Origin of the sequence: Knoellia terrae (assembly GCF_048606435.1) — a bacterium.
Classification (GTDB): Bacteria; Actinomycetota; Actinomycetes; order Actinomycetales; family Dermatophilaceae; genus Knoellia; species Knoellia terrae.
Genome location: NZ_JBMBWH010000001.1, coordinates 56314 through 111778 on the forward strand (window position 1 = coordinate 56314; position 55465 = coordinate 111778).

General features: G+C 72.2%; 59 protein-coding genes (2 of these 59 running past the window's edge). 51 read left to right on the forward strand and 8 right to left on the reverse strand.

The genetic code is table 11. From position 1 onward, the window contains the following. The 7 genes from ACOJV9_RS00275 to ACOJV9_RS00305 all read left to right on the forward strand — a co-directional run. On the forward strand, positions 1-374 hold the 3' portion of the coding sequence (locus ACOJV9_RS00275; RefSeq protein ID WP_420183180.1) for a TetR/AcrR family transcriptional regulator. It extends 235 nt beyond the left edge of the window; the window shows 374 of its 609 coding nt (coding positions 236-609); its start codon lies beyond the left edge, outside the window; its stop codon occupies positions 372-374. A 72-nt stretch (positions 375-446) separates the two neighbouring features. Further along, complete coding sequence (locus ACOJV9_RS00280) at positions 447-1187, forward strand: ABC transporter ATP-binding protein (RefSeq protein ID WP_420183181.1); 741 nt, start codon at positions 447-449, stop codon at positions 1185-1187. After that, positions 1184-1918 carry an ABC transporter permease gene (locus ACOJV9_RS00285; RefSeq protein WP_420183182.1) on the forward strand — a complete coding sequence of 245 codons (735 nt, stop codon included), beginning with the start codon at positions 1184-1186 and terminating at the stop codon, positions 1916-1918. Before ACOJV9_RS00280 ends, ACOJV9_RS00285 begins: the two co-directional genes overlap by 4 nt. A gap of 72 nt (positions 1919-1990) precedes the next feature. Next, a complete protein-coding gene (locus ACOJV9_RS00290; protein ID WP_420183183.1) occupies positions 1991-2941 on the forward strand; it encodes a proline dehydrogenase family protein in 951 nt (316 codons plus the stop codon). A 41-nt stretch (positions 2942-2982) separates the two neighbouring features. Further along, positions 2983-3783, forward strand: coding sequence for a pyrroline-5-carboxylate reductase (proC, locus tag ACOJV9_RS00295; RefSeq protein WP_420183184.1), 801 nt, complete (start codon positions 2983-2985; stop codon positions 3781-3783). Further along, a complete protein-coding gene (locus ACOJV9_RS00300; RefSeq protein WP_420183185.1) occupies positions 3776-4321 on the forward strand; it encodes a GNAT family N-acetyltransferase in 546 nt (181 codons plus the stop codon). Before proC ends, ACOJV9_RS00300 begins: the two co-directional genes overlap by 8 nt. Further along, positions 4318-4845, forward strand: a complete 528-nt coding sequence (locus ACOJV9_RS00305) for a GNAT family N-acetyltransferase (RefSeq protein ID WP_420183186.1) — start codon at positions 4318-4320, stop codon at positions 4843-4845. The genes ACOJV9_RS00300 and ACOJV9_RS00305 overlap by 4 nt, the downstream gene beginning before the upstream one ends. 201 nt (positions 4846-5046) lie before the next feature. Here ACOJV9_RS00305 and ACOJV9_RS00310 read toward each other — a convergent pair whose 3' ends face one another. Next, a complete protein-coding gene (locus ACOJV9_RS00310; RefSeq protein WP_420183187.1) occupies positions 5047-5712 on the reverse strand; it encodes a potassium channel family protein in 666 nt (221 codons plus the stop codon). A gap of 74 nt (positions 5713-5786) precedes the next feature. On the opposite strand from ACOJV9_RS00310, the gene ACOJV9_RS00315 reads away from it, so the two are divergent. The 11 genes from ACOJV9_RS00315 (at position 5787) to hemB (ending at position 16350) form a co-directional block, all read left to right on the forward strand. Continuing rightward, positions 5787-6977, forward strand: a complete 1191-nt coding sequence (locus ACOJV9_RS00315) for an acetoin utilization protein AcuC (protein ID WP_420183188.1) — start codon at positions 5787-5789, stop codon at positions 6975-6977. Between the two features lie 167 nt (positions 6978-7144). Beyond that, complete coding sequence (locus tag ACOJV9_RS00320; RefSeq protein WP_420183753.1) at positions 7145-7342, forward strand: helix-turn-helix domain-containing protein; 198 nt, start codon at positions 7145-7147, stop codon at positions 7340-7342. 193 nt (positions 7343-7535) lie between these two features. Then, the gene (locus ACOJV9_RS00325) at positions 7536-7634 is read left to right on the forward strand and encodes a 30S ribosomal protein bS22 (RefSeq protein ID WP_003792170.1); all 99 of its coding nucleotides are present in this window, start codon (positions 7536-7538) and stop codon (positions 7632-7634) included. 150 nt (positions 7635-7784) lie between these two features. Continuing rightward, positions 7785-8831, forward strand: coding sequence for an NAD-dependent epimerase/dehydratase family protein (locus ACOJV9_RS00330; protein ID WP_420183189.1), 1047 nt, complete (start codon positions 7785-7787; stop codon positions 8829-8831). Continuing rightward, positions 8831-10339, forward strand: a complete 1509-nt coding sequence (locus ACOJV9_RS00335) for a lysophospholipid acyltransferase family protein (RefSeq protein WP_420183190.1) — start codon at positions 8831-8833, stop codon at positions 10337-10339. Before ACOJV9_RS00330 ends, ACOJV9_RS00335 begins: the two co-directional genes overlap by 1 nt. A 13-nt stretch (positions 10340-10352) precedes the next feature. Then, entirely contained in the window at positions 10353-10613 is a 261-nt protein-coding gene (locus tag ACOJV9_RS00340; protein WP_420183191.1) for a glutaredoxin family protein, read from the forward strand. A gap of 166 nt (positions 10614-10779) precedes the next feature. Beyond that, positions 10780-11472 (forward strand): redox-sensing transcriptional repressor Rex, encoded by a 693-nt coding sequence (locus tag ACOJV9_RS00345; protein ID WP_420183192.1) that lies wholly within the window; start codon positions 10780-10782, stop codon positions 11470-11472. Then, positions 11469-12794 (forward strand): glutamyl-tRNA reductase, encoded by a 1326-nt coding sequence (locus tag ACOJV9_RS00350; RefSeq protein ID WP_420183193.1) that lies wholly within the window; start codon positions 11469-11471, stop codon positions 12792-12794. Before ACOJV9_RS00345 ends, ACOJV9_RS00350 begins: the two co-directional genes overlap by 4 nt. Next, complete coding sequence (gene hemC / locus ACOJV9_RS00355; RefSeq protein WP_420183194.1) at positions 12791-13735, forward strand: hydroxymethylbilane synthase; 945 nt, start codon at positions 12791-12793, stop codon at positions 13733-13735. The genes ACOJV9_RS00350 and hemC overlap by 4 nt, the downstream gene beginning before the upstream one ends. Before the next feature lie 3 nt (positions 13736-13738). Further along, positions 13739-15361, forward strand: coding sequence for a bifunctional uroporphyrinogen-III C-methyltransferase/uroporphyrinogen-III synthase (locus ACOJV9_RS00360; protein ID WP_420183195.1), 1623 nt, complete (start codon positions 13739-13741; stop codon positions 15359-15361). Between the two features lie 11 nt (positions 15362-15372). Then, positions 15373-16350 carry a porphobilinogen synthase gene (hemB, locus tag ACOJV9_RS00365; RefSeq protein WP_420183196.1) on the forward strand — a complete coding sequence of 326 codons (978 nt, stop codon included), beginning with the start codon at positions 15373-15375 and terminating at the stop codon, positions 16348-16350. A gap of 80 nt (positions 16351-16430) precedes the next feature. Here the strand turns inward: hemB and ACOJV9_RS00370 are convergent, their stop codons facing one another. Next, a complete protein-coding gene (locus ACOJV9_RS00370) occupies positions 16431-16973 on the reverse strand; it encodes a YceI family protein (protein WP_420183197.1) in 543 nt (180 codons plus the stop codon). A 147-nt stretch (positions 16974-17120) separates the two neighbouring features. Here ACOJV9_RS00370 and ACOJV9_RS00375 point away from each other — a divergent pair, with 147 nt between their 5' ends. From ACOJV9_RS00375 to ACOJV9_RS00410, 8 genes are read left to right on the forward strand one after another with little or no spacing between them, the layout of a single operon-like run. After that, on the forward strand, positions 17121-17615 hold the full coding sequence (locus ACOJV9_RS00375) for a MarR family winged helix-turn-helix transcriptional regulator (protein WP_420183198.1): 495 nt from the start codon (positions 17121-17123) through the stop codon (positions 17613-17615). Positions 17616-17631: 16 nt separating this feature from the next. Beyond that, positions 17632-18969: a glutamate-1-semialdehyde 2,1-aminomutase gene (gene hemL / locus ACOJV9_RS00380; protein WP_420183199.1), complete on the forward strand. Its 1338-nt coding sequence runs from the start codon at positions 17632-17634 to the stop codon at positions 18967-18969. Between the two features lie 35 nt (positions 18970-19004). Continuing rightward, positions 19005-19661: a histidine phosphatase family protein gene (locus tag ACOJV9_RS00385; protein ID WP_420183200.1), complete on the forward strand. Its 657-nt coding sequence runs from the start codon at positions 19005-19007 to the stop codon at positions 19659-19661. Continuing rightward, positions 19658-20275 carry a TlpA family protein disulfide reductase gene (locus ACOJV9_RS00390; protein WP_420183201.1) on the forward strand — a complete coding sequence of 206 codons (618 nt, stop codon included), beginning with the start codon at positions 19658-19660 and terminating at the stop codon, positions 20273-20275. The genes ACOJV9_RS00385 and ACOJV9_RS00390 overlap by 4 nt, the downstream gene beginning before the upstream one ends. 11 nt (positions 20276-20286) lie before the next feature. Beyond that, a complete protein-coding gene (locus ACOJV9_RS00395; RefSeq protein WP_420183202.1) occupies positions 20287-21036 on the forward strand; it encodes a cytochrome c biogenesis CcdA family protein in 750 nt (249 codons plus the stop codon). Further along, positions 21036-22628 (forward strand): cytochrome c biogenesis protein ResB, encoded by a 1593-nt coding sequence (gene resB / locus ACOJV9_RS00400; RefSeq protein ID WP_420183203.1) that lies wholly within the window; start codon positions 21036-21038, stop codon positions 22626-22628. The genes ACOJV9_RS00395 and resB overlap by 1 nt, the downstream gene beginning before the upstream one ends. Continuing rightward, complete coding sequence (gene ccsB / locus ACOJV9_RS00405) at positions 22625-23611, forward strand: c-type cytochrome biogenesis protein CcsB (protein WP_420183204.1); 987 nt, start codon at positions 22625-22627, stop codon at positions 23609-23611. The genes resB and ccsB overlap by 4 nt, the downstream gene beginning before the upstream one ends. A gap of 7 nt (positions 23612-23618) precedes the next feature. After that, a complete protein-coding gene (locus ACOJV9_RS00410; RefSeq protein ID WP_420183754.1) occupies positions 23619-23930 on the forward strand; it encodes a DUF4229 domain-containing protein in 312 nt (103 codons plus the stop codon). A 96-nt stretch (positions 23931-24026) separates the two neighbouring features. Here the strand turns inward: ACOJV9_RS00410 and ACOJV9_RS00415 are convergent, their stop codons facing one another. The 3 genes from ACOJV9_RS00415 to menE are packed head-to-tail and all read right to left on the reverse strand — an operon-like array spanning position 24027 to position 26343. Next, a complete protein-coding gene (locus tag ACOJV9_RS00415; protein ID WP_420183205.1) occupies positions 24027-24911 on the reverse strand; it encodes a 1,4-dihydroxy-2-naphthoate polyprenyltransferase in 885 nt (294 codons plus the stop codon). A gap of 12 nt (positions 24912-24923) precedes the next feature. After that, positions 24924-25172: a PLDc N-terminal domain-containing protein gene (locus ACOJV9_RS00420; protein ID WP_420183206.1), complete on the reverse strand. Its 249-nt coding sequence runs from the start codon at positions 25170-25172 to the stop codon at positions 24924-24926. Between the two features lie 4 nt (positions 25173-25176). Further along, the gene (gene menE / locus ACOJV9_RS00425; RefSeq protein WP_420183207.1) at positions 25177-26343 is read right to left on the reverse strand and encodes an o-succinylbenzoate--CoA ligase; all 1167 of its coding nucleotides are present in this window, start codon (positions 26341-26343) and stop codon (positions 25177-25179) included. Positions 26344-26389: 46 nt separating this feature from the next. Here menE and ACOJV9_RS00430 point away from each other — a divergent pair, with 46 nt between their 5' ends. After that, positions 26390-26845, forward strand: a complete 456-nt coding sequence (locus ACOJV9_RS00430; RefSeq protein WP_420183208.1) for a hypothetical protein — start codon at positions 26390-26392, stop codon at positions 26843-26845. Positions 26846-26946: 101 nt separating this feature from the next. After that, positions 26947-28464, forward strand: coding sequence for a glycerol kinase GlpK (glpK, locus tag ACOJV9_RS00435; protein WP_420183209.1), 1518 nt, complete (start codon positions 26947-26949; stop codon positions 28462-28464). A 37-nt stretch (positions 28465-28501) separates the two neighbouring features. Here the strand turns inward: glpK and ACOJV9_RS00440 are convergent, their stop codons facing one another. Further along, positions 28502-29452 carry a 1,4-dihydroxy-2-naphthoyl-CoA synthase gene (locus tag ACOJV9_RS00440; protein WP_420183210.1) on the reverse strand — a complete coding sequence of 317 codons (951 nt, stop codon included), beginning with the start codon at positions 29450-29452 and terminating at the stop codon, positions 28502-28504. A gap of 31 nt (positions 29453-29483) precedes the next feature. Between ACOJV9_RS00440 and ACOJV9_RS00445 the strand changes: the two genes are divergently transcribed. The 4 genes from ACOJV9_RS00445 to ACOJV9_RS00460 are packed head-to-tail and all read left to right on the forward strand — an operon-like array spanning position 29484 to position 32911. After that, complete coding sequence (locus ACOJV9_RS00445) at positions 29484-29888, forward strand: VOC family protein (RefSeq protein ID WP_420183211.1); 405 nt, start codon at positions 29484-29486, stop codon at positions 29886-29888. Continuing rightward, positions 29885-30868, forward strand: coding sequence for an o-succinylbenzoate synthase (locus ACOJV9_RS00450; RefSeq protein WP_420183212.1), 984 nt, complete (start codon positions 29885-29887; stop codon positions 30866-30868). Before ACOJV9_RS00445 ends, ACOJV9_RS00450 begins: the two co-directional genes overlap by 4 nt. Beyond that, positions 30865-31593 carry a VOC family protein gene (locus tag ACOJV9_RS00455; protein ID WP_420183213.1) on the forward strand — a complete coding sequence of 243 codons (729 nt, stop codon included), beginning with the start codon at positions 30865-30867 and terminating at the stop codon, positions 31591-31593. The genes ACOJV9_RS00450 and ACOJV9_RS00455 overlap by 4 nt, the downstream gene beginning before the upstream one ends. Before the next feature lie 28 nt (positions 31594-31621). Beyond that, a complete protein-coding gene (locus ACOJV9_RS00460) occupies positions 31622-32911 on the forward strand; it encodes an MFS transporter (protein WP_420183214.1) in 1290 nt (429 codons plus the stop codon). A gap of 25 nt (positions 32912-32936) precedes the next feature. On the opposite strand, the gene ACOJV9_RS00465 is transcribed toward ACOJV9_RS00460, so the two are convergent. Beyond that, positions 32937-34343, reverse strand: a complete 1407-nt coding sequence (locus ACOJV9_RS00465; protein ID WP_420183215.1) for a mycothione reductase — start codon at positions 34341-34343, stop codon at positions 32937-32939. Between the two features lie 147 nt (positions 34344-34490). Between ACOJV9_RS00465 and ACOJV9_RS00470 the strand changes: the two genes are divergently transcribed. Genes ACOJV9_RS00470 through ACOJV9_RS00490 form a run of 5 tightly spaced genes read left to right on the forward strand, consistent with a single transcriptional unit; the run spans position 34491 to position 39390 of the window. Then, the gene (locus tag ACOJV9_RS00470) at positions 34491-34733 is read left to right on the forward strand and encodes a hypothetical protein (protein WP_420183216.1); all 243 of its coding nucleotides are present in this window, start codon (positions 34491-34493) and stop codon (positions 34731-34733) included. Continuing rightward, the gene (locus ACOJV9_RS00475; RefSeq protein ID WP_420183217.1) at positions 34730-35908 is read left to right on the forward strand and encodes a PGAP1-like alpha/beta domain-containing protein; all 1179 of its coding nucleotides are present in this window, start codon (positions 34730-34732) and stop codon (positions 35906-35908) included. The genes ACOJV9_RS00470 and ACOJV9_RS00475 overlap by 4 nt, the downstream gene beginning before the upstream one ends. Further along, entirely contained in the window at positions 35905-36363 is a 459-nt protein-coding gene (locus ACOJV9_RS00480) for a DUF3817 domain-containing protein (protein ID WP_420183218.1), read from the forward strand. Before ACOJV9_RS00475 ends, ACOJV9_RS00480 begins: the two co-directional genes overlap by 4 nt. Then, a complete protein-coding gene (gene menD / locus ACOJV9_RS00485) occupies positions 36363-38132 on the forward strand; it encodes a 2-succinyl-5-enolpyruvyl-6-hydroxy-3-cyclohexene-1-carboxylic-acid synthase (RefSeq protein WP_420183219.1) in 1770 nt (589 codons plus the stop codon). Before ACOJV9_RS00480 ends, menD begins: the two co-directional genes overlap by 1 nt. Before the next feature lie 25 nt (positions 38133-38157). After that, positions 38158-39390, forward strand: coding sequence for a geranylgeranyl reductase family protein (locus ACOJV9_RS00490; protein WP_420183220.1), 1233 nt, complete (start codon positions 38158-38160; stop codon positions 39388-39390). Positions 39391-39641: 251 nt separating this feature from the next. Here the strand turns inward: ACOJV9_RS00490 and ACOJV9_RS00495 are convergent, their stop codons facing one another. Further along, entirely contained in the window at positions 39642-40937 is a 1296-nt protein-coding gene (locus ACOJV9_RS00495) for an isochorismate synthase (protein WP_420183221.1), read from the reverse strand. 63 nt (positions 40938-41000) lie between these two features. Here ACOJV9_RS00495 and ACOJV9_RS00500 point away from each other — a divergent pair, with 63 nt between their 5' ends. The 14 genes from ACOJV9_RS00500 to nuoL form a co-directional block, all read left to right on the forward strand. Next, complete coding sequence (locus tag ACOJV9_RS00500; protein ID WP_420183222.1) at positions 41001-41696, forward strand: demethylmenaquinone methyltransferase; 696 nt, start codon at positions 41001-41003, stop codon at positions 41694-41696. Between the two features lie 106 nt (positions 41697-41802). After that, a complete protein-coding gene (locus ACOJV9_RS00505) occupies positions 41803-43113 on the forward strand; it encodes an NAD(P)/FAD-dependent oxidoreductase (RefSeq protein ID WP_420183223.1) in 1311 nt (436 codons plus the stop codon). Next, positions 43110-43472 carry an NADH-quinone oxidoreductase subunit A gene (locus ACOJV9_RS00510; RefSeq protein ID WP_420183224.1) on the forward strand — a complete coding sequence of 121 codons (363 nt, stop codon included), beginning with the start codon at positions 43110-43112 and terminating at the stop codon, positions 43470-43472. Before ACOJV9_RS00505 ends, ACOJV9_RS00510 begins: the two co-directional genes overlap by 4 nt. A 74-nt stretch (positions 43473-43546) precedes the next feature. Then, complete coding sequence (locus ACOJV9_RS00515; RefSeq protein WP_420183225.1) at positions 43547-44143, forward strand: NuoB/complex I 20 kDa subunit family protein; 597 nt, start codon at positions 43547-43549, stop codon at positions 44141-44143. After that, positions 44140-44976, forward strand: a complete 837-nt coding sequence (locus ACOJV9_RS00520) for an NADH-quinone oxidoreductase subunit C (protein ID WP_420183226.1) — start codon at positions 44140-44142, stop codon at positions 44974-44976. The genes ACOJV9_RS00515 and ACOJV9_RS00520 overlap by 4 nt, the downstream gene beginning before the upstream one ends. Continuing rightward, on the forward strand, positions 44976-46388 hold the full coding sequence (locus ACOJV9_RS00525; protein WP_420183227.1) for an NADH-quinone oxidoreductase subunit D: 1413 nt from the start codon (positions 44976-44978) through the stop codon (positions 46386-46388). The genes ACOJV9_RS00520 and ACOJV9_RS00525 overlap by 1 nt, the downstream gene beginning before the upstream one ends. Beyond that, positions 46388-47302, forward strand: a complete 915-nt coding sequence (nuoE, locus tag ACOJV9_RS00530) for an NADH-quinone oxidoreductase subunit NuoE (protein WP_420183228.1) — start codon at positions 46388-46390, stop codon at positions 47300-47302. The genes ACOJV9_RS00525 and nuoE overlap by 1 nt, the downstream gene beginning before the upstream one ends. Positions 47303-47307: 5 nt before the next feature. Next, the gene (gene nuoF / locus ACOJV9_RS00535) at positions 47308-48621 is read left to right on the forward strand and encodes an NADH-quinone oxidoreductase subunit NuoF (protein ID WP_420183229.1); all 1314 of its coding nucleotides are present in this window, start codon (positions 47308-47310) and stop codon (positions 48619-48621) included. Continuing rightward, on the forward strand, positions 48618-51143 hold the full coding sequence (locus ACOJV9_RS00540; protein ID WP_420183230.1) for an NADH-quinone oxidoreductase subunit G: 2526 nt from the start codon (positions 48618-48620) through the stop codon (positions 51141-51143). Before nuoF ends, ACOJV9_RS00540 begins: the two co-directional genes overlap by 4 nt. After that, positions 51140-52612 (forward strand): NADH-quinone oxidoreductase subunit NuoH, encoded by a 1473-nt coding sequence (gene nuoH, locus ACOJV9_RS00545; RefSeq protein WP_420183231.1) that lies wholly within the window; start codon positions 51140-51142, stop codon positions 52610-52612. The genes ACOJV9_RS00540 and nuoH overlap by 4 nt, the downstream gene beginning before the upstream one ends. Further along, on the forward strand, positions 52569-53222 hold the full coding sequence (nuoI, locus tag ACOJV9_RS00550; protein WP_420183232.1) for an NADH-quinone oxidoreductase subunit NuoI: 654 nt from the start codon (positions 52569-52571) through the stop codon (positions 53220-53222). Before nuoH ends, nuoI begins: the two co-directional genes overlap by 44 nt. Positions 53223-53298: 76 nt before the next feature. Then, complete coding sequence (locus ACOJV9_RS00555) at positions 53299-54123, forward strand: NADH-quinone oxidoreductase subunit J (RefSeq protein WP_420183233.1); 825 nt, start codon at positions 53299-53301, stop codon at positions 54121-54123. Further along, positions 54120-54419, forward strand: coding sequence for an NADH-quinone oxidoreductase subunit NuoK (gene nuoK, locus ACOJV9_RS00560; protein WP_420183234.1), 300 nt, complete (start codon positions 54120-54122; stop codon positions 54417-54419). Before ACOJV9_RS00555 ends, nuoK begins: the two co-directional genes overlap by 4 nt. Positions 54420-54433: 14 nt before the next feature. Then, positions 54434-55465: the 5' portion of an NADH-quinone oxidoreductase subunit L gene (gene nuoL / locus ACOJV9_RS00565; RefSeq protein ID WP_420183235.1), read on the forward strand. 921 nt of this gene lie beyond the right edge of the window; only the first 1032 of its 1953 coding nucleotides appear in the window; the start codon lies at positions 54434-54436; its stop codon lies beyond the right edge, outside the window.

Genomic DNA, 55465 nt, shown 5'->3' on the forward strand with positions numbered 1-55465 from the left:
CGGCCCCGCGGGCCCAGCTGGGTGAGACCCTCGCCCGGGTCTTCCTGTCGGTCTGGGACACCCCCGAGGGGCGCCAGCGCTTCGCCGCGATGTTCGCCGCCGCGGCGGCCCAGGAGGAGCATGCCCGGATGGTGCGGGAGTTCGTCGGGCACGAGATCCTGCGCCGCGTCGTCGAGACGCTGCAGGTGGACGACGAGCGCCCGGCCGGCGCCGGGTCCCTCGAGGTGCGGGTGGCCCTCGGCGCGGCCCAGCTCATCGGGATGGGAGTGCTCCGCTACGTCGTGCGTGTGCCGGCGCTCGCGGACGCGTCCGTGGACGAGATCGTCGCCGTTCTCGGCCCCACGCTCCAGGCGCACCTGCTCCCCGAAGGCTGACGCCTCGGGCGCAGCCGAGGCCCGCGAGAAAAGGGGGTTGTGCCATCCCGTCAGCGGGTCTAAATTCATCACATGATGAAAACCAGCGACGCCATCGTCGTGGAGCACCTGCGGGTGGTCCGCGGCGAGCGGGTGGTCCTCCCCGACCTCAGCGTCCGCGTGCCCGCCGGGGAGGTCGTGGGCCTGCTCGGCCCGAGCGGCGGGGGCAAGTCGACCCTGATGCGCGCCATCGTCGGCGTGCAGCAGGTCGAGTCGGGGAAGGTGACCGTCCTCGGGAAGCCCGCCGGCTCGGCCGGCCTCCGGCGCCGCGTCGGCTACGTCACCCAAGCGCCCAGCGTCTACGCCGACCTCACCGTGCGCCACAACCTGCGCTACTTCGCCACCGTCCTCGGAGCGAGCGGCGACGCGGTCGACCGCGCCGTCGACGCGGTCGACCTCACCAGCCACGCCGACACCCCGGTCGGGCGCCTCTCCGGCGGCCAGAAGTCACGGGTCTCACTCGCCGCGGCCCTCGTCGGCGACCCCGAGGTGCTCGTCCTCGACGAGCCGACCGTGGGGCTCGACCCGGTCCTGCGCCGCGACCTCTGGGACCTCTTCCGGCGCCTGGCCCACGAGCAGGGACGCACCCTCCTCGTGTCGAGCCACGTCATGGACGAGGCGACCCGCTGCGACCGCCTCCTCCTGCTCCGCGAGGGGACGATCCTCAGTGACTCGACGCTCCCCGAGCTGCTCGCACGCACCGGGGCGGTCGACGCGGAGCACGCCTTCCTCGGCCTCGTGGACGACGCCGCGCGGACGGGGGAGCGGTCGTGAACGCCCGGCTCACCCTCGCCACCGCGGTGCGCATCCTGCGCCAGCTCCGCTCCGACCACCGCACCATCGCGATGATGCTCGTCGTGCCGTGCGTGCTCGTCGGGCTGCTCGCCTGGATCTTCGACGGGACACCGGTCTTCGACCGGACCGGCGCGGCGCTCCTCGGGGTCTTCCCGTTCGTCGTCATGTTCATCGTCACGAGCGTGGCGACCCTGCGCGAACGCACCTCCGGCACGCTCGAGCGGCTGCTCACGACCCCGCTGGGCAAGGGCGACTTCATGCTCGGCTACGCCATCGCGTTCGGCACGATGGCCGTCATGCAGGCGCTGGTGGCCACGGCCTTCGCCGTCTGGGTGTGCGACCTCGACGTCGCCGGCCCCGTGTGGCTGCTCGTCGTCGTGGCCGTCTGCGACGCCCTGCTCGGCACCGCGCTGGGTCTGCTCGTGAGCGGGTTCGCGTCGACCGAGTTCCAGGCGGTGCAGTTCATGCCGGCGCTTGTCCTGCCGCAGTTCCTGCTGTGCGGGCTGCTCGTGCCCCGCGAGTCCCTGCCCAGCGTCCTCGCGGCCGTCTCCGACTGGCTCCCCCTCTCGTATGCCGTTGACGCGATGCGCACGATCGCCTCGGTCCCGGAGCCGCTCGGGGAGGTCTCGGGCGACCTCTCGGTCATCGTCGCCGCCATCGTGCTCGCCCTCGCGCTCGGCAGCCTCACCCTGCGACGGCGCACCCCCTGACGCGACGGGGCGCCCGCAGCGCGAGGTGCGTCGCCGGCATACGTCCTGAGTGGAGCGGTTAGCCTGACCTGCGTGGACGCCTCAGACCTCCTTCGCGGAACCCTCCTGCACCTGTCCGACTCGTCGATGGTCCGCACGACCATCGAGAAGGCGCCGGTGAGCCGGCACGTCGTCCAGCGCTATGTGCCGGGCACGGCGATCGCCGACGCGGTCGAGGCGTCCGCCCGGCTGCGTGCCACGAACCGCATGGCGACGATCGACTACCTCGGCGAGGACACGCTCGACGCAGGGCAGGCCGCTCACACCGTCGACACCTACGTCGGGCTGCTCCGGGCGCTCAAGGCACGCGACCTGTCCCAGTTCGGCGCCGCCGAGGTCAGCGTCAAGCTCAGCGCCGTCGGCCAGTCGCTGCCGCAGGACGGCGAGCGGATCGCCCTCGACAACGCACGCACCATCTGTGAGGCGGCCGCCGACGCGGGCACGACCGTGACGCTCGACATGGAGGACCACACGACGACGGACTCGACGCTGTCGATCCTCGCCGAGCTCCGCAAGGACTTCCCGGAGACCGGGGCCGTCCTCCAGTCCTACCTCCACCGCACCGAGTCCGACTGCCGCGACCTCGCCACGGCAGGCAGTCGCGTCCGCCTGTGCAAGGGCGCCTACAAGGAGCCGGCCTCCGTCGCCTACCAGGACGCCGAGGACGTCGACCTGTCCTACGTGCGGTGCCTCAAGGTGCTGATGGCCGGCGAGGGCTACCCGATGGTCGCGAGCCACGACCCGCGCCTCATCGACATCGCGCGTGCGCTGGCCAGCCGGCAGGGCCGTGAGCCCGACTCGTACGAGTTCCAGATGCTCTACGGCATCCGCCCCGACGAGCAGACCCGTATCGCCGACCGTGGTCACCAGATGCGCGTCTACGTGCCCTTCGGCGAGGAGTGGTACGGCTACCTCATGCGCCGGATGGCCGAGCGCCCCGCCAACCTCACGTTCTTCCTGCGCAGCCTCGTCTCCAAGGGCTGACCAGCCCGACGCGTCCGACCGGCGGGCACTACTCTCGCGCCATGGGAACGGTGGCGATCTTCGGTGCGGGTGTCATGGGCGAGACGTTGCTCTCGGGGCTGCTGCGAGCCGGCCGGCCCGCGGACGACCTCCTCATCACCGAGCGCCGCGCCGACCGCGCCGCCGAGCTGACCGACAAGTACGGCGTTCGGGCCCTCAGCAACGTCGAGGCGGCCCGGAAGGCCGACACCCTCGTCCTCGTCGTCAAGCCCCAGGACATGGCCGCGCTGCTCGACGAGATCAGCCCGCACGTCGCCGAGGGCAACCTCGTCGTCAGCCTCGCTGCCGGCATCACCACCGAGTTCCTCGAGAGCCGCCTGGCAGAAGGGCGCTCGGTCGTCCGGGTCATGCCCAACACCCCGGCCCTCGTCGACCAGGGGATGGCGGCGGTCAGCGCCGGGAAGCACTGCGTGCCCGAGCAGCTCCAGCACGCCATCGAGCTGCTCGCCGCCACCGGCAAGGTGACCGAGGTGCCGGAGAAGCAGCTGGACGCGGTGACCGCGATCTCCGGCAGCGGGCCGGCCTACATCTTCTACGTCGTCGAGGCGATGATCGAGGCCGGCGTCGTCCTCGGGATGCCGCGCTCCACGGCCACCGAGCTCGTGACCCAGACCCTCTACGGCGCTGCGACGATGCTGCGCGAGACCGGGCAGCACCCGACCGTCCTGCGTGAGCAGGTCACCTCCCCGGGCGGGACGACCGCGGCCGCCCTGCGCGAGCTCGACGACCACAAGGTGCGAGCGGCGTTCATCAGTGCGATGGAGGCTGCCGCGATCCGCTCGCGGGAGCTCTCCGGTGGCTGAGCGCGGCCACTCCGTCAGCATCGTCCCGGTCACCGAGGACAACTGGCGCACCTACCGCGACGTCCGCCTCGCCGCGCTGCTCGACACGCCACGCGCCTTCGCCAACACGTATGCCGTGAGCGCGGCCTATCCCGACGAGTCCTGGCTCGCCCGGCTCACCTCGATGACGGTGTGGCTGGCGCTCGACGCCGACCGGCCCGTCGGGACGGTTTCGCTCTGGCACGACGCCCGGCAGTCCGCCGACGAGGTGTACCTCATCGGCATGTGGGTCTCGGCGTCGGTGCGCGGCAGGGGCGTCGGTGACCTCCTCGTCGCGACCGCCCTCGGCGCGGCCGGTGAGGCCGGGTACGCCCAGGTGCGCCTCGAGGTCGCCGAGGAGAACCTGCCCGCCATGCGGCTCTACGAGCGCCATGGCTTCGTCCGTGACGGCAGCACGTGGGACAACCCGCTCTACGGCGGGATCCGGGAGATCGGGTACTCCGTCAGGGTGGACCCGGGTTGCTCCCGCTCCGAGGGGTCGGGGACAGTGGTCCCATGAGCGAGATCACCGTGCGCCCGCTGGGCGAAGAGGACTGGAAGCAGTACCGCGAGATTCGGCTGACCGCTCTGCGCGAGTCGCCGGAGGCCTTTGCGGCCACGCTCGAGGAGGAAGAAGCCTTCGACGAGGACTTCTGGCGCCTGCGGATGACGCGCTCCGACCGTCTCGTCGCCGAGCGCGACTCCGCGGCCCTCGGCATCGTCAGCGTGGGTGCCTCGTCCGACGAGAACCCGCACACCTCGGAGCTGTTTGGCCTTTGGGTCTCGCCCGAGGCGCGCGGCAGCGGTGTGGCCACCGCGCTCGTTCGCGCCGGCGCCGTGCTCGCTCGTGACAAGGGCCAGCGTCAGCTCGCCTACTGGGTGGGCAGCGACAACGGCCGGGCCGTGGCGTTCGCCAGCGGCTTCGGCTTCCGTCCCACGGCCGAGCGCCGGCCCATGCGGGTCAAGAGCGAGGACGACGAGGACGAGGTAGCCATGGTGCTGGCGCTCGGCGGCGACCGCGGGTCCGTTCCTACCGACTTCTAGGCTCTTCCGCCCGTCGCTGGGCTGTCGCGCAGGCGTATGCCGTTCGCCGCAGTCCCATCCGCGGCTCGCGCGCTGAGCGCGCTTCCCGCTCCCGCCAGGCCCAGCCAGCGGCGAACGGCATACGCCTTCGCTCCGCTCGGCATGCGCGGCTCCTTGCCCGCTTGTCCCGGGCCCGCGTCTCTGCCTCGCGGCTTGTTGGTCCTAGGGGCGGGAGGCGAGGCGTTCGAGGAGCTCGGTGGGGCCGCTGACGATGAGGGTGTCGTGGGCGGAGACCTTGGTGGAGGGGACGGCATACGTGAAGTCCTCGCCGGGGGCCTTCACGCCGACGATCGTCACGCCGTACTTCGAGCGCAGCGCGCTCTGCGCCAGGGTGAAGCCGATGGCCTCGGTGGGCGGGCGCATCTTGACGATGGCGAACCCGTCGTCGAACTCGATGTAGTCCTGGAGCTTGCCGCCGACGAGGTGGGCGACGCGCCGGCCCGTGTCGGCCTCGGGCCGGACGATGTGCTGCACACCGATCCGGTCGAGGATGCGCGCGTGCTCGGGTGACATCGCCTTGGCCCAGATGTCGGGGACGCCGGCGTCCACGAGGTTCGCCGAGGCGAGGACCGACGCCTCGATCGAGGAGCCGACGCCGACCACGGCGATCTTGTAGCGCTGCGCCTTGGCATCCCTGACCACCTCGGCCTCGGTGGCATCGGCATGGATGACCGAGCTGAGCCGTCCGAGGAACTTCTCGGCGAGGAACCCGTCCTTCTCGATGGCGACGACCCGGTGGCCCAGACGGCGCAGCTCGAGGGCCGCAGCCCCACCGAACCGACCCAGGCCCACGACGAGGACGTCGAGATCGCTGTTCTTGCCTCCCACGCATTCCTCCTGACGACGGACACAACGGGTCGAGGCTAGCCCTCCCACGGCCCCTGCCGGGTAGCGTGCCCGACATGGCTCATCGCACGCGCCTCGTCTGGGACGACGGCTTCACGGCCTACGACTTCGGGCCGACCCACCCGATGGGTCCCGTGCGACTGGCCCTGACGACCCGGCTCGCCGAGGCGCTGGGGGTCCTGGACGGCATCGAGGTGGTCAGTCCGGGTGTCGCGAGCGACGAGCTGCTCGAGACGGTTCACGACGCGGGCTACGTCGCGGCGGTGCGCGCGGCCTCGGCCGACCCCGCCCGCGCCGACGAGCGCCGAGGCCTCGGCACCGAGGACGACCCGGCCTTCGCGGGGATGCACGAGGCGAGCGCCCGGATCGTGCAGGGGACGGTCGACCTCTGCGACGCCGTGTGGAGCGGGGAGATCGACCACGGGGTGAACTACTGCGGCGGGCTGCACCACGCCATGGCCACCCATGCCGCAGGGTTCTGCATCTACAACGACATCGCCGTCGGCATCCAGCGACTCCTCGACAACGGCGCGGAGCGGGTCGCCTACGTCGACATCGACGTCCACCACGGCGACGGGGTGGAGCGGATCTTCTGGAACGACCCGCGGGTCCTCACGGTCTCGGTGCACGAGTCCGGACGGGCGCTCTTCCCCGGGACCGGCTGGCCGGCCGACGTCGGCGGACCGGACGCACGGGGGACGGCGGTCAACGTCGCCGTGCCCCCGGGCACCGGTGACTCCGAGTGGCTGCGGGCGATCGAGGCCGTCGTCCCCCAGGTGGTCGCGGCGTTCGACCCCCAGGTCCTCGTCTCGCAGCACGGCTGCGACAGCCACCGGCAGGACCCGCTCGCCCACCTGTCGGTCTCCATCGACGCCCAGCGCCGGGCACACGAGTGCCTCCACCGGCTGGCCCACGACCACGCGGACGGCAAGTGGGTCGCCCTCGGCGGTGGGGGCTACGAGCTCGTCGACGTCGTGCCCCGGTCGTGGACGCACCTCGCCGCCATCGCGGCCCACACCCCCGTCCCGGTGAGCACCGCCGTGCCTCAGTCCTGGCGCGACCACGCCCTCGAGGTCACCGGTCGCGACGGGCCCGCGACGATGGGTGACCTCGACCCCGCCGAGCTCCCCATCTGGGTGCAGCCGTGGGAGATGGGGCACAACCCCGACCGGCCCCTCGACGCGGCCATCCTCGCCACGCGCCAAGCGGTGTTCCCCCTCCACGGGCTCGACCCGTGGTTCGACTAGTGGGGGAATTTCCCCCACTGACCCGCGTGTCGACTGGACGCGGCAAACATTCCGCTCCAGCGACTTCCCCAATGGTCACACCAGCCCCTATGGTTGCTTCTTGCAGCCCGTAGATGACCGCCGACGGGGAAGTCGGCGATGCGAGCATGCAGAAGATCGAGGTGGAGATGTCCCACGAACGTCTTGCCGAGGCGCGGTTCCTGACCGTCGCCGAGGTGGCCTCGATCATGCGCGTGTCGAAGATGACCGTCTATCGCATGGTCCACGCGGGCGAGCTCCCCGCAGTGCGTGTCGGTCGGTCCTTCCGGGTTCCCGAGGACGAGGTGCAGAAGTATCTCCGGGACTCCTACATGGGCACCGCGTGAACGAGTAGGGATCTGCGACGAGGGCCGGGCCGGCATGGCCCGGCCTTCGTCGTGTGCGGACCCGTTTGGGCGCGCGGGCCCGGCGCCGGTAGGGTTGGCCCCTGACACACGCGCGCCGGTCGGCCGCGCCGGCCGACCAGCAGCTGCTGGTCCACGTCGTTCGTAAGCATTTTCTCCACAGCAAGGACTGCTCATGGGTTCAGTGATCAAGAAGCGCCGCAAGCGCATGGCGAAGAAGAAGCACCGCAAGCTGCTTCGCAAGACGCGCCACCAGCGCCGCAACAAGAAGTGACGCGTCCCTGACGCGACCGACGGCCCCTGCCACTCGTGGCGGGGGCCGTCGGTCGCTCCGGGGTGACCGCCCTCTCCATGCGTTTCCGCGACCCGTCGGCGGCAAGTAGGGTCGGGCTCGACACAACCGACGTGAAGAGAGGCAGTGTCCGTGGGCCAGGTGGTGCTCGTGACGGGGGTCTCCCGCTACATCGGGGGCGTGCTCGCCCGGAGGCTCGCGGCCGACCCCTCCGTCGACAGGGTCATCGGCGTCGACGTCATCCCTCCGCCCCGTGATCTCGGCCGCGCCGAGTTCGTGCGCGCCGACATCCGCAACCCGATGATCGGCAAGGTCATCGCCCAGGGCGACGTCGACACGGTGGTGCACGCCAACGTCATCGCGACGCCGACCTTCGCCGGGGGACGCACCCCGCAGAAGGAGATCAACGTCATCGGCACGATGCAGCTGCTCGCTGCGTGCCAGAAGGCCTCGACGGTCAAGCGGCTCGTCGTGAAGTCCACCGCCGCCGTCTACGGCTCGACCCCGCGCGACCCGGCGATGTTCACCGAGGAGATGTCGGCCAAGCGGCTGCCCTCGTCGGGCTTCGGCAAGGACTCGATCGAGGTCGAGGGCTACGTGCGCGGCTTCGCCCGACGCCGGCCGGACGCCGAGATCCTCACGCTGCGCTTCGCCAACATCATCGGTCCGCGGATCCGCACCTCGATCACCGACTACTTCAACCTGCCGGTCATCCCGATCCCGCTCGGCTACGACGCCCGCCTCCAGTTCTTCCACGAGGACGACGCGATCGCTGCCCTGGTGCGTGGGGTCACGGGGTTGACGACCGGAGTGGTCAACCTCGCCGGCGACGGCGTGCTCACCGTGACGCAGGCCGCGGGGCTGGTGCGACGGCCCTACGTCATGGTGCCCATGGCCGCGGCCGGACCGCTCGGCGGACTCGGCAAGCGCTTCGGTCTCGTCGACTTCAGCCCCGACCAGATGTCGTTCCTCGCGTTCGGCCGGGGCATGGACACGACCGTGATGCGCGAGAGCTTCGGCTTCATGCCCACGTTCACCACCCGCGCGGCCTTCGAGGACTTCGCCCGCACCGTGACCCCGGTGCTGCCGTCGCTCGACGCGGCGTCCGCTGCGGTCGGCGGGCTCGTCGGTGCCGCCCAGCAGGTCCTGGGTGTCTCGACCCGGGGGAGGAGGCACTGATGGCGACGAAGAAGACCGCGGCGAAGACGTCAGCCCCGACCAAGCCCGCGAAGGGAACAGCCACCGAGGCGGCAGCCACCAAGGCGACCCCCGCCGAGACGGCGGCCACCAAGGCGACCCCCGCCGAGACGGCGACCGCCAAGACGGCGAAGACGGCGAAGACGGCGAAGACGGCGAAGACGGTGGAGGCCAAGCGGGCCAGTGCCCCCCGCAGGACGTCGTCCGTGGCCGCCGGCGCCGCCCGGGCCTCCGGTGAGCGCGCCCGCCGCCGCTCCACCCCGCTGCTGTCCACGGCACCCGTCGAGGCGACCCCGGGGACGGCTGCCACCCCGGCACCCGCCGCTGCCGAGAGCCCTGCGTCGGCGCCGCGCACCGCGCACCGCCCCAGCCCGACCGCCCGAGGCACGGCCTCGACCAAGGCGACCCGGCAGGCCGGCATACGACCGCAGAGCCCGCGCGCCAGGCGAGCGGCGGACGAGGCCGCCCGGCGCCACCTGCGCGTGGCTGCCGTGCCCGACCCCGTGCCCGCCCCGGCAAAGCGAACCCCCTCCCCGGACCCGACGGCCACGCAGACCGACATGGCCCTGCCGGTGCCCGGCATCGAGGAGCTGCTGAGCGCGTCGATCGCCGCCATGCGCATCGCCGCGCAGGGCGCCGGGGTCTCGCCGGAGGAGATCGAGCGCCGCATCGCGTCGGCGCTCGCGTTCCTGCGCCGCCGGATCGAGGGCGACTACTCGGTCGACGAGTTCGGCTACGACGAGCACTTCGCCGAGAACGTCATCTTCCCGCTGCTGCGACCGATCTACCGCAGCTGGTTCCGGGTGGAGGTGCGTGGCCTCGAGAACATCCCCGCCGAGGGTGGTGCGCTCATCGTCAGCAACCACTCCGGCACGGTCGCGCTCGACTCGCTCATGGTCGCCCAGGCCCTGCACGACGAGCACCCGCAGCACCGGATCATGCGGGCGCTCGGCGCGGACCTCGTCTTCCAGACGCCGTTCATCGGCACCATGGCCCGTCGCGGAGGCTCGACCCTCGCGGCGCAGTCGGACGTCGAGCGGCTGTTCGCCAAGGGCGAGCTCGTCGGGGTCTTCCCCGAGGGCTTCAAGGGCGTCGGCAAGCCGTTCAAGGAGCGCTACAAGCTGCAGCGCTTCGGCCGGGGCGGCTTCGTGTCGGCCGCTCTCAAGGCCGGCGTGCCGATCATCCCCACGTCCGTCATCGGCGCCGAGGAGACCTATCCGATCCTCGGCAACATGAAGACGGTGGCGCGCCTGCTCGGCATGCCCTACGCGCCGATCACGCCGACGTTCCCGCTGCTCGGACCGCTCGGGCTGATCCCGCTCCCTAGCAAGTGGATCATCGAGTTCGGCGCACCGATCGACACCTCGAGCCACGGCGAGTCGGCCGCGGACGACCCGATGCTCGTCTTCGACCTCACCGACCAGGTGCGCGAGACGATCCAGCAGACCCTCTACTCGCTGCTCATGCAGCGCCGCTCCGTCTTCTTCTGACAGGCGATCCCGTATGCCGTCCGCTCCCGACCCGCGCGTCACCCTCATCGGCAAGCCCGGCTGCCACCTCTGCGAGGCCGCCCGGGCCGTCGTCGCCGAGGTGACCGCCGAGCTGGGGGAGTCGTTCACCGAGGTCTCGATCCTCGACAGCCCGGACCTCATGGCGCGCTACGCCGAGGAGATCCCGGTGACGCTGGTCGACGGGCGCCAGCACGACTACTGGCGGGTCGACCCCGCCCGGCTCCGCGCCGCGCTGGCCCGACCGCCCGCCTGACAGCCGTCGCGACGGGTCGCAGCCGGGAGTAAACGGTTGCACAGCGCGCTTGTACCAGAACCGTGCCACCACCCGGTGCGGGGGTCGGCTTGTGACTTTGTGCATGGCTTCACAAGTGCGTACGCTGGCCGGGTACCACCACTTCCAGACAGGAGCCGAAGGCCACGTGTCCGCCGACGTCGCAGCCCGCCGGGGCATCCCGGACGCGTCCGTGGCACGACTTCCCGGCTACCTGCAGGCCCTGACCAACCTCGCCGAGCGCGGCATCAGCTCGGTCAGCTCCGAGGAGCTCGCGGCGGCCGCCGGCGTCAGCTCGGCCAAGCTCCGCAAGGACCTCTCCCACCTCGGCTCGTACGGCGTGCGCGGTGTCGGCTACGAGGTGGACCGCCTGGCCTACGAGATCTCCACGGCCCTGGGCCTCACCCAGGACTGGCCTGTCGCGATCGTCGGCATGGGCAACCTCGGACGGGCGCTCGCGGCATACAGCGGTTTCGCGACGCGCGGCTTCAACGTCATCGCGCTCCTCGACCGTGACGACGCCCTCGTCGGCACGTCGGTCGGCGAGCGCGACGTGCGGCCGATGAGCGACCTCGACGACCTCGTGCGCGAGGACCGGCTCGCGATCGGCGTCATCGCCACGCCGGCCGACTCCGCCCAGGACGTCGCGGACCGCCTCGTGGGTGTCGGCGTCCGCTCCATCCTCAACTTCGCCCCCTGCGTGCTCGACGTGCCGAGCGACGTCATGGTCCGCAAGGTCGACCTGTCGACCGAGCTGCAGATCCTCGCCTTCCACGAGCAGCGCCGCACCGGTGAGCTCGACCTGGCGGCGCGCACCGATGTCGACGGAGTGGCGCTGTGAGCCTCCTCGTCCTCGGGCTGTCGCACCACGGCGCCCCCATCGAGCTCCTCGAGGCGGCGGCTCTCGACCCGCAGTCGCGCGGCCGGCTCGAGAGTGCCATCGTCGGCTCGGAGCACGTCGTCGAGGCGGTCGTCCTCTCGACGTGCAACCGCACCGAGGTCTACGCCGAGGGCGTGACCTTCCACGGGTCGCTGACGGCGGTGTCCGAGGCGCTCGCCGCGTCCACCGGTGTCCCGTTGGGCGAGCTCCAGCCGCACCTCTACGTGCACTACGAGGACCGTGGCATCGCCCACGCGTTCTCCGTCGCCGCAGGCCTGGACTCGATGGCCGTCGGTGAGGCCCAGATCCTCGGGCAGCTCCGCGCCGAGCTGAGCCGGGCGCAGCGCCGCGGCCACGTGGGCCCGGCGCTGAACACCCTTCTGCAGCAGGCCCTCCGGGTCGGCAAGCGGGTCCACAGCGAGACCGAGATCGACGAGGTGAGCCGTTCCCTCGTCAGTGCCGGGCTGGCCCTCGCCGACGACGTCGTGGGGCCGGTCGCCGGCGCCCGCGTGCTCGTCGTCGGTGCGGGTGGAATGGGGGCCCTCGCCGCCACGACGGTGACCCAGGCGGGCGCCGCGTCCGTGACCGTGGTCAACCGTGGGTTCGCCAGGGCCGAGCGGCTCGCCGAGCGCGTCGGCGGCACCGCCATCGGGTGGGAGAACCGCGCCGAGGCCCTGAGCGACGCCGACATCGTCATCTCGAGCACCGGTGCGACCGGTGTCGTCATCACCGCCCCCGACGTCGAGGCTGCCCGCCTCGAGCGTGACGGTCGCCCCCAGCTGTTCGTCGACCTCGCCCTCCCGCACGACGTCGACATCGCCGTGGCGGACCTCGACGGGGTCACCCGCATCGGGCTCGCCGAGCTGGGCGACCTGCTCAGCCGTGCCGGCGACGTCCCCCACGTCCGCGCGGCCCGCGACATCGTCACCGCTGAGGTCGCTGCCTACCTCACCGAGCGCTCGGCCGAGGCCGTGACCCCGACCGTCGCCGCCCTGCGCAGCCGCGCCAAGGAGGTCGTCGACGAGGAGATGGCCAGGCTCGAGCGCCGCACCCCCGAGCTCGCCGAGGGCGACCGCGCCGAGGTCCAGCGCGCCGTGCACCGCATCGTCGAGAAGCTCCTCCACGCTCCCACCGTGCGGGTCAAGGAGATGGCCCAGAGCGGCCAGGGCGGCAGCTACGCCAGGGCGCTGAGCGAGCTCTTCGACCTGCACCCGCACGACGTGTCCGTGGTCTCCACCCCTCCGCTGCGCGGTCCGGCCGACGACGAGGAGCAGACGCGATGACCCTGCGCCTCGGCACCCGTCGCTCCGCCCTCGCCACGACCCAGTCCACCTGGGTCGCCGACCGGCTGCGCGAGCTCGGTCACGACGTCGAGCTCGTCGAGATCACGACGGCCGGCGACCGCGACCGCACCACGCCGCTCGCGACCCTCGGCGGCACGGGCGTCTTCGTGTCGGCGCTGCGCGACGCCCTCCGCGACGGCACCGTCGACCTCGCCGTCCACTCGCTCAAGGACCTGCCGACCACGCCCGAGGACGACCTCGTGGTCGCCGGCATCCCGGTGCGCGAGGACCCGCGGGACGCGCTCGTCGCCCGCGACGGGCTCACGCTCGGTGAGCTGCCCGCCGGCGCCACCGTCGGGACCGGCTCGCCGCGCCGCCGGGCCCAGCTCGAGGCGCTCGGCCTCGGCCTCGAGCTGCGCGAGCTGCGCGGCAACGTCGACACCCGGCTCGCCAAGGTCACCGACGGCGAGCTCGACGCTGTCGTGCTCGCCCAGGCCGGTCTCTCGCGGCTGTCTCGCACGTCGGTCGTCACCGAGGTGCTCGACCCCATCCAGATGCTTCCGGCCCCCGGCCAGGGCGCCCTCGCCGTCGAGGTCCGCGCCGCCGACACCGCCACCCGCGACGCCGTCGCCGCCCTCGACGACGCGGACACCCGCGCCTGCGTGGTCGCCGAGCGCGCGGTCCTCGCCGAGCTCGAGGCCGGCTGCTCCGCACCGATCGGCGCGCTCGCCGAGATCGTCCTCGGCGACGACGGGGACGAGCTGTCCCTGCGTGCCGTCGTCGCGAGCACCGACGGCACCGGCGAGCTCCGACGCTCCGCCACCGGGCTGCCCGCCGACGCCGAGCGCGTCGGTCGCGCGCTCGCCCGACTCCTCATCGAGGACGGCGCTGCCGACCTCGCGCCCCTGAACACCGTCCACACCGAACGCCACGGAGCGTGACCAGTGAGCACCACCCGTTCGATCCGACCCACCACCGCCCGCACTCCCGCCCGCGTCGCCTTCGTCGGCGCCGGACCGGGTGACGCCGGGCTGATGACGGTGCGCGCCCTCGAGTACCTCGGTGAGGCCGATGCCGTCGTCATCGACCAGATCGCCCGCGAGGAGGTCGTCGAGCGGCACGCCCGCGCCGACGTCGAGGTCGTCGACGCCGGTCACGGTGAGCACGGGCAGCCGCTGACCCACGCCTCCCGCGCCAAGCTCGTCGTGCGCGCCGCCAAGGCCCACCCGGGTGGGCTCGTCGTGCGCCTCATGGACGGTGACCCGGCCACGTTCAACGGCCTCGCCGAGGAGGCCGCCGCCTGCGTCAAGGCCGGAGTTCCCTTCGAGGTCGTCCCCGGCGTCAGCTCGGTCAGCGCGGTCCCGACGTATGCCGGTGTCCCGCTCACGACGAGCGGCTCCCGCGGCATCCACGTCATCACCGCCGGGCAGAAGCTCAAGGACCTCGCGGTCGCCACCGACCCGTCCGTCACCGTCGTCGTCCTCGGCCAGCCCGACACCCTCGTCGGCACCCTCGAGGCGCTGCGCGAGGCCGGCCGGGCGGGCGAGACCCCCGTGGCGATCACCGAGCGCGGCACGACCGTCGAGCAGGTCACCGTCACGACGACGCTCGCCGAGGTCGCCACCGCCGCCACGTCGATCCAGTTCCCCGCCCTGGCCGTCGTCGGCGACACCGTCGCCCTGCGCGACCACCTGTCCTGGTTCGAGACCAAGCCGCTCTTCGGGTGGAACGTCCTCGTCCCGCGCACCAAGGACCAGTCCGGCCCGATGGTGCGTCGCCTCGAGCGCTACGGCGCCCGGGCCACGACGGTGCCGACCATCTCGGTCGAGCCGCCGCGCACCCCGCAGCAGATCGAGCGCGCGGTCAAGGGCCTCGTCACGGGTCGCTACGAGTGGGTCGGCTTCACCTCGGTCAACGCCGTCAAGGCGATCCGCGAGAAGTTCGAGGAGTTCGGCCTCGACGCCCGCTCCTTCGCCGGGCTCAAGGTCGCCGCCGTCGGTGGGGTCACCGCCGAGGCGCTGCGCGCGTGGGGCATCAACCCCGACCTCGTCCCCAGTGGCGAGCAGTCGGCACAGGGCCTGCTCGACGAGTGGCCGCCCTTCGACGAGCTGCTCGACCCGATCAACCGGGTCTTCCTGCCCCGCGCGGACATCGCCACCGAGACGCTCGTCGCCGGGCTCCACGAGATGGGCTGGGAGGTGGACGACGTCACGGCATACCGCACCGTCCGGGCCGCGCCGCCGGCCGCGCCGATCCGCGACGCCATCAAGAGCGGCAGCTACGACGCGGTGGTCTTCACGTCGAGCTCGACGGTGCGCAACCTCGTCGGCATCGCCGGCAAGCCGCACCCCTCGACGGTCATCGCCTGCATCGGCCCGGCCACGGCCAAGACGGCGGAGGAGTGCGGCCTGCGGGTCGACGTCCTCGCACCGGAGCCGTCCGCCGACCAGCTCGTCGACGCCCTCGCCGACCACGGTCGCTCGCTCGCGCTGACGGCCGAGGAGTCCGGTGGCGCCGCGGTGCGTCCCAGCCAGAAGCGGCCGACCGCCCGGCGTCGCGCGAAGTGACCGGAGGCCAGGTGCCCGTCAGCTCCCAGCGTCCGCGCCGCCTGCGGCAGTCGCCGGCGGTGCGGCGCCTCGTCGCGGAGACCCGGCTGCACCCGGCCGAGCTCGTCCTGCCCGTCTTCGTCCGGGAGGGCATCGACGAGCCCAAGCCCATCGCGGCCATGCCCGGCGTCGTGCAGCACACGCTCGACTCGCTCGTCGCCGAGGCGCACCGGTGCGTCGAGGCCGGCCTCGGGGGGATCATGGTCTTCGGGGTGCCCGAGGACGCGGCCAAGGACGCCGTGGGCTCCGGCGCGGACGCCGACGACGGCATCCTCAACGTCGCCCTGCGCCGCCTGGCCGACGCCGTCGGTGACGACCTCGTCGTCATGGCCGACCTGTGCCTCGACGAGTTCACCGACCACGGCCACTGCGGCGTGCTCGACGCCCACGGGCGCGTGGACAACGACGCGACGCTCTTCCGGTATGCCGCGATGGCGCTCGCGCAGGCCCGCGCCGGAGCGCACGTGCTCGGGCTCAGCGGGATGATGGACGGCCAGGTGGCCTTCGTGCGCGAGGCGCTCGACGAGGCCGGCTTCCCCGACACGATCCTGCTCGCGTATGCCGCGAAGTACACCTCCGCGCTCTACGGCCCGTTCCGCGAGGCCGTCCAGTCCTCGCTCGTCGGTGACCGGGCGACCTACCAGCAGGACCCGGCCAACTCGGCCGAGGCGCTGCGCGAGATCGAGCTCGACCTCGCCGAGGGGGCCGACATCCTCATGGTCAAGCCGGCCCAGCCGCACCTCGACATCGTGGCGCTCGCCGCCCAGACCTCGACGGTGCCGGTCGCGGCATACCAGATCTCCGGTGAGTACGCCCAGATCAAGGCGGCGGCCGAGCGCGGCTGGATCGACGGCGACCGCGCCGTCCTGGAGTCGCTGCTGCACATCCGCCGGGCCGGCGCGCAGATCATCCTCACCTACAGCGCCCTCGACGTCGCAAACCGCATCTGATTGCGAGAAACGGTCACCCCCGCCGGCCCGAAGGCCCTGCGGGGGTGACCGTTTCTCGCAATCAGTTGCGCAACAGAGCGTCAGGCCTGCTTGGCGAGCTGCACGTCGATGTTGATGGTGATCTTGTCGGAGACGAGGACGCCGCCACCCTCGACCGCGGCGTTCCAGGTGAGGCCCCAGTCCTTGCGGTTGACGGTCGTCGTGGCCTCGAAGCCGGCCTTGGTGTTGCCCCACGGGTCCTGGCCGACGCCACCGAACTCGACGTCGAAGGTCACCGGCTTGGTGACGTCCTTGATGGTGAGGTCGCCCGTGAGGGTCTCGCCGTCGAAGGAGGTCGAGCGGAAGGTCATGGCCGGGAACTGCTCGGCATCGAAGAAGTCGGCGCTCTTGAGGTGGGCGTCGCGGTCGGCGCTGCCGGTCTCGACGGAGGCGATCTGGGCGGCGACCTCGACGGAGGACTGCGTGATGTCCTCGGCGACCTCGACGGTGCCGGAGAGCTCACGGAAGCTGCCGCGGACCTTGGAGACCATGAGGTGGCGGGCGACGAACCCGACCTCGGTGTGGCTGCCGTCGATGGCCCAGGTGCCGGTGGGGAGCTGGATGGTGTCGGTGCTCGTGCTCATGGGAACTCCTGCAAGTGTGGGGGTGGTGTCGGTCAGGGGGTTCAACACCGGCCATCTTGTCAATATTTCAACCATCCGACATCTTTTCGGTGGCGGGCAATCGGCCAGGTCAGCGGTGGGGAGGCGCCGGTTCGCTAGCATGCGATCGTGAGCACAGGGGAGGAGCCGGCGGTCCGCTGGCTGTCGCACGAGGAGCAGCAGGCCTGGCGCGCCTACCTGCGGGCCCACCGTGAGCTGGAGGTGGCGCTCGAGCGTGACCTCGACGCGTTCGGCATGAGCCTTCCCGAGTACGAGCTGCTCTCGATGCTCTCCGAGCAGGACGGCGACCGCGCGCGCATGTCGGTGCTGGCCGACCTCGTCGTGCAGAGCCGCAGCCGCGTCACCCACACGGCCAAGCGGCTCGAGGCCCGGGGCTGGGTCCGACGCGAGCCCACGCCCGAGGACGGCCGGGGCGTCGCCCTCGCCCTCACGCCCGAGGGCCGCCGCACCGTCGAGAGCGCCGCGCCGATGCACGTCGAGTCGGTCCGCGCGAACTTCGTCGACCTCCTCACCCGCGAGCAGGTGTCGGTGCTCCACGACGTCTTCGCCCAGGTGCGGGCCCACCTCGTCACCGGAGCCCGGGCGGACGACGAGATCCACTGAGCAGGACAATGGACGCATGACGTCCAGCCCTGCCAGCCCTGTCACCCCCGTCGACGCCCCCGCCTCCGCCGCTCTGCTCGAGCGCGCCACGCGGGTCATCCCCGGAGGGGTCAACTCGCCGGTGCGGGCCTTCCGTGCGGTGGGCGGCACGCCGCGCTTCATCACGAGTGCCACGGGCCCGTGGCTCACCGACGTCGACGGCCGCCGCTACGTCGACCTGCTCTGCTCCTGGGGCCCGATGATCCTCGGGCACGCCCACCCCGACGTCCTCGCCGCCGTGACCGAGGCGGCCGGGCGCGGCTTCTCGTTCGGCACCCCCAGCGAGAACGAGCTGCTCCTCGCCGAGGAGATCGTCCGCCGCGTCGAGCCGCTCGAGCAGGTGCGCCTCGTCTCCAGCGGCACCGAGGCGACGATGAGCGCCGTCCGCCTGGCCCGTGGCTTCACCGGTCGCTCCGTCATCGTCAAGTTCGCCGGCTGCTACCACGGCCACGTGGACGCCCTCCTCGCCGCCGCGGGCTCCGGCGTCGCGACGCTCGCACTCCCGGACTCGGCGGGTGTCCCGCGGGAGATGACGATGGACACGGTCGTCGTGCCCTACAACGACGTGGACGCCCTCGAGGCGGTCTTCGCCGCCCGGGGCAGCGAGATCGCCGCGGTCATCACCGAGGCGGCCGCCGGCAACATGGGCGTCGTCCCGCCCGCGCCCGGCTTCACCGAGGCGCTGCGCCGGATCACCCGTGACCACGGCGCCCTGCTCATCTCCGACGAGGTGATGACCGGCTTCCGCTGCAGCCCTGCCGGATGGTTCGGTCTCGAGGGCCCGTATGCCGAGGGCGCACCCGACCTCTTCACCTTCGGCAAGGTCATGGGCGGGGGCTTCCCCGCCGCGGCCTTCGGTGGCAGCGCCGAGATCATGGGACACCTCGCCCCGCTCGGGCCGGTCTACCAGGCCGGCACGCTGAGCGGGAACCCCGTCGCGACCGCTGCCGGCCTGGCGACGCTCCGGGGCTGCACCGACGACCTCTACCCGCGGCTCGAGGCGACCGCGCGCGCCATCGCCGACGCCGCCAGCGCCGCGCTCGCCGCCGAGGGCGTCCCGCACACCGTGCAGTGGGCCGGCTCGATGTTCTCCGTCTTCTTCCGCGGCGCCCCCGTCGCGAACTACGACGAGGCACGAGACCAGGACACCGCGGCATACGGACGCTTCTTCCACTCCATGCTGGAGCAAGGGGTGCACCTGCCCCCGAGCGCGTTCGAAGCCTGGTTCGTCAGCGGCGCGCACGACGACGAGGCGGTCGGCCAGGTCGTCGTCGCACTGCCCGCCGCCGCGCGCGCCGCCGCCCACGGCGGGTGACCGGGCGCTCAGGTTCGTTTGCGACAATCGGTGCCATGACGCCCTCCCCGACCGCCGACCGCACGGTCGTGCACCTCGTGCGGCACGGAGAGGTCCACAACCCCGACCGGGTCCTCTACGGGCGGCTGCCGGAGTTCCACCTGTCGGCCCTGGGCCGCGACATGGCCGAGCTCGTCGCGACCCACCTCGCCGACCACGACGTCACGCACGTCGTCTCGAGCCCGCTCGAGCGCGCCCGCGAGACGGCCGCCCCCATCGCCGCCGCCCACGACCTCGAGGTCGAGCTCGACGCGCGGGTGCTGGAGGCGGAGAACGCCTTCGAGGGCCGCGCCGTCGCCGGGGGCAAGGGCATCTTCCGCGACCCGAAGATGTGGCGGCTCATGGTCAACCCGATGCGCCCGTCCTGGGGTGAGCCCTACGCCGACCTCGCCACCCGCATGCAGGCCGCCGTCGACGACGCGCGCGAGCGGGCCCGCGGCCACGAGGCGGTTCTCGTCTCGCACCAGGCGCCGATCTGGATGCTGCGCCTGGCGATCGAGGGCCGCCGGTTCGTGCACGACCCGCGCCGGCGTGAGTGCACCCTCGCCTCCCTGACGTCGCTGACCTACCGCGGGGACGAGCTCGAGTCGCTCGCCTACAGCGAGCCCGCCGCGTCGCTCCTCCCGCAGGCGCAGGCAGGTGCCGGGGCATGACCCGCAGACCCCTTCGGTATGCCGTGCCGCGCGCCCGCGTCGCCCTCACCTCCGCGGTCGCCCTCGTCGCGCTCGGCGGGTGCTCCTCGGACCCCAACTCCATCGCGGAGCAGGCCAAGCAGGGCGACCAGAAGGGCTACATCGCCGGCAACGGCGCCATCGAGCAGATCCCGGTCTCGCAGAGGCTCGAGCCGGTCACCCTCGCGGGCGAGACCCTCGACGGGCGGCGCTGGTCCAGCGAGTCCGAGCGCGGCAAGCAGGTCGTCGTCGTCAACATGTGGGCGTCGTGGTGCGGACCCTGCATCAAGGAGATCCCCGACCTGCAGCAGGTCTGGACCGACGTCCGGGCCGACGGCAAGCCGGTGCAGTTCATGGGCATCAACTTCCGCGAGGGCCCCGACCGGGGTGCGGCGCTCGCCGAGGAGCAGAAGATGACCTACCCCAGCCTCACCGACGAGGCGGGCACCCTCATCCTCGCGTTCGGTCGCCAGGCCCCGACGACCACGCCCTCGACGCTCGTCCTCGACCGTGAGGGCCGGGTCGCCGCCCGCGCCAACGGCGTCGTGTCGCAGACCACCCTGCAGGGCCTCATCGACGACGTTCTCGCGTCCTGACCCTCGCCCTGATGCCCGACACGATCGCCTCCGGAGCGCTGCCCCTCGCCGTGCTCGTGGCAGCGCTGGCCGGTCTCGTGTCGTTCGCCTCGCCCTGCGTCCTGCCGCTCGTGCCGGGGTTCCTCGGCTACGTCACCGGACTGAGCGACACCGCGCTGGAGCACCGCTCGCGCGGTCGCATGGTCCTCGGCGCGGTGCTCTTCGTCCTCGGCTTCGCGGTGATCTTCGTGGTCGGCTCGATCTTCATCGCCTCCCTCGGCCGTGCGCTCGTCGAGCACCGGGTCGCGCTGATGCGGGTCGGCGGCGTCCTCGTCATCCTCATGGGGCTGGTCTTCCTCGGCGTCGGTGCGGGCGCCGGCTCCCAGCGGCAGCTCGCGCCACGGTGGCGGCCCCGGGCCGGGCTCCTGGGCGCACCGCTGCTCGGAGCGGTCTTCGGCCTCGGCTGGGCGCCGTGCACCGGCCCGACGCTGGCGGCCGTGCTCACCCTGTCGGCCTCGACCACGAACCCGAGCACGGGTCGTGCGGTCACCCTCGCGACGGCATACGCCCTCGGCCTGGGTCTGCCGTTCGTTCTCGCGGCGGCCGGGATCGAGCGGTTCGGGCGGGTCTCGGGCTGGGTGCGCCGGCACCACCGCGCCGTCCAGCTCGTCGGCGGCGGGCTGCTGATCGTCGTCGGGCTGCTCCTGGTCACCGGTGTCTGGGAGGAGCTGACCCGCTGGCTCCAGGCCGAGCTGGTCTCCGGCTTCGAGGTGGCGATCTGATGAGCCTGTCGACCCAGCCCACCGATCCGCGCACCGACCGCGACGACGTCACCCAGCCGCAGCTCGGGCCGGTCGGGCTGCTGCGCTTCGCGTGGCGCCAGCTGACCTCGATGCGCACCGCGCTGTTCCTGCTGCTGCTCGTCGCCGTCGCCGCCCTCCCGGGCTCGATCTTCCCCCAGCGCTCGATCGACGCAGTGCGCACGGCCGAGTGGATCGCCCGCCACGAGACGGCCGGGCCGATCCTCGACACGCTCGGCTTCTTCGAGGTCTACGCCTCGCCGTGGTTCGCCGCCATCTACCTCCTGCTCTTCGTCTCGCTCGTCGGCTGCGTCCTGCCCCGGTCGAAGATCCACTGGAGGGCGATGCGGTCCCAGCCGCCGCGGGCACCGAAGCGGCTGGAGCGCCTGTCCGCCCACGACTCGGTGACGGTCGACGGCGCCCCCGACGAGGTCCTGGCCGACGTCCGGGCGGCGCTGCGGGCCTCCCGGTTCCGGACCCACTCGCACGACGCGATCACCGTGTCGGCGGAGAAGGGCTACCTCAAGGAGACGGGCAACCTCTTCTTCCACCTCGCGCTCATCGGCGTCATCGTCGGCATGGCGTGGGGCCACCTGCTCGGGTGGAAGGGCGACGTCATCCTCCCGGTCGGCCAGACCTTCGCCAACACCGCCGTCCGCTACGACGCGATCAGCCCCGGCCCCCTCGTCGACACCGCCGACTTCCGCCCCTTCACGATGAAGCTCACCAGGTTCGACGCCGAGTTCGAGACCGACGTCATGGGCGAGGGGCAGTTCGGCTCGCCACGGGACTTCACGGCATACGTCGACTTCACGAAGGAGCCCGGTGCCGAGGTCGAGCAGAAGGTCATCCGGGTCAACGGCCCGCTCGAGACCGGCGGCGGCACCGCGTTCCTGCTGGGCAACGGCTACGCGCCCAAGATCACCGTGCGCGACGCCGCGGGCGAGGTCCTCTACTCGGAGGCGACGCCGTTCCTCGCGCAGGACAACAACTACACCTCCGTCGGGGCGGTCAAGGTCGCGGGAGCGGGACCGGCGGGCAAGCAGCTCGGGTTCGCGGGGCTGTTCCTGCCGACCGCCGTGCTCGACGAGCAGGGCCCACGCTCGGTCTTCCCCGACGCGCTCGAGCCGGCGCTCGCGCTGTCGGCCTTCGAGGGGACGCTCTTCCCCGAGGGGCGGCCGCAGTCGGTGTACTCGCTCGACACCGACGAGATGACACAGCTGAAGAACACCGACGGCTCCGACCTGCTGCGCATCTGGCTCACCCAGGGCCAGACCTACACGCTGCCCGGCGGCCAGGGGTCGATCACCTTCGACGGGCTCGAGCGCTTCGCCGGCATCTCGATCCGCAGCGACCCGGGCAAGGAGCTCACGCTCGTCTCCTCGCTCGTGGCCCTGCTCGGGCTCATCCTGTCGCTGACGATCCGCCGGCGCCGGGTCTTCGTGCGGGTGGCGCCCGGCACGGACGAGGGACGTACCGTAGTGAGCATCGGCGGACTGGCCAAGGACGACGACGAGGGCATGGGCGAGCAGCTCGAGGACGTCCTCACCCGACTGAAGGAACGACGCACGTGACGAACGAGACCCTGGCGAGCTACGCCAACCTCAGCCTCTACTCCGCCATGGCGGTGCTCACCCTGTCGATGCTCGGGTATGCCGGCTACCTGGCGTGGCTGATCCCGGCCCGCGACGCACGGGCCGAGTCCGCCGACGCGCGCGAGCGTGAGCTGGTCGCCGCCGGTGGCGGCGCGGCGAAGGCAGGCGCGGGGCGCGAGGCCCCGGCCGGCTCGAGCGCCGCCGGTGAGGTCGTCGTGCCGCTGCGCGCCCGCAAGGCCGCCGGCGTCGCCCACACGCTGGCGCTGCTCGGCACCGTGCTCCTCTTCGCCTCCGCCGCGTTGCGCGGCGCCTCGGTGCAGCGGTGGCCGCTGGGCAACATGTTCGAGTTCGGCGTCGCCGCGGCCCTCTTCACGATGGTCGTCTTCGTCGTCCACGGGATGCGCCGCGACCTCACCTGGCTGGGGCTGTTCGTCGTCACGCCCGTGCTCATCCTGCTCGGGCTGGCCAACACCGTCTGGTACACCGAGGCTGCCGAGCTCATGCCGTCGCTCAAGAGCATCTGGCTCGTCATCCACGTCACCGTCGCCACCATCTCGGTGGGGCTGTTCGCGGTGGGTTTCGTCATCGCGCTGCTCTACCTGGCGCAGGACCGGTTCGGGTCCGACCGGGGCGTGCTGCGTGGGCTGCCGGAGGGCAGGACGCTCGAGCGGCTCACCTACGGGCTGCACATCATCGCCTTCCCGCTGTGGACGTTCACCCTCATCGCCGGGGCCATCTGGGCCCGCCAGGCGTGGGGCTCCTACTGGAACTGGGACCCCAAGGAGGTCTGGACCTTCATCATCTGGGTGGTCTACGCGGCATACCTGCACGCCCGGGTGACGCGCGGCTGGCGCCGCCAGTCGGCGACGTGGGTCGCGGTGGCGGGCTTCGTCTGCATCATCGTCAACTACGCCGTCGTCAACGTGTACTTCGTCGGCCAGCACTCGTACTCGGGCCTCTGAGGTGAGCATGGTCCGCTACCTCGTCCTGAGGACCCTCATCTTCACCGGTTGCCTCGCGGCGACCTGGCTCCTCGGGCTGCGTGACCGCGAGGAGCAGCTGCTCGCCGTCGTCATCGCGGCGATCGCCTCGCTCGTCATCTCGGCGTTCGTGCTGAAGCCGTTCCGGCAGCAGGCCTCGGCCGACATCGCGTCGAAGGTGGACCGCCGCGCCGAGCGCAGGCGCACCGCGGCGACCGACGAGGACGCCGAGGACGCCGAGCTGCGTCGCCCGGACCCTCGCCCCTCCACGCGGGACGACAGCGCCTCCGACTTCCGCTGACGCCGGCTTCCCCCGCGCCTCCCGAGCGGGCTACTGCACCGTAGGGCGCGTGATCGCCCGCCTTCCTGTGCAGTAGGCGCGGCGAGAGGAATGGAGTCAGGCGAGGGTGCGGGAGGCGACGACGCCGGCGAGGACCGTGACGGCATACGCCAGCTCGTACCGACCGGTGGAGCCGAGCACCGGCACGAGCCCACGTCCGTGCGTGCCGCCCATGACGACCTTCACGGCGCCGGCGACGACGACGAGCGAGAGCAGGCCGAGGAGCGCCCAGACGTCCCACACCGCCATGACACCGACGGCGAGGGCGCTCGCGACGATGAGGCCGAGCCAGAGGCGGCGCGTGCCGGTGTCGCCGAGGCGCACGGCGAGGGTGCGCTTGCCCGACTCGGCGTCGGTCGGGATGTCGCGCAGGTTGTTGACGACGAGGATGGCGGTGGCGATGGCCCCGACGCCGACGGCCGCCGCGAGACCGAACCACGAGAGCGCGCCGGTCTGCGCGTACATCGTGCCGAGGGTGGCGACGAGGCCGAAGAAGACGAAGACGAAGAGCTCGCCGAGCCCGCGGTAGCCGTAGGGGTTGTCGCCGCCGGTGTACTTCCAGGCCGCAAGGATGGCCAGGCCGCCGATGGGCAGCAGCACCCACGCCTCCGCCAGCGCCACCAGGGCCAGACCGGTGACCGCCGCGAAGCCGAGCGACAGGAACGCCGCCGCCTTGACGTTGCGCGCGACCGCGAGCCGCTGCCCGACGAGCCGCACGGGGCCGACGCGGGAGTCGTCGGTGCCGCGGATGCCGTCGGAGTAGTCGTTCGCGTAGTTCACGCCCACCTGGAGGGCGAGCGCGACGACCGCGGCGAGGATCGCGATCCCGAGGCTCGGCTCCGAGTGCTGGGCGGCTGCGGCGGTGCCGATGACGACGGGCGCGACGGCGGCGAAGAGGGTGCGAGGGCGCGCACCGGCGACCCACTGTTGGAACGTGGCCATGAGGGGAGGTGCCTAGAGTCCTTTGAGGAAGTCGGGGTCGTCGTCGGGCCCGCGGGGCAGTTGCCGGCGCGGCGCCGGGGTCGCCTTGGGGCGACCGGCGAACAGCCACGCGAGCGAGCCCGCGATCGGGAACAGCAGGATGACGAACACCCACACGAGCTTGGGCAGGCCCCGGACCGCGCCGTCGTCGCTCCTGATGCAGTCGACGACGCAGTAGATCGACAGCGCGAGGGAGACGATCACGGGCAGGATGCGGAGCACGTGCTCATTCTCCCACGGCGGCGAGCAGCGCCCGGATGGCGGCACGGTCCGGCTTCCCGGGGCCCCGGGTGGGGATGGCGTCCACCTCCCGCACCGCTCGGGGCAGGGCATGGTCGGGCAGTATGCCGCGCAGCCGCTCACGCAGCTCGCCCACGTCGAGCGGGGGCCGGGTGGTGGCGCTCGGCTCACGCACGAGCAGGACGGCGAGGCTCTCGCCCCACTCGGGGTCCGGCACGCCGACGGCGACAGCCTCGCGGATCCCGACGAGTCCCGCGACGGCCTCCTCGACGGCGCGGGGGGCAACCTTGAGCCCGCCGGTGGTGACGAGGTCGTCGACCCGGCCGTGCACGTGCAGGAGCCCCTGCTCGTCGACGTGTCCGACGTCGTCGGTCCGGAAGACGCCCGGCTCGGGGAAGGCCGCGGCGGTCAGGGCTGGCTCGCCGAGGTAGCCGGCTGCGACGACTGCGCCGGTGAGGTGGATGCGGTGGTCGGGGCCGAGGTGCACGCCCACGCCGTCGAGCGGCCGGCCGGAGTAGACGCAGCCGCCCGCGGTCTCCGACATGCCGTAGGTCGTGACGGCCGTGACGCCGGCGTCGGCCGCGCGGGCGAGCAGGTCGGGATGCGTGGCGGCGCCGCCGACGAGCACCGCCGCGAACCGGGCCAGCCGGCCGCTCGCCCCCGCGTCGGCGAGCAGGCGGATGAGCTGGGTCGGGACGACGGAGACGTAGGCCGGTCGGTCCGTGCTCGGCATGGCGTCGACGGCCGCCGACCAGCCTTGCGGGGTGAACCCGCCGGCGAGGTCCATGACGTGGGGCGTGGTCCCGGCGACGAGGGACCGCAGCAGCACCTGGAGCCCGGCGACGTGGTGTCCGGGCACGGTGAGCAGCCACTGGCCGTGGCCGCCGAGCCGCCCGGCGGTGGCCTCGAGGCTGCTGCGCAGGTTCGTGGCGGTGAGCATGGCTCGCTTCGGCGTACCCGTCGAGCCGGAGGTCCCCACGACCACGGCGAGGCCGTCGGGGAGCCCGCCCGGCTCGGTTCCGGACAGGTCCGGGGGAGGCGAGCCGACGGCATACGGGGCGACGGGGGAACCGCCGTCGAGGGCCTGCGCGAGCCGAGGGAGGACGTCGAGCGCGGCGGCGCCGGAGGGCACGGCGAGCGGCTCGATCCTCATGGCGCCCACTCTAGGCAGCACCGCACTTCGTGAGGATGATGGCCGCATGGACCCCGAGTTCGCCGCATACCTCGACAGGGTGCGCAGCCACCGGGCCGAGCTCGGCGAGTCGATGGCCGCCCTCGACGCGGCGCTGGCGCTGCCCGTCGGCCTCGGTGCGCTGTGGCGCCGGCGGGTCCGGGCGGCGCTGACCGAGCTCGCCCACGACCTGCGCGACCACCGTGCCGTGACCGAGGAGCCGGGTGGGCTGTATGCCGACGCGGTCTCGCGGGCTCCGCGCCTGGCGTCGCTGGCGAAGCTGCAGATGGACGAGCACCTCGACTTCATCGAGGTCGTCGAGCGGCTGCTGGGGGAGCGGGAGGCCGGGCTGCGCGACCCCGGCGCCATCGCCTCGCACCGGGAGGCGGCGACCGACCTCGTCGGCCGGATCGTCCGTCACCGCCAGCGCGGGGCCGACCTCATCTACGAGGCGTACGAGGTGGACATCGGCGGCTCGGGCTGACGACCGACGGCCCAGCGCCGGACGACTCGTGCTGGTGCGCGTCGTCGGGGAGGGGCCCGTGCACGCCACACTGGGCTCGACCTCACTGACAGGAGAGCACCATGTCCGGCTACGTCGGCGCCATCGACCAGGGCACCACCAGCACGCGCTTCATGGTCTTCGACCACGGCGGCACCGAGATCGCCCGGCACCAGCTCGAGCACGAGCAGATCCTGCCGCGGCCCGGCTGGGTCGAGCACAGCCCCTTCGAGATCTGGGAGCGGACCAGCTCGGTCATCAAGACCACCCTGGCCCGGGCCGGCATGCAGGGCTCGGACCTCGTGGCCCTCGGCATCACGAACCAGCGCGAGACGACGGTGGTGTGGAACCGCCGGACCGGCCGGCCCTACTACAACGCGATCGTGTGGCAGGACACCCGCACCGACAGCATCGCCAAGGCGCTCGACCGGGACGGCCGCGGTGACGTCATCCGGCGCAAGGCGGGCCTGCCGCCCGCGACCTACTTCTCCGGCGGCAAGATCCAGTGGATCCTCGAGAACGTCGACGGCGTGCGCGAGGCCGCCGAGGCCGGTGAGGCCGTGTTCGGCAACACCGACTCGTGGCTGCTCTGGAACCTCACCGGTGGCACGGAGGGCGGGGTCCACGTCACCGACCCGACCAACGCCAGCCGCACCATGCTCATGGACCTCGAGACCCTGCAGTGGGACGACGAGCTGCTCGGGATCTTCGACGTCCCGCGACAGATGCTCCCCGAGATCCGGCCCTCCTCCGACCCGACGCTCTACGGGCACACCCTCGAGAACGGCCCGCTCGGTGCCGCCGTCCCCCTGGCCGCCAGCCTCGGTGACCAGCAGGCGGCCATGGTCGGGCAGGTCTGCCTGGCGCCGGGCGAGGCGAAGAACACCTACGGGACCGGCAACTTCCTGCTGCTCAACACCGGCACCGAGCTGGTGCGCTCCGAGAACGGGCTGCTCAGCACCGTCTGCTACCAGTTCGGCGACCAGCCGCCGGTCTACGCGCTCGAGGGCTCGATCGCCGTCACCGGCTCGGCGGTGCAGTGGCTGCGCGACCAGCTCGGCATCATCTCCGGGGCGTCCCACAGCGAGACGCTGGCCGGGGAGGTCGACGACAACGGCGGGGTCTACTTCGTGCCGGCCTTCTCGGGGCTGTTCGCGCCCTACTGGCGCTCCGACGCCCGGGGCGCCATCGTCGGCCTGTCGCGGTTCAACACCAACGCGCACATTGCCAGGGCGACCCTGGAGGCGATCTGCTACCAGAGCCGCGACGTGGCCGACGCCATGGAGAAGGACTCGGGCGTCACGCTCGAGGTCCTCAAGGTCGACGGCGGCGTCACCGCCAACAGCCTGTGCATGCAGATCCAGGCGGACGTGCTCGGGGTGCCCGTGAGCCGGCCGGTCGTCGCGGAGACGACGGCCCTCGGCGCGGCCTACGCCGCCGGCCTCGCCGTGGGCTTCTGGGAGGACCCCGAGGAGCTGCGCCGGAACTGGAACGAGGACACGCGCTGGGAGCCGACGTGGACCGAGGAGCAGCGTGAGGCCGGCTACCGCGGCTGGCGCAAGGCGGTCCGGCGCACCCTGGACTGGGTCGACGTGGAGTGACCCCGCCGCAGCCCCACCGCCCGCTCGGTGACGACGGTCAGAAGTACCAGGGGAAGGGCGACCAGTCCGGCTCGCGCTTCTCGAGGAACTGGTCACGCCCCTCGACGGCCTCGTCGGTCATGTAGGCAAGGCGCGTCGCCTCGCCGGCGAAGACCTGCTGGCCCATGAGCCCGTCGTCGGCGAGGTTGAACGCGAACTTCAGCATCCGCTGCGCCTGCGGCGACTTGGACATGATCTCGCGCGCGACCTGGAGGGCGTCGGCCTCGAGCTCGGCGTGGTCGCTGACGATGTTGACCGCGCCCATGCGGTGCATGTCGTCGGCGGAGTAGGTGCGGCCGAGGAAGAAGATCTCGCGGGCGAACTTCTGCCCCACCATCTTCGCGAGGTAGGCGCTCCCGTAGCCGCCGTCGAAGGAGCCCACGTCGGCGTCGGTCTGCTTGAAGCGGGCGTGCTCGCGCGAGGCCATCGTCAGGTCGCAGACGACGTGCAGCGAGTGGCCGCCGCCCGCCGCCCAGCCGTTGACCAGCGAGATGACGACCTTGGGCATCGTGCGGATGAGGCGCTGCACCTCGAGGATGTGCAACCGTCCGCCCTCGGCCTTGACGCGCCGATCGTCCACCCCCGACGCCGTGTCGTCGTCGGCGTCCGGCGCGGCGTACTGGTACCCGCTGCGGCCGCGGATGCGCTGGTCGCCCCCGGAGCAGAACGCCCACTTCCCCTCGCTCCCCGTGCCTGCCGGGCCGGGACCGTTGCCGGTGAGCAGCACGACACCGACGTCGGGCGTGCGCCGAGCGTGGTCGAGCGCGCGGTACAGCTCGTCGACCGTGTGCGGCCGGAAGGCGTTGAGCACCTCGGGCCGGTCGAAGGCGATGCGCACGCAGCCGAGGTCACGGGCGCGGTGGTAGGTGATGTCGGTGAAGCCGAAGCCCTCGACCTCGTCCCAGGCCGCCGGGTCGAACGTCTCACTCACGCCGTCGATCGCAGTCACGGGCGCGAGCCTATCCGGGCACACTTGGGCCATGGCACTGCTCTGGTACACCCTCGTCGTCGACGCCCACGACATGGCGGCGCAGGCCCGCTGGTGGGCCGAGACGCTCGACTGGAAGATCGGCTACGAGGACGACGAGGAGGTCGTCGTCGCGCCGCACGACGCGACCGAGGACCCCGTCGAGACCCTCGCGGAGTGGCGGCGCCAGCCGCAGGAGCTCGTCTTCGTCCAGGTCGAGGAGTCCAAGACCCTCAAGAACCGCCTCCACATCGACCTCGCCCCGCACACGAGCCAGGACCGGGACGCCGAGATCGCGGCCCTGCTCGAGCGCGGCGCCACCCACGTGGACGTCGGCCAGCCGGACGACGTCACCTGGACCGTTCTCGCCGACCCGGAGGGCAACGAGTTCTGCGTCCTCTCCTCGCGCGACCGGTGAGCGAGCCCTCGCTCGCGGACCTGCTCGACACCGTGCGGGTCGTGTCCATCCCGCTCAGGGTGCGCTTCCGCGGAGTCGCCGAGCGGGAGGTGGCCCTGCTCGAGGGGCCGGCCGGCTGGGGCGAGTTCGGGCCCTTCCTCGAGTACGGACCGGCCGAAGCGGCGCGCTGGCTCTCGTCGGCGGTCGAGGCGGCCTGGCTCGGCCGGCCGCCCACCGTTCGCACCCGGGTGCCGGTCAACGCGACGGTGCCGGCAGTGACCCCCGACGCCGTCCCCGGCGTCCTCGCGCGCTTCCCGGGGTGCACGACCGCCAAGGTCAAGGTCGCCGAGCGCGGTCAGTCGCCCGACGACGACGTATGCCGGGTGGCCGCCGTCCGTGCCGCGATGGGCCCGCACGCCCGCATCCGGGTGGACGCCAACGGTGGATGGGACGTCGACACGGCGGCGGAGGTCCTCGGCCGGCTCGCGCCCCACGGCCTCGAGTACGCCGAACAGCCGTGCGCCGAGGTGGAGGAGCTGCGCGACCTGCGGATCTCGTTGGCGCGCAGGGGCATCGACGTCCCGGTTGCGGCGGACGAGTCGATCCGCAAGGCGGAGGACCCCATGCGGGTGCGCGACCTCGATGCCGCCGACCTCATCGTCATCAAGGCTGCGCCCCTCGGTGGGGTGCGGCGGGCCCTCGACATCGTGGCCGAGTGCGGCCTGCCCGCCGTGGTCTCCTCCGCATTGGACACGAGCGTCGGGATGGCGTCCGGAGTCGCGCTCGCGGCCGCCCTGCCGCAGCTCGACCACGCCTGCGGCCTCGGCACGGTGGCTCTCCTCGACGGTGACGTCACGGCGGACTCGCTGCTGCCCGTCGACGGCCAGCTCGCCGTCCGCTGCGTGAGCGCCGACGCCGCGCTGCTGGACCGCTGGTCCGCTCCACCCGACCGCGTCCGCTGGTGGCGCGACCGCCTCTCTGCCGCATGGGAGCTCGCATGATCGACATCCGCTGGGTCTGGGCCCTCTTGGACACCCCGACGGCCGACGCCGACCGATCGGGCGACTTCTGGGCGACGGTGACGAGGTCCCGTCTGTCACCGCCGTTCGGGAGGCACGGGGAGTTCGTCACGCTGCAGCCGGAGCGCGGTGACGCCTGGGTCGCGCTGCAGCGCATCGGGAGCGGCGGTGGTGGGATCCACCTCGACCTCGACGTCGACGTCCCCGTCGCGGAGGCCGCCGCGGAGGCCCTCAGGCTGGGCGCGGAGGAGCTCACACGTCGCGACGGCGTCGTCGTCCTGCGGTCGCCCGCAGGGCTCGTCTTCTGCCTCACGACGTGGGAGGCGACCGGCTCGGCCACGAGGCAGGAGCGCCGGGACCAGCCGGACCTGCTCGACCAGGTCTGCCTCGACATCTCTGCCGACGACTACGCCCGCGAGGTCGACTTCTGGGAGACGCTCACCGGCTGGCCGAAGCGGCCCGGCTCCCTCCCGGAGTTCGTCTCGCTGACCCGGCCGGACGGCATACCGCTGCGGTTCCTCCTGCAACGCCTGGGTGAGCCGACCGGCACCGCTCGTGCCCACCTCGACGTCGCGACCCTGGACCGAAGCGCCACCCGGGAGGCGCACGTCGCCGCGGGCGCGCGAGTCGTCTCGGACCAGGAGTTCTGGACCGTCATGCGGGACCCGGTCGGCCGGACCTACTGCCTCACCGACCGGAGCCTCTGACCGCACTCCGCGACCGTAGGCTCGCCGCGTGCCGCTCCTCCTCGACCTGGAACCGTTGCGGAGCAACCTCGACTACCGGCGGCTGTATGCCGGGTTCACCCTGTCGAACGTCGGCTCGCAGCTCGCCGTGGTCGCCATCGGCCTGCAGGTCTACGAGCTCACCCGCTCCACGGCCGCGGTCGGCCTCGTCGGGCTCTTCGCCCTCGTGCCGCTCGTCATCATGGGGCTCTACGGCGGGACCCTCGTCGACCACTTCGACCGGCGGGTCGTCGGCCTCGCCGCGCAGTCGGTGGCGTTCGTCGTCAGCCTGCTGTGCGCGCTGCAGGCGTGGCTGGGCAACACCGAGGTGTGGGTCCTCTACGTGCTCGTCGCCGCGTGGAACGCCGCCTTCGCGGTGTCGTCACCGGCCCGCACCTCGATCTACCCGCGCATCCTGCGGCGCGACCAGCTGCCGGCGGCCAACGCACTGTCGGTCTTCGCGATGAACGCCTCGATGACGGTCGGGCCGCTGCTCGCCGGTGTGCTCGTCGACGTCGGCGGGTTCCGGACCGCCTACACGGTCGACGCGGTCATCACCACCGCCGCCCTGTGGGGACTCGCGCGCCTGCCCTCACTGCCGCCCGAGCCGGTGGACGGCGTCGAGGGACGCGGGACGGGCCGGCGCGCACCCGGCCCACGGTCGGTGCTCGACGGCTTCGCCTTCCTCGCGACCCGACCCAACGTGCGGATGACCTTCGTCGCCGACATCGCGGCCATGGTCCTTGCCCAGCCGCGGGTGCTCTTCCCCGCGGCCGGGGCGCTGATCTTCGGTGGCGGCGCGACGACGGTCGGGGCGCTGTCGGCGGCCGGCGCGGTGGGAGGGATCGGCGCGATGTTCTTCTCCGGACGGCTCGGCTCGGTCCACCGGCAGGGGCTGGCGATCGTCGTCTCGGTGGCCGGCTGGGGTGCCGCGATCGCCGGTCTGGGGGCGGCGATGCTTCTGGCCGGTGAGGTCCTCACGCGCGGGCAGGCGCTCTGGGTGGGGCTGTTCGCGATGGCAGTGGCGGGCGGTGCCGACTCGGTGAGCGCGGTCTTCCGGACGACGATCCTGCAGTCGGCGACCCCCGACCACCTGCGTGGCCGGCTGCAGGGCGTCTTCATCGTCGTCGTCGCGGGCGGTCCGCGGCTCGGGGACCTCATCGGCGGGTTCGTCGCCGAGCACGCCGGCGAGGGGCTCACGGCGGTGCTGGGCGGGGCGGCGTGCGTCGCGGCGATCGTCGTCCTCGCCCGCGTGCAGCCCGGCTTCCTGCGCTACGACGCGCGGCACCCCACGCCCTAGCGCCGCGGGGCGATGGGCTCGGCGATCAGAGCTCCAGGCCCAGCAGAGCGTTCTCGACGACCTCGGCGAGCGCCGGGTGGATCCAGTACTGCCCGCGCGCCACCTCGGTCGCGGACTGCCCGAAGGACGCAGCCTGGATGAGCGGCTGGATGAGGGTCGAGGCCTGCGGCCCCAAGCAGTGCGCGCTGAGGAGCAGCCCGGTGTCGGGGTCCGCGTAGACGGTGAGGACGCCGGTCGTGTCCTCGAGTGCCCAGCCGTATGCCGTGTCACCGAAGTTCTGCGTGTAGTGCACGTAGGGCGTGCCGGACTCGTCGAGCTCGGACCGCGTCGGCCCGAACGCGGCGATCTGGGGGTGCCCGAACACCGCGTGCGGGACGTAGCGGTGGTCGCTCTCCATGGGCGCCCCGGCGATGCGGCCGGTGTCGACCGCGAGGTTGTGGGCGACGACGCGCGCCTCGTGGTTGGCGACGTGCTTGAGCTGCCACGCGTTGGCGACGTCCCCGAGGGCCCAGACGCCCTCGGCGGTCGTGCGCTGCTGGGCGTCGACGACGACGACGCCACGAGCGTCCAGCTCGATGCCACCGGCCTCGACGCCGAGACGGGAGCCGTTGGGCGTGCGGCCGACAGCGACGAGCACGGCGTCGGCCTCGACGTCGGTGTCACCGTCGAGGCCCTTGAGCGAGAGGGTCCAGACACCGGCGTCGCTGCGGGAGGCGCTGGCCACCTGGGTCTCGAGCCGGAGGTCGTGGCGGCCCCGGGCCAGCTCGGTGTAGCGGCGGGAGATGTCGGCGTCCTCGGTGCGCAGGAGCGCGCCGGAGCGCTGGATCTGCGTCACCTCCACGCCGAGCGCGGCGAAGACGTGGGCGAACTCGCAGGCGACGAACCCGCCGCCGACGATGGCCATCCGCCGCGGGAGCTCGTCCATGCGCATGACGGTGTCGCTCGTGTGCACCCCGCGGGCCGGGTCGGCCCGGTCGAGCCCGTCGACGTCGAGGAGGTCGGCGCGCGACCCGGCAGCGACGACGACGCGGTCGGCGGTGATCTCCTCGCCCGTCGACAGCGAGAGGTGGCGCGGCCCGACGAACTCGGCTGTGGCGGCATACACGGTCACGAAGCCCTGGCTGCGGCGGTAGCGCTCGCCGCCGGCCGCGATCTGGTCGATGCGGTCGGGAAAGATCCGGTCACGGATCGCCGGCCAGTCGACGGTCACCTCACCGTCGATGCTCACCCCGAGGCGCGCGGCGTCGCGGCTCTCGAGCACGCGGTCCGCGGGAAGGACGAGCATCTTGGTCGGGATGCACCCCACGTTGAGGCAGGTGCCGCCGAACGTGCCCTCCTCGACGATGGCGATGTCGAGCCCCTCGAGCTCCGGGGTGACGAGCGAGTTCCCCGACCCGGTGCCGATGATGATGAGGTCGTGGTGCGTCGCCATGCCGTTCAGCGTATGCCGCCCGCTCGTCCGTCCCGACCGCGCGCGGGGCGGTGCCACCCGTCCACAGGACGCCCTGCCCCCGGCCGGCGCTCCACAGGTCGGCGCCGAGGGGTCGACGGGCGGGAACGGCTGGAGTGGGGTGGGTCCATGAGTGATGCGACGGAGCTGAGGCGCAGGGCGGGTCGCTGGCGGCAGCTGGCCGAGGTGACCCGAGGTGAGGTCGTGCTGCTGAGACGGGTGCGCGAGATCGCGTGGCGGGGGAGCTCCGCCGCCGCCTTCAGGGACGTGCTGGGGCGCCGTGTCGAGGAGCTGGTGGAGCTCGCGGAGCGTGAGGACTCGGTCGCCGACCTGCTCGACCGGGTGGCGGCGGCGGTGGAGCAGGCGGCGTGAGCGACCTCGAGGTCACGGGTGGGGCGGGCGGGCTCGAGGTCGCGGTCGAGGAGCTGCGCCGGGCGGCGGCCGGGCTCCGTCGGAGCGCGGCAGTGGTCGAGGACGAGCTGGGCCCCGACTGGGAGGTGGCGTCGTGGCTGCTGCTGCGTGCGCCTCCGGGACTGGAGGCTCAGCTGGCGCGGGCGTGGTCCGAGTCGGGGGAGCTGCGACGACGGGTGTGGGCTGCCGTGGTCCGGCTGCGTGAGCTCGCGGAGTCCACGAGGCGCGCCGCCGACTCCTACGAGTCCGCCGAGGAGCGCAACCGGGCCCTCGTCGATGCGGTGCACGAGCAGGCCATGGTGGTCGCCCTGCTCGTCACGGCGGCGACGGGGCGGGCCTTCGGGCTGCTCGACGAGGGGAGGGGCTGGGACGTGCTCGTGACGCCGGCCGACCCGGTCGTGGAGGTGGTCCCGGTGCCCACCTCCGCCGAGTCGCTGCTCGCCGGCGTCGAGTCGCTCGGCTCCGAGGGCCGCGTCCGGGTGGTCGAGCTGCCTGCGTCCGACGGCACGACGACGTGGGTGGTCCAGGTCCCGGGCACCCACGGGTCGTGGTTCGAGGGCGGGACCGTCCCGATGGACTGGCCGGCCAACGTCTCGCTCATGCTCGCGGCCACGAGCGCCTCCTCGGTCGCTGCCGCCACGGCGCTCGACCGGGCGCAGGGCGGGCGGGCGCGACCGGGTGACCGCGTGGTCCTCGTCGGGCACAGCCAGGGCGGGATCGTCGCCGCGGCGCTCGCGGCCGACCCGGGGTTCCGCCGGCGCCACCGCGTGACGCACGTCGTCGCGGCCGGGTCGCCCATCGACCAGTTCCCCGTCCCGGCGACGACCGAGGTCCTGTCGCTGCAGCACCGGAACGACCCCGTGCACGTGCTGGACGTGTCGCCGCCGCCCGACCGAGCGTCGTGGACCACGGTGCTGGCCACGCCGGTCGGCGCTGCGCCGGCACGTCGTCGCCCGCTCGCTGCGCACGAGCTCTCGGGGTACCGCGCCACCGCGGCGGCGGCCGATCGCTCGAGCGACGTGTCGTTGCAACGGTGGCGGACCGGTCTGGCGCCGGCGCTGGAGGCTCGAGCGGGCTCGGCGCCGGTGGTGCATGAGTTCCGTTCGGAACGGCGGTGGCAGAATCGCGACTCGTGACCCCCCAGCTCCTGTTCCGCCGTGTCGCCGTCGCCGAGGCCATCACCTGGGCGCTGCTGCTCGCCGGCATGTTCCTCAAGTACGTCACCGAGACCACCGACCTCGGGGTGCGGATCTTCGGGATGGTGCACGGGGTCGTCTTTCTCGCCTACGGCCTCGTCGCCCTCGTCACCTGGGTCAACCAGAGGTGGCCGCTCGGGGTGGGTCTGCTCGCGGTGCTCAGCGCGGTCCCGCCGTTCGCGACGGTCCTCTTCGACCGTCGGGCAGAGGCGTCCGGGCTGCTGGCGGGTCCGTGGCGGTTCGGCTCCGGTGGCGAGTCGCCGCGCTCCCTCCCGGAGAAGGTCGTGGCCTGGCTCACCCGCCAGCCCGCGCTCGCCGCCGTCGTCGGGGTCGTCGCCGTGGCCGCGCTGACGGGCCTTGCCCTCGTCGTCGGCCCGCCCGCCTCGGGCAGCTGATGAACCCCTCCACCGCGCTCGCCACCGTCCTCGTCGACGAGCTGGTCCGTGGTGGTGTCCGCGACGTCGTCCTCTCACCGGGGTCACGCTCCGCCCCCTTGGCGTATGCCGTCCAGCAGGCCGAGCGCGCCGGTCGCCTCCGCCTCCACGTCCGGGTCGACGAGCGCACCGCCGGCTTCCTCGCGCTCGGCCTCGCGAAGGGTTCCAGCACACCAGTTCCTGTCATCACGACGTCGGGGACGGCGGTCGCGAACCTGCATCCCGCGGTGCTCGAGGCGCACCACACCGGGGTGCCGCTGCTCGTCCTCTCGGCCGACCGCCCGCACGAGCTGCGGGGGACCGGGGCCAACCAGACGACGACCCAGCCCGGCATCTTCGGGTCCGCGGTGCGCTGGTCGGCGGACCTCCCGGCGCCGGAGTCGGTCGAGTCCGTGGGCGCCGTCCACCGGACGACGGTCTGCCGGGCCCTCGCCGCCGCGACCGGCGCGATGCTGGGCGGGCCGCGCCGAGGTGCCGGTGGCCCGGTCCACCTCGACGTCGCCTTCCGCGACCCCCTCACCCCCGACTTCTTGCGAGTACGGGTCACCCCGGATCCCGGACCCGACGGTGAGGTGCTCCCTCGCGACCATGGGTCGGGGCTCGAGGGCCGGGCCGATGGCGGCCCCTGGGTCCGGCTCCCGTCGTCCCGCGGCTTCTCGCACGATCGCGTCCCACCCGTGCCGCGAACCCTCGTCGTCATCGGTGACCTCGGGACGTCCCCGGTCCGCTCCCACCAGGTCCTCGACTGGGCTCGGGCGCACTCCTTCCCCGTCGTGGCCGAGCCGATGGGCAGCCACGACCGGACGCAGGTCGTTCCGCACGGCCCACTGCTGCTCTCGCACACCGACTGGCTCCGCGCGCACCTGCCCGACAGGGTGGTCGTGGCCGGACGCGTCACGCTCTCGCGCGACGTGGCGTCGTTGCTGCGCACCAAGGACGTCGAGGTCCACGTCCATCCCGCCGGCCCGGACTGGGCGGATCCCGGCCACGTGGTGTCGCGGGTGGGGGAGCTGACCGAGCTGTCGGGTCCCGTCGACGTGTCCTACATCGCCGAAGAGGCGTGGGCGGCGTCATGGCGCGACGCCACAACCGCTCTGGCGCAGGCGACTCGTGACGCCCCGGCAGCCTGGGGGACCGGTCTCGCGGTCGGCGGCGTCGTGGGGGAGGCGCTCCCTGACGGGGCGCAGCTCTTCGTCGGGTCCTCGAACCCGGTGCGCGACCTCGACCTCGGCATGGCGCCGCGCAGTGACCGTTTGTCGGTCGTGGCCAACCGCGGACTGGCCGGCATCGACGGGTGCCTCTCCACGGCGATCGGCTTGGCGCTCACCACCAGTGCCCCCAGCTATGCCTGGGTCGGCGACCTCACCTTCCTTCACGACTCCAACGCGCTCGCGATCGGCCCCGACGAGCCCCGCCCGGACCTGACGATCCTCGTGACCAACGACGGCGGCGGTGGGATCTTCCGCACGCTGGAGCACGGGGCCCCCGAGCGCAGCGCCGACTTCGGCCGCATCTTCGGTACGCCGACGGGGACCGACCTCGGGGCACTGTGCCGAGCACACGGCATACGGCACGTGCTGGCGCAGACGCGTGACGCGGCAGCCGAGGCGCTGTCCGCGACTCCCGCCGGCATCACCGTCGTCGAGGTGCCGGTCGACCCCGCGTCGCACCGCGAGGCCCATGCCGAGCTGCGGCGCCTGGCCCGCGAGGCGCTGGCGATTTCGGGCTGACAGGACGGCTTGCGAGAATGGCCGGGTGACCACCACCCCGCAGCGCACGGACGTCCTCGTCGTCGGAGCCGGCCCGGCCGGTTCGGCGGCCGCAGCCTGGGCGGCGCGCGCCGGGCGCGACGTCGTCCTCGCCGACGCGGCCGTCTTCCCGCGCGACAAGACGTGCGGTGACGGGCTCACCCCGCGCGCCATCGGCGAGCTGGAGCGCCTCGGTCTCGAGGACTGGGTGCGGGCCCACACGGTGAACAAGGGGCTGCGCGCGCACGGCTTCGGCCAGACGCTGCTGCTCGAGTGGCCCGGCGGCTCGCTGCCCGACTACGGCTCGGCCGTGACGCGCACCGAGCTCGACGACCATCTCCGCACGACTGCGCTGAAGTCCGGCGCGGTCGGCGTCGAGGGCGCCAAGGCGGTCGACGCGCGGATCGAGGGTGGGCGCGTGCGCGCGGTGACGTTCCAGCGCGACGGCGAGACCTTCGAGATCGAGTGCGAGCGGCTTCTCGTCGCCGACGGCGTCCGCTCCCCGCTCGGCAAGGTGCTCGGCCGCGTGTGGCACAAGGACACCGTGTATGCCGTCGCCGGCCGCTGCTACATCGACTCCTCGATGTCCGATGACCCGTGGATCAGCAGCCACCTCGAGCTGCGCGGCGAGACCGGCGAGATCCTGTCGGGATACGGCTGGATCTTCCCGCTCGGTGGCGGCCAGGTGAACGTCGGCGCCGGCACGCTGGCGACGACCAAGCGCCCCGCCGAGGTGGCGATCAAGCCGCTCATGGCGCACTACGTCGAGCAGCGTCGGGCGGAGTTCGGCCTCAGCGGCGAGGCGCGGATGCCCACGAGTGCCCTGCTGCCGATGGGCGGGGCGGTGAGCAACATCGCCGGCCCCAACTGGGCGCTCATCGGTGACGCCGCCGCCTGCGTCAACCCGCTCAACGGTGAGGGCATCGACTACGGGCTCGAGGGCGGCCGGCTCGTCGTCGACCTGCTCGACACCGACCTGTCGCTCACGTGGCCGGCGCTGCTGCAGGAGCACTACGGCGAGGCGTTCTCGATCGCCCGCCGGCTGGCCGGTGTGGTCACCGTGCCGCGGGTGCTGCCGGCGCTCGGCCCGGCCGGGATGCGCTCGGACTGGCTCATGACGCTGGCGCTGCGCTGGATGGGCAACCTCGTCACCGACGAGGACCGCGACCGCGCCGCTCGCGTGTGGCGCTGGGCCGGACGCCAGTCCGTCCGGCTCGAGCACCGCCCACCCTTCACCTGATGACGCGAGTGGCGTCGGGCACCGGTGGTCCCGCGTCGACGGTGCGCCGAGCCTGACTCTCCCGCTCAGCCCTCCGGCCCTCGAAGCGGTAGGTGGTGCGCACGTCGCGCGGCAAAGCCGGCGAGGGCAGGTTCGGACCGTGCTCAGCATTGGGGAACACCGTGCCTTTGCCGCGCGTGGTGACAGGTCCGGCGTCTCCCCGACGCTTCCGGCTGCCCCTCCACGTCGTCCTGCGGCCTTGCGGCCTGGTCTCAGGCGGGGGCGGTGAGGGCGTCGCGCATGGGGATGAGCTTGGCGTCGGACTCGGCCACCTCGGCCTCGGGCACCGAGCCGGCAACGATCCCGCACCCGGCATAGAGCGACATGGCGTGGTCGTCGTCCGGGCTCACCGCGCCGCACCGCAGCGCGATGCCCCACTCGCCGTCTCCGCTCGCGTCCATCCACCCCACGGGTCCGGCGTAGCGGCCCCGGTCCATGTGCTCGAGCTCGCGGAGAAGGACGTCGGCGGCGGCGGTCGGCGTGCCGCACACGGCCGCGCTGGGGTGCAGCGAGGCGGCGAGGGCCAGCGACGACGTCGCGTCGGTCAGCACGCCGGCCACGTCGGTCGCGAGGTGCATGACGTTGGACAGGTGCAGGACGAAGGGCGCCTCGGGCACGTTCATCGACGAGCAGTGCGGCGCCAGCGCGTCGGCCACCGAACGCACGGCGTACTCGTGCTCCTCGAGGTCCTTCGACGAGCGGGCCAGCGACGCCGCCAGGGCGAGGTCGTGCTCGTCGTCCCCGGTCCGGCGGATCGTGCCGGCGAGCACCCGTGAGGTGACGAGCCCCTTCTCACGGCGCACGAGCATCTCCGGCGTCGCCCCGACGAGGCCGTCGACGGCGAAGACCCAGGTCGACCCATAGCTCTCGGCCAGGCGGGCCAGCAGCCAGCGGACGTCGATCGGCTCGGCCGAGCGGACGTCGAGGTCGCGGGCGAGCACCACCTTGTCGAGCGTCCCGGCCTGGATCCGACGGACGGCCTCGCCGACGGCGCCGGCGAACTCGGTCGGCGACAGCGACCCGTCCGCGAAGGTCACGTCTCCGGGTGCCTCGACCGGAGAGCCGGACACGGGCTCCGCGACGACGGGCAGGCCGTCGGTCGACGTCGTCGTCACCCACCACCGCTCGCCGCGGCGGCCGACGACGACCTCGGGCACGACCAGCGTGGCACCGGCAGGTGACTCGGCGGCATACGAGACGGAGCCGAAGGCGACCGGTCCGGTGCCGGGCAGGTCCACCTCGTCGCGCACGACCGCGGACCCCGCGACCGAGCGCCACCACGACTCGAGGACCTCGAACCGGTCCGGGCCACCGGCCGAGACCGAGGCGGTCCGCCCCCAGCCGACGAGGCCGTCACCACGTCGCACCCACGACGTCGTGTCGCGCGCCGTCGTCGCGGGCAGGAAGGCCAGCAGCGCCGCGCCGTCCGCGGGGGAGAGCGGCACGGTACGGGTGACGAGGGGCGCGTGCGGCGCGGTGTCCGGGTCGGACGTGGGCAGGGACGTCATCACGCACGAGCGTAACGCCGAGGGCCGGCGGGGCTCGTACGGGCGCGGTGAGAGGATGACGACATGAGCCGCGCCTCCCTCGACAAGCAGCCCCGCGACGTCGCCGCGATGTTCGACGACGTCGCCGAGAGGTACGACGTGACCAACGACGTGCTGTCCCTCGGGCAGGACCGGCTGTGGCGCCGCGCCGTCGTCAAGGCCCTCGACGCGCAGCCCGGCGAGCGGGTCCTCGACATCGCCGCGGGCACCGGCACCTCGAGCGAGCCCTTCGCGGACACGGGCGTCCACGTCGTCCCCGCCGACTTCTCGCTCGGCATGCTGCGGGTCGGCAAGAAGCGCCGGGAGGACCTCGGCTTCACGGCGGCCGACGCCATGCGCCTGCCCTTCGCCGACGGCTCCTTCGACGCGGTGACGATGTCGTTCGGCCTGCGCAACGTCGCCGACATGGACGCCGCTCTGCGCGAGTTCGCCCGGGTCACCAAGCCGGGCGGGCGGCTCGTCGTGTGCGAGTTCAGCCAGCCGGTCAACGGCGCGTTCCGCAAGGTCTACTCGGAGTACCTCATGGAGGCGCTCCCCCGTGTCGCCCGCCGGGTGAGCTCCAACCCCGAGTCCTACGTCTACCTCGCCGAGTCGATCCAGGCCTGGCCCGCCCAGAAGGCGCTCGCGACCCGGGTCGCCGCGGCCGGCTGGGCCCAGGTCGAGTGGCGCAACCTGTCCGGTGGGATCGTCGCGCTGCACCGGGCTGTCAGGCTCGCCTGAGCTCACCCTGGCCCCAGCTCCCGGAGGTTAGGACCCCCTTAGTGCCTGCGCCCGATTCCGGTGCATAGAGTGGTCCGGTGTTCGTGAAGACATTCACAAGCAAGGTGTGTCGTTGATCCTCGCCACTGATGCCGCTGGCCACGCCAGCGCCGCCCGCGCCCTCGAGAGCGCGGACGTCGTCGTCATCGGAGCCGGCCCGGCCGGTTCCGCCGCTGCCGCACACCTCGCGGCGGCCGGGCTCGACGTGCTCGTCCTCGAGCGCACCTCCGGCACCACCCGTTCCGGCACCGCCGCCCTGACGCCTCGGGCCGTCGCCGAGCTCCGTGCGCTGGGCCTCGGCGAGGCCGACACCGCCACGTGGCACGCCACGACCGGTGTCCGTTTCGTCGGTGGCGGCATGCGCCTCGCCCTGGCCTGGCCCGACGCCGCCCGCCGTCCCGGGCTCGGACTCGCCTGCGCGCAGTCGACGCTGGACGACACCCTCCTCTCGTATGCCGTCGCGCGCGGCGCCCGCGTCCGGCGCGCCACCGAGGTCACCGGGCTCACGACCGACGCGCAGGGCCGGGCGACCGGCGTCACCGCCCACGACCTCGACGGTGCGCACCACCGGACGGGAACCGGCCTCACCGTGCGGGCGTCCGTCGTGCTCGACGCCTCCGGGGTCGCCGCCGGCCAGCCGTCCGGCGTCGCCGTCAGCGCCGACTTCGAGAGTCCCCGCCACGAGGACGACCACCTCGAGTCGTGGCTCTCGCTGTCCGGGGCCGACGGCACGTCACTGCCCGGCCACGGCTGGATCCTCGGCCGTGGGGACGGACACGTCACCGTCGGCGTGGGCGCCCTCGCCGCGGACACCACAGCGACCGCGGACCGCTGCGCCGGGGTCCTCGAGCAGTGGCTCACCGCCCTGCCCACCGACTGGCAGCTGAGTGAGGGCACCAGGACCGCGCCGGTCGTCGGCACGCGCCTCGCCACCGTCCCGACCCACCGCGCCGCGACGAACGGCGCCGTCCTCCGCATCGGTGACGCCGCCGGCGCCGCCCACCCCGTCACCGGCGAGGGGCTCACCGGCGCCCTCGTGTCGGCCCGGGTCGCCGCCACCGTCGTCACCGAAGCCCTGGTCCACGAGGGTGCCGCCGAGCGCGAGGGCGCGCTCACGGCATACGCCTCGCGGTTGGACGAGGCACTGGGCCACCACGACCGGGTCGGACGCGTCGCGGCCCGTCTGCTCGACCGCCCCACCGTCGCGCGGCTGGCCACCACCTACGCCCTCCCGCGCGAGGCGCTCATGAAGCACGTCCTGCGCCACGTCACCCCGACCGGGACTCCGGTTGAGACCTGCGTCACGCACCCTACGATGGTCAGCGTCACCCGAGCCGCCGCACACCCAGGCACCGAAAGGGGAGTTGAGCAGCGATGAGCAACCCCTACGTCCCGATCCTCTTCCTCCTCGGTCTCGGCTTCGTCTTCGCCGTCGGCTCGGTGGGCACCAGCCTCGTCGTCGGGCCGAAGCGCTACAACCGCGCGAAGTCCGAGCCGTACGAGTGCGGCATCCAGCCGACGCCGCGCGCCGAGGGCGGCGGTCGCGTGCCGATCAAGTACTTCCTCACGGCGATGCTCTTCATCATCTTCGACATCGAGTCAGTGTTCCTCTACCCGTTCGCGGTGGCCTTCGACCAGCTGGGCCTGTTCGCGCTCGTCGAGATGGTGCTCTTCATCATCACCGTCTTCGTCGCGTACGCGTACGTCTGGAAGCGCGGTGGTCTCGAGTGGGACTGACGCGTATGCCGTGTGCCCGGTTGGCCTATGCGCCAGCCGTTCTGCTGTCTGAACCGATCGGAAGGGGTCTCTAGATGGGACTCGAGGAGAAGCTGCCCGCAGGGTTCGTGCTGACGACGCTCGAGAACGTCGTCGGCTACATGCGCAAGGCGTCGATCTGGCCCGCGACGTTCGGCCTCGCCTGCTGCGCCATCGAGATGATGGCCGTCGGCACGCCGGACTACGACATCGCCCGCTTCGGCATGGAGCGCTTCTCGGCGACCCCGCGCCAGGCGGACCTCATGATCGTCGCCGGACGCGTCTCCAACAAGATGGCTCCGGTCGTGCGGCAGGTCTACGACCAGATGCCGAACCCCAAGTGGGTCATCGCCATGGGCGTGTGCGCCAGCTCCGGCGGCATGTTCAACAACTACGCGATCGTGCAGGGCGTCGACCACATCGTGCCGGTCGACATCTACCTGCCCGGCTGTCCGCCCCGCCCGGAGATGCTGCTCAACGCGATCATCGAGCTGCACGACCAGATCCAGAACTCCAAGCTCGGGGTCAACCGCGTCGCCGCCGCCCGTGCCGCCGAGGAGGCCGCCCTGCGCGCCACCCCGACGCACCTCATGCCGGCCACCCACGACCACGGCGAGCTCACCGCGACGCCGGGGAAGAGCCTCCTCGCATGAGCGACAACACCATCAAGGACGGCGCGGCCAAGGGCGGCGAGCCCACGGCCCCCACCGCGCCCGCGGGGCCCGAGCCGACGCCCGAGCCCACGCCCGTCGTCGAGAAGACCTCGGACGCCCACGCGACCGACCTCGACCTCACCAAGGCGCAGGCCACGGGGAACACCGACCCGGTCCGCATCGGCGAGCGACGCGGCATGTTCGGCGCCAAGCGCGGCACCGACACCTCCGGCTACGGCGGGCTGCGCACGCCGATCCTCTTCCCCGGAGGATCCGAGAAGCCCTACGGCAGCTACTACGACGAGCTGACCGGCACCCTGGAGACCGCCCTCGACGGTGCCGGCGAGTCCAGCTTCGGCGAGGCGGTCGAGCGGGTCGTCGTCGACCGCGGCGAGCTGACGCTGCACATCGCCCGCGAGGCCCTCCCGACCGTGGCGCGCGCCCTGCGCGACGACCCGGCGCTGCGCTTCGAGATCTGCACCGGTGTCTCCGGCGTGCACTACCCGGACCTCACCGGTCGCGAGCTGCACGCCGTCTACCACCTGCTCTCGATCACCCACAACCGGCGCGTGCGCCTCGAGGTGAGCGTGCCGGACGCCGATGCGCGCATTCCCTCGGTGGTCGACACCTGGCCGGCGGCGGACTGGCACGAGCGCGAGACCTGGGACATGTTCGGCATCGTCTTCGAGGGGCACCCGTCCCTCACCCGGATCCTCATGCCGGACGACTGGCCGGGGCACCCCCAGCGCAAGGACTACCCGCTGGGTGGCATCCCGGTGGAGTACAAGGGCGGGACCGTCCCCCCGCCCGACGAGCGGAGGTCGTACAGCTGATGACCACTCACGAAGAGACCGTCTACGAAGACGTCGCTGCCGACGAGCAGGACCCGGTCCACACCGGGTCCCACGTCGAGACCGACCCCTACGCCACGTCCGGCTCCGACCGGGAGGAGGGCGCCCGGGTGCTCAACGCCTCCGGAGGCGACTGGGCCGACCTCGTCGACGAGGCGACCTCCCTCAACGAGGAGCGGGTCGTCATCAACATGGGTCCGCAGCACCCGTCGACTCACGGCGTGCTCCGCCTCATCCTCGAGCTCGACGGCGAGACGGTGACCGAGGCCCGCGCGGGCATCGGCTACCTCCACACCGGCATCGAGAAGAACATGGAGTACCGCACCTGGGTGCAGGGCGTGACGTTCTGCACGCGCATGGACTACCTCACGCCGATGTTCCAGGAGACGACCTACTGCCTGGGCATCGAGCGGCTCCTCGGCATCGAGGACCAGATCCCCGAGCGCGCGAGCGTCATCCGCGTCCTCATGATGGAGCTCACCCGGATCAGCTCCCACCTCATCTGCCTCGGCACCGGTGGCATGGAGCTCGGCGCGACGACCGTCATGACCGTCGGCTTCCGTGAGCGCGAGCGCATCCTGCGCATCCTCGAAGCCGTGACCGGCCTGCGCATGAACAACGCCTACATCCGCCCCGGCGGCGTGGCGCAGGACCTTCCGCACGGCTGCCTCGACCTCGTCAACGACACGGTCGGCGAGCTGCGCGACGGCATCCACGAGCTCGAGCTGCTCCTCGTCGAGAACCCGATCCTCAAGGGCCGCACCAAGGACGTCGGCTACCTCGACCTCGCCGGCTGCATGGCGCTCGGCATCACCGGGCCGATCCTGCGCTCCACCGGGCTGCCCCACGACCTGCGCAAGAGCCAGCCCTACTGCGGCTACGAGACCTACGACTTCGAGGTCATCACCCGCACCGGCGCCGACGCCTACGACCGCCTCCGCATCCGCCTCGACGAGATGTACGAGTCGCTGAAGATCATCGAGCAGTGCGTCGAGCGCCTCAAGAAGGTCACCGGCCCGGTCATGGTCGAGGACAAGAAGATCGCGTGGCCGGCGCAGCTGTCCGTCGGCAGCGACGGCCAGGGCAACAGCCTCGACCACATCCGCGAGATCATGGGCACCTCGATGGAGTCGCTCATCCACCACTTCAAGCTCGTCACCGAGGGCTTCCGGGTGCCGGCCGGCCAGGCGTACGTGCCGATCGAGTCGCCCAAGGGTGAGCTGGGCGCACACGTCGTCTCCGACGGCGGGACCCGACCGTTCCGGGCGCACTTCCGGGACCCGAGCTTCAACAACCTGCAGGCCGTGGCCGCGCTGTCCGAAGGCGGCCAGGTCGCCGACGTCATCGTCGCCGTGGCCTCGATCGACCCCGTCATGGGAGGCGTGGACCGCTGATGGAGCACTACGGATTGCAGACCGCGGCCGGTCACCTCACGGTGCCGGCGGAGTCGAAGGAGCCGTATGCCGCGGAGCAGCTCGCGCAGCTGCACGCGGACGCCGTGCAGGTCATCGCCCGCTACCCGCAGAAGCGCTCGGCGCTGCTGCCGCTGCTGCACCTCGTGCAGTCGGTGGACGGCTACATCACCGGTCGGGGCATCGACTTCTGCGCCGAGGTCCTCGACCTGACCCGCGCCGAGGTCTCCGGTGTGGCGACCTTCTACACCCAGTACAAGCGCCACCCCAACGGCGAGTACACCGTCGGGGTCTGCACCAACACGCTCTGCGCGATCATGGGTGGCGACGAGATCTGGGAGTCGGTCTCCGAGCACCTCGGCATCGGCCACGACGAGACCACGGCCGACGGCAAGGTCACCCTCGAGCGCATCGAGTGCAACGCGGCGTGCGACTACGCCCCGGTCGTCATGGCCAACTGGGAGTTCTTCGACAACCAGACGCCCGAGTCGACGAACCAGCTCGTCGACGACCTGCGGTCCGGTGCTCCCGTGAAGCCCACGCGCGGCCCGAACTCGGTCTGCACCTTCAAGCAGATGTCGCGCGTCCTGGCGGGCTTCCCCGACGGCCGCGCCGACGAGGGTGTCGGCGCCGGGCCCGCGTCCCTGCGCGGCCTCACCGTCGCCCACGACAACAACTGGACCGCCCCCGCCGGCGGCAACGCCGACGAGGGTGCCGGCTCGGGCGACGCGGACGCCGACACCGAGGCCAGCGCCGGTGGCGAGGCGCTCGACGGCAAGGCCGCCGGGCGGCACACCTCGGTCAACACGCCGACCAACGAACCCGACGAGAAGCCCGGCGGCAAGGCCGCCAAGGACTCCCGCAAGGCCGACGCACCCAAGGAAGAGGGGAAGTGACCGCGATGACCACCACGCTCACCCCGATCCTCACCAAGTTCTGGGACGACCCCCAGAGCTGGACGCTCGAGACGTACGAGAAGAACGAGGGCTACCAGGCCTTCAAGAAGGCGCTCGGCATGGCGCCCGCCGACCTCGTCCAGCTGACCAAGGACTCCGGCCTGCGCGGCCGTGGTGGTGCCGGGTTCCCCACCGGCATGAAGTGGGGCTTCCTGCCCCCGCCGGACGGCGGCCCCCGCTACCTCGTGGTCAACGCCGACGAGTCCGAGCCGGGCACCTGCAAGGACATCCCGCTCATGATGGCGGCGCCCCAGTTCCTCATCGAGGGCGTGGCGATCACGTCCTTCGCGATCGGCTGCAACCACGCCTTCATCTACCTGCGCGGTGAGGTGGTCCACGTCTACCGCCGGCTGATGCGCGCCGTCGAGGAGGCCTACGCGGCCGGGCACCTGGGCAAGAACATCCACGGGTCCGGCTTCGACCTCGAGGTCACCGTCCACGCCGGCGCCGGCGCCTACATCTGCGGTGAGGAGACGGCGCTGCTCGACAGCCTCGAGGGCCGTCGCGGCCAGCCGCGCCTCAAGCCGCCGTTCCCCGCGGTCGCAGGCCTCTACGCCCGGCCCACCGTCGTCAACAACGTCGAGTCCATCGCCTCCGTGCCGCCGATCCTGCTGCACGGCCACGAGTGGTTCGCCGACATGGGCACCGAGAAGTCGCAGGGCTTCGGCATCTTCAGCCTCTCGGGACACGTCAAGAACCCGGGCCAGTACGAAGCACCCCTCGGCATCACACTGCGCGAGCTGCTCGACATGGCCGGCGGCATGCGCGACCCCGACAAGCAGCTGAAGTTCTGGACGCCCGGTGGGTCCTCGACGCCGCTGTTCACGGCCGAGCATCTCGACACCCCGCTCGACTTCGAGTCGGTCGCCGCGGCGGGCTCGATGCTCGGCACCCGCGCGCTCCAGATCTTCGACGAGACGACCTGCGTCGTCCGCGCAGTCGACCGCTGGACCGACTTCTACAAGCACGAGTCCTGCGGCAAGTGCACGCCGTGCCGCGAGGGCACGTGGTGGCTCAAGCAGATCCTCGGCCGGCTCGAGCACGGGCAGGGCGACGAGGAGGACCTCGAGAAGCTGCTCGACATCTGTGACAACATCCTCGGCCGCAGCTTCTGCGCCTTGGGCGACGGTGCGACGAGCCCGATCACGAGCTCCATCCAGTACTTCCGCGACGAGTACATCGCCCACCTCACCGAGGGCCGTTGCCCGTTCGACTCCCGTGAGTCGACGCTCTTCCACAAGGACCGCGTGACCGCATGAGTGTGACCACCGACAAGACCGCCAAGGCCCCCAAGGGGGACCAGCCGGGCGACCCCGGGCAGAAGCCCGCCGTCGAGATGGTGGAGCTCACCATCGACGGCATCGACGTCGCCGTGCCCAAGAACACCCTCGTCATCCGGGCGGCCGAGGAGATCGGGATCGAGATCCCGCGCTTCTGCGACCACCCGCTGCTCGAGCCGGTCGGCGCTTGCCGCCAGTGCCTCGTCGACGTCTCGACCCCGGGCCCGGACGGCACCCTGCGGGCCATGCCGAAGCCGCAGGCGTCCTGCACGATGACGGTCTCGCCGGGCATGCAGGTCAAGACCCAGCACTCCTCGCCCGTCGCCGAGAAGGCCCAGAACGGCGTGATGGAGCTGCTGCTCATCAACCACCCGCTCGACTGCCCGGTCTGCGACAAGGGCGGCGAGTGCCCCCTGCAGAACCAGGCGATGAGCAACGGCCGCGCGGTGAGCCGCTTCGAGGACGTCAAGCGGACCTACCCCAAGCCGATCAACATCTCCAGCCAGGTCCTGCTCGACCGCGAGCGCTGCGTGCTCTGCGCGCGCTGCACCCGCTTCTCCGACCAGATCGCCGGTGACCCGTTCATCGCGCTGGTCGAGCGGGGTGCCCTCCAGCAGGTCGGCATCTACGAGGAGAAGCCGTTCGAGTCCTACTTCTCGGGCAACACCGTCCAGATCTGCCCCGTGGGCGCGCTCACCGGAGCCGCCTACCGCTTCCGGGCGCGCCCGTTCGACCTTGTCTCCACCTCGAGCGTCTGCGAGCACTGCGCGAGCGGCTGCTCGATGCGCACCGACCACCGTCGCGGCAACGTCCTGCGCCGCATGGCCCAGAACGACCCGGCGGTCAACGAGGAGTGGAACTGCGACAAGGGCCGCTGGGCCTTCCAGTACGCCGAGACCCCCGCCCGCCTCCAGCTCCCGATGGTCCGCGTCGACGGCGAGCTGCGGGTCGCGTCCTGGCGTGAGGCCCTCGAGGCCGCTGCCGAGGGCCTGCGGGCCGCCTCCGGTGTCGGCGTGCTGACCGGTGGCCGGCTGTCCGCCGAGGACGCCTACGCGTACTCGAAGTTCGCCCGTGCGGTGCTCGGCACCAACGACATCGACTTCCGCGCCCGTCCGCACTCGGCCGAGGAGGCGGACTTCCTCGCCTCGCACGTCGTCGCGACGGGTCCCTCGGACACCCCGGGCGGGCCCGTCACCTACGCCGACCTCGAGTCGGCGAAGACGGTCGTCCTCGCAGGCTTCGAGCCCGAGGACGAGAGCCCGATCGTCTTCCTGCGCCTGCGCAAGGCGACCCGCAGGAACAAGACCGTCGTGTATGCCGTCTCGCCGGTCGCGACCCGCGGCCTCGAGAAGGTCTCCGGCCACCTCATCCCCACCGCCCCCGGCACGGAGCCCGAGGTGCTGGACGCCCTGGGCAAGGGGTCGGCCAGTGGTGCGGCGGGTGAGGGTCCCGACATGGTCCGCAACGCCGCCGAGGCGCTGCGCGGCGAGGGCGCGATCCTCCTCGTCGGTGAGCGGCTCGCCACCGTGCCCGGCGCCCTCAGCGCCGCGGCCCGCCTGGCCGAGACCACCGGCGCCCGCCTCGCGTGGGTCCCGCGTCGTGCGGGGGAGCGCGGTGCCCTCGAGGCCGGCGCCCTCCCGACGCTGCTGCCCGGTGGGCGCCCCGTCGCCGATGCCGCTGCGCGTGCCGAGGTCGCCTCGGCCTGGCAGCTCGACGGACTGCCCGACGCCCCCGGCCGTGACGCGGCCGCGATCCTCGAGGCCGCCCGCTCGGGCGAGCTCGGCGCCCTCGTCGTCGGCGGGGTCGACCCGCTCGACCTCGGTCGCGCGGACGCCGTCGCCGCCTTCGAGGCGCCCTTCGTCGTCTCCCTCGAGATCCGCGAGTCGGCCGTGACCGCCGTCGCGGACGTGGTGCTGCCGGTGGCCGCCCATGCCGAGAAGTCCGGAGCGTTCGTCGACTGGGAGGGTCGGGTGCGTCCCTTCGCGCAGGCCCTCGACACCGGCTTCGTCAGTGACCACCGCGCCCTGCACATGCTCGCCGACGAGATGGGCGAGTTCCTCGGGTGCCGCACCGTCACCGAGATCCGCTCCGAGATGCAGCGGCTCGGTCCCGGGACCGGCGCGCGCATCGCCGCCCCGTCCGTCGATGCCGGCGAGGTGCCCAGCGCCGAGGACGGTCACCTCGTGCTCGCGACCTGGCGTCACCTGCTCGACCGGGGCATCCTCCAGGACGGCGAGCCGTTCCTGGCAGGGACCGCCCCGAAGGCCGCCGCCAAGGTCTCGGCGACGACGGCCGCGTCCCTCGGCGTCGTCGAGGGCGACGCGGTGACCGTCAACGCGGGAACCTCGACGGTCACGGTTCCGGTCACCGTCACCGAGATGGCCGACCACGTCGTCTGGCTCCCGACCAACTCCGCGGGCTGTGACCTCCGGGGCACGCTCGCGGACGCCCCCGGCATCCGCGTCTCCGTCACCAAGCTCGACAAGGTGGACTCAGCATGAGCACGCTCGTGAACCTCCAGCACGTCGCCGGCACGTTCGCCGACACGGGACTGACCGGCATACAGGCGCTGGGGTCCCTGACAGCGGAGGGCAAGGACAACCCGCGGGCCGACTTCTCGGACACCCCGTGGTGGCTGTCGCTGGTCAAGGCGCTCATCATCTTCGTCTACCTGCTCGTCTCGACCCTGCTCGTCATCTGGTTCGAGCGCAGGGTCATCGGCCGCATGCAGCAGCGCCCCGGCCCCAACCGCAACGGCCCGTTCGGCCTGCTGCAGACGCTGGCCGACGGCATGAAGTCGATGCTCAAGGAGGACAACACCCCCGCCAAGGCGGACCGGTTCGTCTTCACGCTCGCGCCGCTCATCACCGCGACGATGTGCTTCATCGGCTTCGCGATCATCCCGCTCGCCGGTGAGGTGAGCATGTTCGGCCACCGCACCCCGCTGCAGCTGGCCGACTCCTCGATCGCCGTGCTCTTCGTGCTCGCCATCGCCGGCATCGGCATCTACGGCGTCGTGCTCGCCGGGTGGTCCTCGGGCTCGCCGTACCCGCTCATGGGTGGCCTGCGCTCGTCGGCCCAGATGATCTCCTACGAGATCGCGATGGGCCTCTCGCTCGTCGCCGTGTTCCTCTACAGCGGCTCGATGTCGACCTCGCAGATCGTCGGCGCCCAGGGCAACGTCTGGTACATCATCCCGGCGTTCTTCAGCTTCTTCGTCTACGTCATCACGATGGTCGGCGAGACCAACCGCCTCCCGTTCGACCTCGCCGAGGGCGAGGGCGAGCTCACCGGTGGCTTCCACACCGAGTACGGCTCGATGCGCTTCGCCATGTTCTTCCTCGGCGAGTACATCAACATGTTCACCGTCGCCGCGCTGGCGACGACGATGTTCCTCGGCGGCTGGCAGGCGCCTCCCGGCATCGCGGCCATCAACGACGGCATGTTCAACGAGGGCTGGTGGGGCCTGCTCTGGTTCACCATCAAGCTCTGGATGTTCATGTTCGTCTTCGTGTGGCTGCGCGGCTCGCTCCCGCGCACACGCTACGACCAGTTCATGCGGTTCGGCTGGAAGTTCCTCATCCCGGCCACGCTCGGCTGGGTCGTGCTCGTCGCGTTCTTCCGCGGCGCCCAGAACGGCTGGTTCGGTGACGCCGCCCTCGAGGTCGCGGGCCGCCGCTTCCCGGTCGCGTCGCTGGCCATCGTCGGCCTCGTCGCCGTCGCCGCCCTCGCCTTCGGCTGGTGGTGGGACAACCGTGCCCTCGCCAGGGAAGCCGCAGCGGCGGCCGCTCCGCCCGAAGAGATCGACCCGTATGCCGGTGGGTTCGTCGTGCCGCCGCTGCCCGGCCAGCGCCTGCGCGAGACCGCGCGGGTCGGTGCCCCTGCCCTTCCCGAGGCCGACCCGGTGAGGCAGTCCACCGGGTCCCATGCCGCCACGCCCGACGCCGACAAGGAGGCCACTCGTGGCTGACGACCAGAAGAAGGGCGGGTTCCTCTCGGACCTCTTCGCTCCCGTGGGTGGGTTCGGGGTGACCTTCGCGACGATGTTCCGCAAGGTCGCCACGACCGAGTACCCCGAGGTGAAGCGCCCCACAGCGCAGCGCTTCCACGGCCGCCACCAGCTCAACCGTCACCCCGACGGTCTGGAGAAGTGTGTCGGTTGCGAGCTGTGCGCCTGGGCCTGCCCGGCCGACGCGATCCTCGTCGAGGGCGCCAACAACGACGACTCCGAGGGCGGCGCCGGCCGATTCTCGCCCGGTGAGCGCTACGGCCGCGTCTACCAGATCAACTACCTGCGGTGCATCTTCTGCGGCCTGTGCATCGAGGCCTGCCCGACGCGCGCGCTGACGATGACCAACGAGTACGAGATGGCGGACAACAACCGCGCCGACCTCATCTTCACCAAGGAGCAGCTGCTCGCGCCGCTGCAGGGGGGGATGGCCACGCCGCCCCACCCCATGGTGGAGGGCCTGGAGGAGCGCGACTACTACCTCGGCAAGGTCTCCGAGGCCACGACCACGCAGCAGGCGTGGGTCGAGGGCCACCACTCCCGCGCCGCCGGTCAGGAGGTGTCCTCATGACCATGTTCCTTGGGTCATGCTCGTCGCCCTTCCGGGCCTCGCTCGTTCCTCACTCGGGTCCTCAGGAGGTCCTCGCATGACCAGCACAGGTGAGGCGATCCTCTTCTGGGTCCTCGCCCCGGTTGCCGTCGCCGGAGCGCTGGGCCTGATCTTTGCGCGCAAGGCCGTCCACGCCGCCCTGGGCATGGCCCTGACGATGATCGTCCTCGGGATCTTCTACCTCGCCCAGGGCGCGGACTTCCTCGGCGTCATCCAGATCTTCGTCTACACCGGCGCCGTGATGATGCTCTTCCTCTTCGTCGTCATGCTCGTCGGCGTCGACTCCTCCGACAGCGTCGTCGAGACGCTCAAGGGGCAGCGTGCGGCCACGGCCGTGCTGTCGCTCGGCCTCGGCGCCCTGCTCGTCGGCGCCATCGGCCGGATCACCGTCGGGGACGCCCCCGCCGACCGGCTCGACGCCATCAACGCCGAGACCGGCAACGTCTCCGGGGTCGCGGAGCTGATCTTCGGCCGCTACGTGTGGGTCTTCGAGGCCACCTCGGCGCTGCTCATCACCGCGGCCCTGGCGGCCATGGTCCTCGCCCACCGCGAGCGCCTCGGCGCCGCGCCGAGCCAGCGCACGTGGAGCGAGCGCCGGGTCCGCTCCGGGGAGAACCTCGCCGGACTGCCGGCTCCGGGTGTCTACGCCCGCCACAACGCGGTCGACACCCCGGCCCTGCTGCCCGACGGCACGCCCAGCGAGAAGTCGGTGTCGCGGGTCCTCACCTCCCGCGGACAGGTCGCCTCCGCGACTCCGTGGATCGAGGCCTCCGACGAGATGGAGCGCGAGGTCGCCGACGACGGCGAGCCCGGCCCCATCCCGCAACCCGGGAGCCACGTCATCAAGGGGGACCAACCGTGAGCCTCATCAACTACGTCTATTTGGCGACCCTGCTCTTCGTCCTCGGTGGTGCCACCGTCCTCACCCGGCGCAACGCGATCGTCGTCTTCATGGGCGTCGAGCTCATGCTCAACGCCGCGAACCTCGCGTTCGTCACCTTCGCGCGCATGCACGGCAACCTCGACGGACAGGTCATCGCCCTGTTCGTCATGGTCGTCGCCGCGGCGGAGGTCGTCGTCGGCCTGGCCATCATCATGATGATCTTCCGTTCCCGACGCTCGGCCTCGGTCGACGACGCCAACCTGCTGAAGCTCTGAAGGGGCCCGCACTCGTGAACTCAACTCTTCAGCTCGTCGCCGCGGAGGGCGAGGTGGCCGCGGCCACCGGCCTCACGGCATACGCCTGGCTCCTGGTCGGGCTGCCCCTGCTGGGCGCCGCGGTCCTCCTCCTCGGGGGCCGCGCCACGAACGCGTGGGGGCACCTGCTCGCCACCGTGCTGTCGTGGGCCAGCTTCGTGCTCGGCTTCCTCATCCTCCTCGCGATGGTGGGCCGCGGCGCGGAGGAGCGTCCGGCGCACGTCGGTGGCTGGGACTGGGTCCCCGCCGGGCAGTTCCAGCTCGAGACCGGGTTGCTCGTCGACCAGCTGTCGGTGGCGTTCGTCCTGCTCATCACGTTCGTCGGCTCGCTCATCCACGTCTACTCCATCGGCTACATGGAGCACGACCCGGACCGGCGCAAGTTCTTCGCCTACCTCAACCTCTTCGTCGCGTCGATGCTGCTGCTCGTGCTGGCCGACTCCTACCTCCTGCTGTTCGTCGGCTGGGAGGGCGTGGGCCTGGCGTCCTACCTGCTCATCGGCTTCTGGAACCACAACCCGGCCTACGCGACGGCCGCCAACAAGGCCTTCTTCGTCAACCGTGTCGGTGACGTCGGGATGTCCGTGGCGATCATGTTCATGTTCTTCACCTTCGGCGCGGTCGACTTCGCCACGGTGCACGCCGGTGCGGGCGAGGCCGGCTCGACCGCGATGACCGCGCTCGGCCTGCTCCTGCTGCTCGGCGCCTGCGCCAAGTCGGCGCAGTTCCCGCTGCAGTCCTGGCTCGGTGACGCGATGGCCGGCCCGACCCCCGTGTCCGCGCTCATCCACGCGGCGACGATGGTCACCGCCGGCGTCTACCTCATCGTCCGGTCGAACACGATCTTCGACGCCGCGCCCAACGCGCAGCTGGCCGTCGCGATCGTCGGGGCGATCACCCTGCTCTACGGCGCGATCGTCGGCTGCGCCAAGGACGACATCAAGAAGGCGCTGGCCGCCTCGACGATGAGCCAGATCGGCTACATGATGCTCGCCGCGGGGCTCGGC

Excerpts from the sequence above, each read along its gene's own strand:
- ACOJV9_RS00340 (WP_420183191.1), top strand. The coding sequence starts at position 10,353 with ATGCCGTCCGCTCCCGACCCGCGCGTCACCCTCATCGGCAAGCCCGGC.
- ACOJV9_RS00495 (WP_420183221.1), bottom strand. The coding sequence starts at position 40,937 with ATGACGTCCCTGCCCACGTCCGACCCGGACACCGCGCCGCACGCGCCC.
- ACOJV9_RS00390 (WP_420183201.1), top strand. The coding sequence starts at position 19,658 with ATGACCCGCAGACCCCTTCGGTATGCCGTGCCGCGCGCCCGCGTCGCC.
- ACOJV9_RS00430 (WP_420183208.1), top strand. The coding sequence starts at position 26,390 with ATGGACCCCGAGTTCGCCGCATACCTCGACAGGGTGCGCAGCCACCGG.
- ACOJV9_RS00525 (WP_420183227.1), top strand. The coding sequence starts at position 44,976 with ATGACCACTCACGAAGAGACCGTCTACGAAGACGTCGCTGCCGACGAG.
- nuoF (WP_420183229.1), top strand. The coding sequence starts at position 47,308 with ATGACCACCACGCTCACCCCGATCCTCACCAAGTTCTGGGACGACCCC.
- resB (WP_420183203.1), top strand. The coding sequence starts at position 21,036 with ATGAGCCTGTCGACCCAGCCCACCGATCCGCGCACCGACCGCGACGAC.
- ACOJV9_RS00540 (WP_420183230.1), top strand. The coding sequence starts at position 48,618 with ATGAGTGTGACCACCGACAAGACCGCCAAGGCCCCCAAGGGGGACCAG.
- ACOJV9_RS00445 (WP_420183211.1), top strand. The coding sequence starts at position 29,484 with ATGGCACTGCTCTGGTACACCCTCGTCGTCGACGCCCACGACATGGCG.
- ACOJV9_RS00555 (WP_420183233.1), top strand. The coding sequence starts at position 53,299 with ATGACCAGCACAGGTGAGGCGATCCTCTTCTGGGTCCTCGCCCCGGTT.
- ACOJV9_RS00510 (WP_420183224.1), top strand. The coding sequence starts at position 43,110 with ATGAGCAACCCCTACGTCCCGATCCTCTTCCTCCTCGGTCTCGGCTTC.
- ACOJV9_RS00465 (WP_420183215.1), bottom strand. The coding sequence starts at position 34,343 with ATGGCGACGCACCACGACCTCATCATCATCGGCACCGGGTCGGGGAAC.
- hemL (WP_420183199.1), top strand. The coding sequence starts at position 17,632 with ATGACGTCCAGCCCTGCCAGCCCTGTCACCCCCGTCGACGCCCCCGCC.
- nuoE (WP_420183228.1), top strand. The coding sequence starts at position 46,388 with ATGGAGCACTACGGATTGCAGACCGCGGCCGGTCACCTCACGGTGCCG.
- ACOJV9_RS00500 (WP_420183222.1), top strand. The coding sequence starts at position 41,001 with ATGAGCCGCGCCTCCCTCGACAAGCAGCCCCGCGACGTCGCCGCGATG.
- ACOJV9_RS00335 (WP_420183190.1), top strand. The coding sequence starts at position 8,831 with ATGGCGACGAAGAAGACCGCGGCGAAGACGTCAGCCCCGACCAAGCCC.
- ACOJV9_RS00370 (WP_420183197.1), bottom strand. The coding sequence starts at position 16,973 with ATGAGCACGAGCACCGACACCATCCAGCTCCCCACCGGCACCTGGGCC.
- ACOJV9_RS00395 (WP_420183202.1), top strand. The coding sequence starts at position 20,287 with ATGCCCGACACGATCGCCTCCGGAGCGCTGCCCCTCGCCGTGCTCGTG.
- ACOJV9_RS00455 (WP_420183213.1), top strand. The coding sequence starts at position 30,865 with ATGATCGACATCCGCTGGGTCTGGGCCCTCTTGGACACCCCGACGGCC.
- ACOJV9_RS00385 (WP_420183200.1), top strand. The coding sequence starts at position 19,005 with ATGACGCCCTCCCCGACCGCCGACCGCACGGTCGTGCACCTCGTGCGG.
- ACOJV9_RS00315 (WP_420183188.1), top strand. The coding sequence starts at position 5,787 with ATGGCTCATCGCACGCGCCTCGTCTGGGACGACGGCTTCACGGCCTAC.
- glpK (WP_420183209.1), top strand. The coding sequence starts at position 26,947 with ATGTCCGGCTACGTCGGCGCCATCGACCAGGGCACCACCAGCACGCGC.
- ACOJV9_RS00320 (WP_420183753.1), top strand. The coding sequence starts at position 7,145 with ATGTCCCACGAACGTCTTGCCGAGGCGCGGTTCCTGACCGTCGCCGAG.
- ACOJV9_RS00415 (WP_420183205.1), bottom strand. The coding sequence starts at position 24,911 with ATGGCCACGTTCCAACAGTGGGTCGCCGGTGCGCGCCCTCGCACCCTC.
- menD (WP_420183219.1), top strand. The coding sequence starts at position 36,363 with ATGAACCCCTCCACCGCGCTCGCCACCGTCCTCGTCGACGAGCTGGTC.
- ACOJV9_RS00410 (WP_420183754.1), top strand. The coding sequence starts at position 23,619 with ATGGTCCGCTACCTCGTCCTGAGGACCCTCATCTTCACCGGTTGCCTC.
- ACOJV9_RS00280 (WP_420183181.1), top strand. The coding sequence starts at position 447 with ATGATGAAAACCAGCGACGCCATCGTCGTGGAGCACCTGCGGGTGGTC.
- nuoH (WP_420183231.1), top strand. The coding sequence starts at position 51,140 with ATGAGCACGCTCGTGAACCTCCAGCACGTCGCCGGCACGTTCGCCGAC.
- ACOJV9_RS00325 (WP_003792170.1), top strand. The coding sequence starts at position 7,536 with ATGGGTTCAGTGATCAAGAAGCGCCGCAAGCGCATGGCGAAGAAGAAG.
- ACOJV9_RS00515 (WP_420183225.1), top strand. The coding sequence starts at position 43,547 with ATGGGACTCGAGGAGAAGCTGCCCGCAGGGTTCGTGCTGACGACGCTC.
- proC (WP_420183184.1), top strand. The coding sequence starts at position 2,983 with ATGGGAACGGTGGCGATCTTCGGTGCGGGTGTCATGGGCGAGACGTTG.
- ACOJV9_RS00520 (WP_420183226.1), top strand. The coding sequence starts at position 44,140 with ATGAGCGACAACACCATCAAGGACGGCGCGGCCAAGGGCGGCGAGCCC.
- menE (WP_420183207.1), bottom strand. The coding sequence starts at position 26,343 with ATGAGGATCGAGCCGCTCGCCGTGCCCTCCGGCGCCGCCGCGCTCGAC.
- ACOJV9_RS00470 (WP_420183216.1), top strand. The coding sequence starts at position 34,491 with ATGAGTGATGCGACGGAGCTGAGGCGCAGGGCGGGTCGCTGGCGGCAG.
- ACOJV9_RS00305 (WP_420183186.1), top strand. The coding sequence starts at position 4,318 with ATGAGCGAGATCACCGTGCGCCCGCTGGGCGAAGAGGACTGGAAGCAG.
- hemC (WP_420183194.1), top strand. The coding sequence starts at position 12,791 with ATGACCCTGCGCCTCGGCACCCGTCGCTCCGCCCTCGCCACGACCCAG.
- nuoI (WP_420183232.1), top strand. The coding sequence starts at position 52,569 with ATGCCGCCACGCCCGACGCCGACAAGGAGGCCACTCGTGGCTGACGAC.